General features: G+C 60.0%; 57 protein-coding genes and 1 tRNA gene (1 of these 58 only partly in view). 26 read left to right on the plus strand and 32 right to left on the minus strand.

Features of this window, described 5'->3' with window-relative positions; translation table 11 throughout:
- Positions 1 to 64 precede the first annotated feature (64 nt).
- The 3 genes from AC2A6O_RS27510 to AC2A6O_RS27520 form a co-directional block, all read right to left on the minus strand.
- Positions 65 to 535 carry a hypothetical protein gene (locus tag AC2A6O_RS27510; protein ID WP_498931947.1) on the minus strand — a complete coding sequence of 157 codons (471 nt, stop codon included), beginning with the start codon at positions 533 to 535 and terminating at the stop codon, positions 65 to 67.
- 104 nt (positions 536 to 639) lie between these two features.
- Complete coding sequence (locus tag AC2A6O_RS27515; RefSeq protein ID WP_498931949.1) at positions 640 to 1119, minus strand: hypothetical protein; 480 nt, start codon at positions 1117 to 1119, stop codon at positions 640 to 642.
- Between the two features lie 226 nt (positions 1120 to 1345).
- A complete protein-coding gene (locus AC2A6O_RS27520) occupies positions 1346 to 1744 on the minus strand; it encodes a rhodanese-like domain-containing protein (RefSeq protein ID WP_148585987.1) in 399 nt (132 codons plus the stop codon).
- 80 nt (positions 1745 to 1824) lie between these two features.
- On the opposite strand from AC2A6O_RS27520, the gene ftrA reads away from it, so the two are divergent.
- Positions 1825 to 2826: a transcriptional regulator FtrA gene (gene ftrA, locus AC2A6O_RS27525; protein ID WP_498931951.1), complete on the plus strand. Its 1002-nt coding sequence runs from the start codon at positions 1825 to 1827 to the stop codon at positions 2824 to 2826.
- Between the two features lie 14 nt (positions 2827 to 2840).
- Here ftrA and AC2A6O_RS27530 read toward each other — a convergent pair whose 3' ends face one another.
- The 8 genes from AC2A6O_RS27530 to AC2A6O_RS27565 all read right to left on the minus strand — a co-directional run bounded on the left by AC2A6O_RS27530 (position 2841) and on the right by AC2A6O_RS27565 (position 8283).
- Complete coding sequence (locus AC2A6O_RS27530) at positions 2841 to 3458, minus strand: hypothetical protein (protein ID WP_148585985.1); 618 nt, start codon at positions 3456 to 3458, stop codon at positions 2841 to 2843.
- Between the two features lie 74 nt (positions 3459 to 3532).
- The gene (locus tag AC2A6O_RS27535) at positions 3533 to 3676 is read right to left on the minus strand and encodes a hypothetical protein (protein ID WP_498931953.1); all 144 of its coding nucleotides are present in this window, start codon (positions 3674 to 3676) and stop codon (positions 3533 to 3535) included.
- Positions 3677 to 4008: 332 nt separating this feature from the next.
- A complete protein-coding gene (locus AC2A6O_RS27540) occupies positions 4009 to 5589 on the minus strand; it encodes a hypothetical protein (protein WP_498931955.1) in 1581 nt (526 codons plus the stop codon).
- The gene (locus AC2A6O_RS27545; RefSeq protein WP_498931957.1) at positions 5561 to 6043 is read right to left on the minus strand and encodes a hypothetical protein; all 483 of its coding nucleotides are present in this window, start codon (positions 6041 to 6043) and stop codon (positions 5561 to 5563) included. The genes AC2A6O_RS27540 and AC2A6O_RS27545 overlap by 29 nt, the downstream gene beginning before the upstream one ends.
- Positions 6044 to 6739: 696 nt before the next feature.
- On the minus strand, positions 6740 to 7111 hold the full coding sequence (locus AC2A6O_RS27550) for a DUF6362 family protein (RefSeq protein ID WP_148585981.1): 372 nt from the start codon (positions 7109 to 7111) through the stop codon (positions 6740 to 6742).
- An 85-nt stretch (positions 7112 to 7196) separates the two neighbouring features.
- Positions 7197 to 7523, minus strand: coding sequence for a ribosome modulation factor (locus tag AC2A6O_RS27555; RefSeq protein WP_148585980.1), 327 nt, complete (start codon positions 7521 to 7523; stop codon positions 7197 to 7199).
- On the minus strand, positions 7520 to 7936 hold the full coding sequence (locus AC2A6O_RS27560) for a hypothetical protein (protein WP_498931960.1): 417 nt from the start codon (positions 7934 to 7936) through the stop codon (positions 7520 to 7522). The genes AC2A6O_RS27555 and AC2A6O_RS27560 overlap by 4 nt, the downstream gene beginning before the upstream one ends.
- Positions 7936 to 8283 carry a hypothetical protein gene (locus tag AC2A6O_RS27565; RefSeq protein ID WP_498931961.1) on the minus strand — a complete coding sequence of 116 codons (348 nt, stop codon included), beginning with the start codon at positions 8281 to 8283 and terminating at the stop codon, positions 7936 to 7938. Before AC2A6O_RS27565 ends, AC2A6O_RS27560 begins: the two co-directional genes overlap by 1 nt.
- 173 nt (positions 8284 to 8456) lie before the next feature.
- On the opposite strand from AC2A6O_RS27565, the gene AC2A6O_RS27570 reads away from it, so the two are divergent.
- The gene (locus tag AC2A6O_RS27570) at positions 8457 to 9191 is read left to right on the plus strand and encodes a LexA family protein (RefSeq protein ID WP_148585977.1); all 735 of its coding nucleotides are present in this window, start codon (positions 8457 to 8459) and stop codon (positions 9189 to 9191) included.
- Between the two features lie 209 nt (positions 9192 to 9400).
- A complete protein-coding gene (locus AC2A6O_RS27575) occupies positions 9401 to 9733 on the plus strand; it encodes a hypothetical protein (protein WP_148585976.1) in 333 nt (110 codons plus the stop codon).
- A gap of 32 nt (positions 9734 to 9765) precedes the next feature.
- On the opposite strand, the gene AC2A6O_RS27580 is transcribed toward AC2A6O_RS27575, so the two are convergent.
- A complete protein-coding gene (locus AC2A6O_RS27580; RefSeq protein WP_148585975.1) occupies positions 9766 to 10248 on the minus strand; it encodes an RNA polymerase sigma factor in 483 nt (160 codons plus the stop codon).
- Between the two features lie 372 nt (positions 10249 to 10620).
- Here AC2A6O_RS27580 and AC2A6O_RS27585 point away from each other — a divergent pair, with 372 nt between their 5' ends.
- Complete coding sequence (locus AC2A6O_RS27585; RefSeq protein WP_148585974.1) at positions 10621 to 10983, plus strand: hypothetical protein; 363 nt, start codon at positions 10621 to 10623, stop codon at positions 10981 to 10983.
- A 65-nt stretch (positions 10984 to 11048) separates the two neighbouring features.
- Here the strand turns inward: AC2A6O_RS27585 and AC2A6O_RS27590 are convergent, their stop codons facing one another.
- Positions 11049 to 11969 carry a GlxA family transcriptional regulator gene (locus AC2A6O_RS27590; RefSeq protein WP_498931965.1) on the minus strand — a complete coding sequence of 307 codons (921 nt, stop codon included), beginning with the start codon at positions 11967 to 11969 and terminating at the stop codon, positions 11049 to 11051.
- A gap of 104 nt (positions 11970 to 12073) precedes the next feature.
- Here AC2A6O_RS27590 and AC2A6O_RS27595 point away from each other — a divergent pair, with 104 nt between their 5' ends.
- The 8 genes from AC2A6O_RS27595 (at position 12074) to AC2A6O_RS27630 (ending at position 21882) form a co-directional block, all read left to right on the plus strand.
- A complete protein-coding gene (locus AC2A6O_RS27595; protein ID WP_498931966.1) occupies positions 12074 to 13234 on the plus strand; it encodes an acyl-CoA dehydrogenase family protein in 1161 nt (386 codons plus the stop codon).
- Positions 13235 to 13237: 3 nt separating this feature from the next.
- Entirely contained in the window at positions 13238 to 15265 is a 2028-nt protein-coding gene (locus tag AC2A6O_RS27600; protein ID WP_498931967.1) for an acetate--CoA ligase family protein, read from the plus strand.
- Entirely contained in the window at positions 15265 to 16047 is a 783-nt protein-coding gene (locus AC2A6O_RS27605; RefSeq protein WP_498931968.1) for a carnitinyl-CoA dehydratase, read from the plus strand. Before AC2A6O_RS27600 ends, AC2A6O_RS27605 begins: the two co-directional genes overlap by 1 nt.
- A gap of 111 nt (positions 16048 to 16158) precedes the next feature.
- Positions 16159 to 17076, plus strand: coding sequence for a 3-dehydrocarnitine:acetyl-CoA trimethylamine transferase BcoG (gene bcoG, locus AC2A6O_RS27610; RefSeq protein ID WP_498931969.1), 918 nt, complete (start codon positions 16159 to 16161; stop codon positions 17074 to 17076).
- Between the two features lies 1 nt (position 17077).
- Positions 17078 to 17842: an SDR family oxidoreductase gene (locus tag AC2A6O_RS27615; RefSeq protein WP_498931970.1), complete on the plus strand. Its 765-nt coding sequence runs from the start codon at positions 17078 to 17080 to the stop codon at positions 17840 to 17842.
- Positions 17839 to 19266 carry a carnitine 3-dehydrogenase gene (locus tag AC2A6O_RS27620; RefSeq protein ID WP_498931971.1) on the plus strand — a complete coding sequence of 476 codons (1428 nt, stop codon included), beginning with the start codon at positions 17839 to 17841 and terminating at the stop codon, positions 19264 to 19266. Before AC2A6O_RS27615 ends, AC2A6O_RS27620 begins: the two co-directional genes overlap by 4 nt.
- 260 nt (positions 19267 to 19526) lie before the next feature.
- Positions 19527 to 19937, plus strand: a complete 411-nt coding sequence (locus AC2A6O_RS27625; protein ID WP_498931972.1) for a hypothetical protein — start codon at positions 19527 to 19529, stop codon at positions 19935 to 19937.
- Between the two features lie 118 nt (positions 19938 to 20055).
- The gene (locus AC2A6O_RS27630; protein ID WP_498931973.1) at positions 20056 to 21882 is read left to right on the plus strand and encodes a vWA domain-containing protein; all 1827 of its coding nucleotides are present in this window, start codon (positions 20056 to 20058) and stop codon (positions 21880 to 21882) included.
- Between the two features lie 400 nt (positions 21883 to 22282).
- Here AC2A6O_RS27630 and AC2A6O_RS27635 read toward each other — a convergent pair whose 3' ends face one another.
- The 3 genes from AC2A6O_RS27635 to AC2A6O_RS27645 all read right to left on the minus strand — a co-directional run bounded on the left by AC2A6O_RS27635 (position 22283) and on the right by AC2A6O_RS27645 (position 24507).
- Positions 22283 to 23074 (minus strand): hypothetical protein, encoded by a 792-nt coding sequence (locus tag AC2A6O_RS27635; RefSeq protein WP_498931974.1) that lies wholly within the window; start codon positions 23072 to 23074, stop codon positions 22283 to 22285.
- 20 nt (positions 23075 to 23094) lie between these two features.
- Positions 23095 to 23751 carry an SH3 domain-containing protein gene (locus AC2A6O_RS27640; protein ID WP_498931975.1) on the minus strand — a complete coding sequence of 219 codons (657 nt, stop codon included), beginning with the start codon at positions 23749 to 23751 and terminating at the stop codon, positions 23095 to 23097.
- A 102-nt stretch (positions 23752 to 23853) separates the two neighbouring features.
- A complete protein-coding gene (locus tag AC2A6O_RS27645; protein ID WP_148585962.1) occupies positions 23854 to 24507 on the minus strand; it encodes a LuxR C-terminal-related transcriptional regulator in 654 nt (217 codons plus the stop codon).
- A 51-nt stretch (positions 24508 to 24558) separates the two neighbouring features.
- On the opposite strand from AC2A6O_RS27645, the gene AC2A6O_RS27650 reads away from it, so the two are divergent.
- Positions 24559 to 26586, plus strand: a complete 2028-nt coding sequence (locus AC2A6O_RS27650) for a sensor histidine kinase (RefSeq protein WP_498931976.1) — start codon at positions 24559 to 24561, stop codon at positions 26584 to 26586.
- A gap of 26 nt (positions 26587 to 26612) precedes the next feature.
- Here AC2A6O_RS27650 and AC2A6O_RS27655 read toward each other — a convergent pair whose 3' ends face one another.
- Genes AC2A6O_RS27655 through AC2A6O_RS27665 form a run of 3 tightly spaced genes read right to left on the minus strand, consistent with a single transcriptional unit; the run spans position 26613 to position 30068 of the window.
- Entirely contained in the window at positions 26613 to 28226 is a 1614-nt protein-coding gene (locus AC2A6O_RS27655; RefSeq protein WP_498931977.1) for a 5-guanidino-2-oxopentanoate decarboxylase, read from the minus strand.
- On the minus strand, positions 28217 to 29413 hold the full coding sequence (locus AC2A6O_RS27660; RefSeq protein WP_498931978.1) for a pyridoxal phosphate-dependent aminotransferase: 1197 nt from the start codon (positions 29411 to 29413) through the stop codon (positions 28217 to 28219). Before AC2A6O_RS27660 ends, AC2A6O_RS27655 begins: the two co-directional genes overlap by 10 nt.
- A gap of 19 nt (positions 29414 to 29432) precedes the next feature.
- Entirely contained in the window at positions 29433 to 30068 is a 636-nt protein-coding gene (locus AC2A6O_RS27665) for a TetR family transcriptional regulator C-terminal domain-containing protein (RefSeq protein ID WP_498931979.1), read from the minus strand.
- Between the two features lie 300 nt (positions 30069 to 30368).
- On the opposite strand from AC2A6O_RS27665, the gene AC2A6O_RS27670 reads away from it, so the two are divergent.
- The 9 genes from AC2A6O_RS27670 (at position 30369) to AC2A6O_RS27710 (ending at position 40665) form a co-directional block, all read left to right on the plus strand.
- Entirely contained in the window at positions 30369 to 31142 is a 774-nt protein-coding gene (locus AC2A6O_RS27670; RefSeq protein WP_148585957.1) for an ABC transporter ATP-binding protein, read from the plus strand.
- Positions 31143 to 31219: 77 nt separating this feature from the next.
- The gene (locus AC2A6O_RS27675) at positions 31220 to 31999 is read left to right on the plus strand and encodes a transporter substrate-binding domain-containing protein (RefSeq protein WP_148585956.1); all 780 of its coding nucleotides are present in this window, start codon (positions 31220 to 31222) and stop codon (positions 31997 to 31999) included.
- A gap of 83 nt (positions 32000 to 32082) precedes the next feature.
- Positions 32083 to 32811, plus strand: a complete 729-nt coding sequence (locus AC2A6O_RS27680) for an ABC transporter permease (protein WP_148585955.1) — start codon at positions 32083 to 32085, stop codon at positions 32809 to 32811.
- Between the two features lies 1 nt (position 32812).
- Positions 32813 to 33628 (plus strand): ABC transporter permease, encoded by an 816-nt coding sequence (locus AC2A6O_RS27685; protein WP_148585954.1) that lies wholly within the window; start codon positions 32813 to 32815, stop codon positions 33626 to 33628.
- A complete protein-coding gene (locus AC2A6O_RS27690; RefSeq protein WP_498931980.1) occupies positions 33629 to 34801 on the plus strand; it encodes a M20 aminoacylase family protein in 1173 nt (390 codons plus the stop codon).
- A gap of 410 nt (positions 34802 to 35211) precedes the next feature.
- Positions 35212 to 35985 carry a hypothetical protein gene (locus AC2A6O_RS27695; RefSeq protein ID WP_498931981.1) on the plus strand — a complete coding sequence of 258 codons (774 nt, stop codon included), beginning with the start codon at positions 35212 to 35214 and terminating at the stop codon, positions 35983 to 35985.
- Positions 35986 to 36005: 20 nt separating this feature from the next.
- Complete coding sequence (locus tag AC2A6O_RS27700; RefSeq protein WP_498931982.1) at positions 36006 to 37982, plus strand: caspase family protein; 1977 nt, start codon at positions 36006 to 36008, stop codon at positions 37980 to 37982.
- A gap of 46 nt (positions 37983 to 38028) precedes the next feature.
- The gene (locus AC2A6O_RS27705; RefSeq protein WP_498931983.1) at positions 38029 to 40212 is read left to right on the plus strand and encodes a hypothetical protein; all 2184 of its coding nucleotides are present in this window, start codon (positions 38029 to 38031) and stop codon (positions 40210 to 40212) included.
- 3 nt (positions 40213 to 40215) lie between these two features.
- Positions 40216 to 40665 (plus strand): hypothetical protein, encoded by a 450-nt coding sequence (locus AC2A6O_RS27710; RefSeq protein WP_498931984.1) that lies wholly within the window; start codon positions 40216 to 40218, stop codon positions 40663 to 40665.
- Here the strand turns inward: AC2A6O_RS27710 and AC2A6O_RS27715 are convergent.
- The 4 genes from AC2A6O_RS27715 to AC2A6O_RS27730 all read right to left on the minus strand — a co-directional run bounded on the left by AC2A6O_RS27715 (position 40656) and on the right by AC2A6O_RS27730 (position 44011).
- Complete coding sequence (locus AC2A6O_RS27715; RefSeq protein WP_498931985.1) at positions 40656 to 41477, minus strand: hypothetical protein; 822 nt, start codon at positions 41475 to 41477, stop codon at positions 40656 to 40658. The two genes, AC2A6O_RS27710 and AC2A6O_RS27715, sit on opposite strands and share 10 nt — an antisense overlap.
- Positions 41477 to 42610: a radical SAM/SPASM domain-containing protein gene (locus tag AC2A6O_RS27720; protein ID WP_498931986.1), complete on the minus strand. Its 1134-nt coding sequence runs from the start codon at positions 42608 to 42610 to the stop codon at positions 41477 to 41479. The genes AC2A6O_RS27715 and AC2A6O_RS27720 overlap by 1 nt, the downstream gene beginning before the upstream one ends.
- Before the next feature lie 62 nt (positions 42611 to 42672).
- Positions 42673 to 43542 (minus strand): glycosyltransferase family 2 protein, encoded by an 870-nt coding sequence (locus AC2A6O_RS27725; protein ID WP_498931987.1) that lies wholly within the window; start codon positions 43540 to 43542, stop codon positions 42673 to 42675.
- A gap of 392 nt (positions 43543 to 43934) precedes the next feature.
- Positions 43935 to 44011 (minus strand) — tRNA-Ile (locus AC2A6O_RS27730).
- Between the two features lie 255 nt (positions 44012 to 44266).
- Between AC2A6O_RS27730 and AC2A6O_RS27735 the strand changes: the two genes are divergently transcribed.
- Both AC2A6O_RS27735 and AC2A6O_RS27740 read left to right on the plus strand, forming a co-directional pair.
- Positions 44267 to 45334 (plus strand): AI-2E family transporter, encoded by a 1068-nt coding sequence (locus tag AC2A6O_RS27735; protein WP_498931988.1) that lies wholly within the window; start codon positions 44267 to 44269, stop codon positions 45332 to 45334.
- A 149-nt stretch (positions 45335 to 45483) separates the two neighbouring features.
- Positions 45484 to 46233 (plus strand): SIMPL domain-containing protein, encoded by a 750-nt coding sequence (locus tag AC2A6O_RS27740; RefSeq protein WP_498931989.1) that lies wholly within the window; start codon positions 45484 to 45486, stop codon positions 46231 to 46233.
- A 102-nt stretch (positions 46234 to 46335) separates the two neighbouring features.
- On the opposite strand, the gene AC2A6O_RS27745 is transcribed toward AC2A6O_RS27740, so the two are convergent.
- Positions 46336 to 46923 (minus strand): GNAT family N-acetyltransferase, encoded by a 588-nt coding sequence (locus tag AC2A6O_RS27745; protein WP_498931990.1) that lies wholly within the window; start codon positions 46921 to 46923, stop codon positions 46336 to 46338.
- A 179-nt stretch (positions 46924 to 47102) separates the two neighbouring features.
- On the opposite strand from AC2A6O_RS27745, the gene AC2A6O_RS27750 reads away from it, so the two are divergent.
- On the plus strand, positions 47103 to 47603 hold the full coding sequence (locus tag AC2A6O_RS27750; protein ID WP_498931991.1) for a cytochrome b: 501 nt from the start codon (positions 47103 to 47105) through the stop codon (positions 47601 to 47603).
- A 63-nt stretch (positions 47604 to 47666) separates the two neighbouring features.
- Here the strand turns inward: AC2A6O_RS27750 and AC2A6O_RS27755 are convergent, their stop codons facing one another.
- Positions 47667 to 48764: an NAD(P)/FAD-dependent oxidoreductase gene (locus AC2A6O_RS27755; protein ID WP_498931992.1), complete on the minus strand. Its 1098-nt coding sequence runs from the start codon at positions 48762 to 48764 to the stop codon at positions 47667 to 47669.
- 178 nt (positions 48765 to 48942) lie between these two features.
- Between AC2A6O_RS27755 and AC2A6O_RS27760 the strand changes: the two genes are divergently transcribed.
- Entirely contained in the window at positions 48943 to 49632 is a 690-nt protein-coding gene (locus AC2A6O_RS27760) for a dimethylsulfonioproprionate lyase family protein (RefSeq protein ID WP_148585918.1), read from the plus strand.
- Positions 49633 to 49661: 29 nt separating this feature from the next.
- Here the strand turns inward: AC2A6O_RS27760 and AC2A6O_RS27765 are convergent, their stop codons facing one another.
- From AC2A6O_RS27765 to AC2A6O_RS27795, 7 genes are all read right to left on the minus strand, one after another.
- Positions 49662 to 50486 carry a transglutaminase-like domain-containing protein gene (locus AC2A6O_RS27765; RefSeq protein ID WP_498931993.1) on the minus strand — a complete coding sequence of 275 codons (825 nt, stop codon included), beginning with the start codon at positions 50484 to 50486 and terminating at the stop codon, positions 49662 to 49664.
- Between the two features lie 10 nt (positions 50487 to 50496).
- Positions 50497 to 51606, minus strand: a complete 1110-nt coding sequence (locus AC2A6O_RS27770) for a permease (protein ID WP_498931994.1) — start codon at positions 51604 to 51606, stop codon at positions 50497 to 50499.
- Entirely contained in the window at positions 51599 to 51931 is a 333-nt protein-coding gene (locus tag AC2A6O_RS27775; protein WP_498931995.1) for an ArsR/SmtB family transcription factor, read from the minus strand. The genes AC2A6O_RS27770 and AC2A6O_RS27775 overlap by 8 nt, the downstream gene beginning before the upstream one ends.
- A 300-nt stretch (positions 51932 to 52231) precedes the next feature.
- Entirely contained in the window at positions 52232 to 52957 is a 726-nt protein-coding gene (locus AC2A6O_RS27780; protein ID WP_148585915.1) for a ribonuclease activity regulator RraA, read from the minus strand.
- Positions 52958 to 52964: 7 nt separating this feature from the next.
- Positions 52965 to 54698 carry an L-arabinonate dehydratase gene (araD, locus tag AC2A6O_RS27785; protein WP_498931996.1) on the minus strand — a complete coding sequence of 578 codons (1734 nt, stop codon included), beginning with the start codon at positions 54696 to 54698 and terminating at the stop codon, positions 52965 to 52967.
- A gap of 4 nt (positions 54699 to 54702) precedes the next feature.
- Positions 54703 to 54867, minus strand: coding sequence for a hypothetical protein (locus tag AC2A6O_RS27790; protein WP_162855072.1), 165 nt, complete (start codon positions 54865 to 54867; stop codon positions 54703 to 54705).
- A gap of 10 nt (positions 54868 to 54877) precedes the next feature.
- A protein-coding gene (locus AC2A6O_RS27795) for a TRAP transporter large permease (RefSeq protein ID WP_498931997.1) crosses the window boundary here: on the minus strand, positions 54878 to 56064 show its 3' portion. It continues 130 nt past the right edge of the window; 1187 of the gene's 1317 nt are visible here — the last part of the coding sequence; its start codon lies off the right edge, out of view — the gene reads right to left on this strand; its stop codon occupies positions 54878 to 54880.

The raw sequence follows: 56064 nt of genomic DNA on the forward strand, positions 1-56064 counted from the left end.
TCCAGCCCGAAGTTTTTCATGATCGGGCTGATTTCATTGGCATCTATCGCAACAATCTTCTCCATCACGACTCCTCCCCCGGAAAGGAGACGAACGGAGAATATTTTTTCTTCGTGAAATCCATCGCTTCCTCTGTTCGGAGATCGGTCACATTCCCGGCCTCGACGTCATCCGCCAAATTTGCAGCGATCAGTAGGTTGCTTTTGTCTGCGTGAATCCGGGATTTCGTCAGGTACCAACGTCCGAAGAAAATAAGGGTATCGTAAGCGTCAATAGGATGAAGCTCCTGATACTGCTCGTCATAGGCCTCAAGGTCATGTTCCTCGACGTATTGAGCAAACCAGAGTGTCTTCTTCAAAGCCTCGTGCAACTCTTCATCACCACGGATCAGTTCAACCATCTGCACGACGTTCTCATATGGAACTTTGCGGCCACCGTAGCGCTTGTTGCCGGCAAAGAAGGCCCTGCCTTCTTCCGTCTTCTCAAATGCGGCCAGCTCTTCCCGCCAGCCGGTAATATCTTCAAAATCCGCCATGGGTCCTGCGTCAAAAAAATGTCTTACGTCAGAATATCAACGAACTTGGGCTGAAAATGCCCCGACCTTGGCATGGTCGAATGCAACGACTGTTTGCTTGCTCGTCACAAGCCTCCTTCGTCTTGTTCGATGTAATCACTGTCTAGCAAAAGTTCGACACACGCCTTTGAGCGAACAGATTCGTATTTTCCCGCAAGGACATCGCAGGCAGTAAACATACCAAAACTATAAAGATGCCTGGCTTCGTGAGGATACCCGGATTTCAGGCAGTACCATTCGTAAAAGTCTCCCATGAGTATGTGAGCCTCTAGTGGCCGGTTGTCCCAATCCGGATCCCCCCTGCCAACAGCACCTCCATTGGCGTCAACAACTTTCAACCACTCCATTTGCTGAGCAGTCGCGTCTCTAAGTTCCGGGTCTTTTAGCAGAAGTTCAGCAAAATGCTGCACTTGGGAGAGCCTGGTACTCACTAGGAAGACCTCTGGATCATGTCGATAGATATAATCGACCGCCTCTTGCCCACCTTCCTCGTAATATGCCTGCAATTCTTCCCGCCAGCCGGTCAAATCTTCAAAATCCGCCATGGGTCCTGCGTCCAAATCCCCTAAAAAATGTTCTTTCTTTGTTCCTGAGAGGATTGTGGTTGATCCGGTGAATTTTTGCAACCTGCCGACGGCAGCTTTCCTGAAGGCTTCAATTGCTGCAGCCGTGGCTTTGATTCCTCTTCGACCGACGCTCCTGGTAATGCCCCCGCCTGACCGGACAAAGCAGGATGGGTCAGGCAGGCAGGGGCTCTTACTGCGGCTCAGCTCATGAATTACCGGTTGCCAGCTCAAAACCTTCGTCGATCCAGCCGGTAATGCCACCTGCCATGATCTTCACCGGGCGGCCCAGTTCCGCAAGCCGCAACGCCCCCCGTGCGGCACCGTTGCAATGCGGGCCGGCGCAATAGGTCACGAACAATGTCTCTTCCGGCCACTTGGCCATCTTGGAACGGATGATCTTGCCATGGGGCAAGTTGATCGCTCCGGGCACATGGCCTTTTTCGAACAGCGCCGGACTGCGCACATCCAGCAGCACAAAGCCGGGGTCGCCCTGAAGGGCGTCGTGCACATCCCAGCAATCGGCCTCAAAAGTGAACTCGGCGGCAAAATGTTCCCTGGCGAGATCGCTCGGCGCAGCCGGAACAGCAGTGACATTGTTGGTCATGAAGGTCTCCTTTCCCGCTGTTTGTCGCCCGTCTGAACGCTTGTTGGCAATTGGCGTGAATGCCTATATACGTAAATATCATGACAAAAGACACAGTCCCTCAAACCGCGCCCCCCTCAGCGCTGGAAGGCCCGCTTGTTGTCGCCCTTCTGTACGATGGGCTCTGCACGTTCGAGTTCGGTATCGTCGCTGAGATATTTGGTCTGGCCCGCCCCGAATTCGGCACCGACTGGTACCGCTTCGCCAGTTGCCCGGTCGAGGAAGGCCCCTTACGCGCCCATGGCGGCCTCACACTCGTGCCAGACCATGGCCCGGAACACATAGCCAAGGCGGACATCATCGTCGTTCCCGGCTGGAAAGGGGCGGATTGCCCGGTTCCCCAAGCGCTTGCCGATCGGCTTTGCGAGGCCCACAGCCGGGGCGCGCGGCTCGTGTCCATCTGCTCCGGGGCGTTCGTTCTGGCAGCCACCGGTCTGCTCGACGGTCGCTCCGCCACCACCCATTGGCGCTACGCGGAAAAGCTGCGCGAGCGGCACCCCGCCGTCACCGTCGACGAGACCTCGCTTTATCGTCAGGAAAACCGGATCTACACGTCTGCGGGCAGCGCCGCCGGCATCGATCTGATGATCGAAATCATCCGCCAGGATTACGGAGCCGACAAGGCCAACTCCGTTGCGCGCCGCCTCGTCGTTCCAGCCCACCGCACCGGCGACCAGGCTCAGTTCCTGGAACGCCCCGTCGCCCACCGCGAGGGCAGCGAAATCGCACCTGTTCTGGAGCGGGTCAGGCAGGCGCTGCAGACGGCCTGGACCATTGAAACCATGGCAGCCCTCTGCCGCCTCAGCCCGCGCACCTTCCAGCGCCGCTTCACCGAAGCAACGGGGCTGACACCGGGCGAGTGGCTGGTTCAGGAGCGTCTGGAGGCCGCCAAGGAGATCCTCAGCCGGGGCGACGACGATATGGAAACGATCGCAGCCCGTGTCGGCTTCGGCAGCGCCCACGCGCTCCGCCACCACTTCCGCAAGAAACTCGGCCTACGCCCGACCGACTACCGCACCCGCTTCGCTGCTCGCACTGTCTAAATGTGGTACGAAATCTAGACTGTCTGCAGATACTTCTGCAGCTTCTCGCGCTGCGGATAGTCGGCCAGAAAATTGTCCGAGTTGACCTGAAACGTGCCGTCCGCCGTCACCACCGTGCCGCCCGGTTTGAAATGCGCCGCGCAGAAAAACGGCAAGCCGGGCTTCTTCAGGTCCCACTGCAGAAAACCGCCGCCCATCGGATATTGATCGCGCGGGGCCATATGCTCGTCATGCCGGATCGTGGGCATGACCTTCACCAGCCGCTTCGGCCCGGTCACGGTTGCAAGGCTCAGGGCGCGGGTTTGGAGATCCCGGTATCCCGCAGCCCCGCGGTCCGCCAGGATGCCGTCATGCACGGTCGCGCGCCGCCTGTCCGCCTCCTGCGTTTCCTCAGGCAGGCCATACCGCCCGCCGGATCGCAAGGTCGTGCCCTGAAACTCGAACACTTCCGGCAGCGGCAAGTGCTTGAGGACCAGCAGCTTGAAGCCCTGCTCCAGGCGGCCCTTGTGATAACCGATATTTTCCTCGGTCCTGCGATAATCGGACAGAACGATGGCATTCAGTTGAGAGATGTTTCCGGCAAAATGTTTCGTCATCTGCCCGACGGGCAGATCGTCCTTGGGTGAAGACAAGGCAAAGCCTCCAGATAAAAACGTCAATATAACAATGGCCGGACGCTACCAGCCTTCCCGATTTCGAACAACGCTCATGGCCGCTTGTCCCCCCTTACCCAGGCATAGACATAATAGTCCTCGCCGCCTCGGCCATAGGCCCTCAGCCGCCCTTCGCGTGTTGCGCCCAGCGCCTCGATCCAGCCATGGGCAATGTCATGATCGTTTAGGGTGATCACCTGCAACCGCCGGCAATCCCGCTCCACAATCTCCCGGATTTCCAGCAAGTGTCGTGTGATCGCCGGCACACATCGGCGGAATCGGTCCGTTCCGAAGGCCCAGGCCTGCCAATGATCCGGATCGAAGGCGGACGCCTGGCTGAAGCCATAGGCCGCCGCCGGCTGGCCGTCTTACCAGAGCGACCACACCATGCCCGGCACGGACGTCTGCAGCGCGCAGGCCGCCAGCGCCCTTGTGTCCCACTCCTTCCACAGACAGGCGATTTCGCGCAGGTCATGGTCCCGCATATTGGCCGCGATGAAGCTGGCATCCCGCAGGCAAAGGTCGCGGATCAGAAACCGTCCAGAGGATCGCCCAGCGGCGCCATCCGACTTTTGGCCCTGCTTTTCAGAACCTTCTTCAACTCCGCTTTCTGCTTCCATCCCAATGCCTCGACAATCGCATCCGCCTCATCCGGGGAAGAGCCCAGCCGGTCCTTGATCTCTTCCTTGCTCTCGATCAGGATTTTCCCGTTTCGCATCTTCCATCGATGCGCCGTCAACTGCGCCTTCACCGTTGCCGATCGCCGGATTGCCAGCCCAAGCCCGCTCTTGGGGTGCAAGGCCTCGCGCAATCGCCAATAGAGTTCGGCGCGCAAATTGTAGAACGGGATCCTGCTGTCCTTCGCACTCTCGCCCGACTGGGCGGAGAAGACGCATTTTTCGACCGGAATATTGTTTTCCCGCTTCAGGAACCCAACCGTATCGCCGCCCCAGCCGCCGGTGCAGTCCACCACGATCATCGCATTGTCGCGCCGCTCGCGGATGATCAGCGAGCCAACATCGGCGCCGTCTTTCGTGTCGGTGCCCTTGCGCACGATGTTGGTTTCGAAACGCCGGCCATGCAGCGGCTGCAGCACCGTCCGGTCCTTGCCGCCCTGGGCAACATCCACCGCCAGCACCGTCATCGGTTCGTCCCGGTCGATGCCCTGGTCGTATCGCTCGAAGGCAAGGTCCACCCAGTCGGACGGGATCACCTGCCACTCGTGGTCCTGCCGGGCTGCCAGAAAGTCGCCGGTCTTCAGCGCCGTGCGCATCGGTTCGGGCATCTGGTCGAGCTGGGCATCGTAGTCCGTTCCCAGGTAGCGGTTGTCCTGCCGCCGGGCCGGAATGAAGGTCCGGCTCTTCGGCGTGCGGATCTCGCCTTCAATCTCCACCGGCTCCGGCCCATCCACCCACACCGTGCGGATTGCATCGCCGTCATCGATGAACACCGCCCACAGGATCTCGCCCGGCTGCACCTTGCCGTAAAGCGGATGCAGCGGATCGAGCCAGGGCGCGAACCAGTCGCTCAGGTAGTCCCCCTGCCCGCCCAGTGGCGGATTGGTGGCGATCAACCCGCGGCAGCGCTGCCCCTTCCGTGTCGTGCGCAGCCAGCCGAGCACGAAGATGATCTTGCGCGGGTCCATCTGCGCCCCTTCATCGAAGGCCTTCAGGTCATGGTCACGGCCCTGCCAGTCTTCTTCCGCCCCCGGCAGACCCAGGTGGCCAAATTCGATCAGCCGCTCGTCATGTCCGGTCCACCTTGGCGGGTTGCCTGAAATCTTGCCCATGCCCGCCTGCCGCATCAGCGCGTTCATGCGTTCGGTCAGGCCCTTCAGAGACTTGAGTGACTGGCGGAAGATCGCCGCCTTGTGGTGGGCAAACAGCGCCAGCCCGGCAATCAGGTCCGTCTTGCCGCCGCCTGCCGCACCTCCGTAAAGCGTCAGATCGGCTTCGGAGAAATAACCTTCCGTCTGCGGTCCGGCCTGCGGCCGCCAGACGGTGAACTGGTCCAGCACGCCCGCTTCATCCAGTTGCTTCTGCAAGGCAACCCGTTCGTCCGCGGGCATGCGGTCGATATGGTCAATCAGCGTTTCGAGGGCCGTCGCCATCCTTTGGCGTATCCTTTCCGGTCAGCAATGCCATCACGCCCAGAGCGATTTCCTCCGAGCTGCGCGGTTTCAATGTCTCTAGTGTCTGGCTGTCTTCCGGCCCGCTCCAGACCGGCCAGGTGTCCGGCTCCGTTCGGTCCCGCCAGCCGGCGCGGTTCTTCATGGCAAAGGTCCACGCGCTGGCGTTGAATTTCGCCAGCTCTCCGCTGGCGCCGTCCTTGCCGATCCGCTCCCACTCCAGAAGGCCGCGCCGGGCGGCTTCCTCCAGCCTTGCGGGTGGAAAGTCCTCGGGAAACTGTTCGGCGTAATAGCGGATCGTCCGGCGGTCGGCATCCGGGAAGCTGTCGATCGAATATCCGGCGGCAATATGTGCGCAAAACTCCGCGCACACCTTCCGGCGCGCTTTGGCCGTCGGCCACTTCAGCGCGCTGCCGCCCCCTTCTGGCAAAGTCATGGGTCGCACTTTCCTGCAAGTCGTATGGAGGTCAGGTCAGGGTGCGGTCCGCCGCTTCCGCATCGATGGCCCACAGCAACAGGGTTCGAAGCACTGCGGCTTCGCTTGCAAAATGTCGGGGCCTGGAAGGAAGTGCGAAACCGGCATCAGGCCCTTGAGGCACACTGATCCACGATAAAATAAGGAAGCCTTGTTTTGCCCGTTTTTGTCGAAGCTGTCCACGCCGCCCGGATGTCTGAAACGAGTGTTTAGGCGCCGCTTTTCGAAAAGACCTGCCCCAACACAGGGTTATCTCTCAGCCCGCCTTGAGCGCGTCTGGCAGGTTTTTTCCGACCTTGCCCGAAAAGCCGCGCCCCTTCCCTTCCGAACACCTCAAGACGCGTGCCGTCTTCAAATGCCGTAGTTCGGAAAGCTGCCCGCAACCGCGCGTTCTTCTGGGCATGCGTTTTCAAGTTTTTATTTGGGGGGGCTCAAAACAAAAGGCGTCAGAACTCTGGAACGCCAACACGGGATCTGAAAATCGATCAGACCCGGCACAAGACCAACCGCCACGCAATGGTCGGCGAAATCGCTTTGATGATGACCAACCTTTCGAGCCAGGTTGATCAAACCGGACCTGCGGTCCAGGACGGCAGCCTTTGCTGACCGCTTGCTGATTGCCGGTCGCCTGACCGGGTCGGCAATCAGGTTATTGGTTTAGTGGGCTGCTTCCAGCTTTTCGGCCAGCCGGCGCAACACCACCTTGTTGCGGCTGGTAACCGTCGAGCGTTTCCAGCCATATTTCTCGCAGATCCGCGAAAATTTGCCGCCGCCTGCCTTGCACATCACTTCAAACTGCAGCGCGCGGCGTGCGTCCGGGTCCTCAATCAGAGAGAACCAGGTGATCGCTTCCTCGGCTTGGCTGATCGTGCGGGGCGGATAGACACGGCGGCGTTTGGCAACCTTGCCTTGGCATTCAGGCCAACTGGCCAGCACAGCTCGCGGTCCATCGCCCTTGCCGGTCGCCGCAACAACTTCGACAGCCTCCGTCAACCGGGCCAGGATCTGGTCAGGTGCGCTTGTTTCCATAACATCGCTCTTCAAACTGTAGGTGAAACAGAACCGCACGGCGGAAGGACCTTCCGTGCGGCATCACAGACCCTGGTGGGTCCTGTTACTTGCCGCGGCTTTCACGTTCTTTCCGATAGCCCTCTTCCCAAAGGCCGAAATAATCGGCCTGCTGCGGATAAGGATTGTCCTCCCGTGACTTGCCTTCCCTGCACGCAGCAGCTCCCCGTTCGAAGGCGAAAATCTGCGCTTTCGTCAAATAGCCGTCCATGATCAAAACCTCCCCTTTCAAAACACCGGTGAAAGAACCGCCCACCACCGCAGCAGAACCGGAGCACAGCAGGCCTGATGCGCAACGTTTAAGCGACTCAACACAGCCGAAGATTGCAGAGGGGAGTGTAGTCAACCTGACACAACTGACAATAGCATTCATGCCGCAATGCCTTCCCTTTGGGTTTCCAAAAGCTTCTCCAGTTCGTAGGACAGCAGAACGGCAAGCGTGAGAGTTGGCGCTGCAGGGTTGATGTGCTTGGCACTGCCAAGCAGCGCTTCCAGATTGATCCGGTCGAACTGGTCCAGAAATCCGCGGCGTTCCACCCAGTCCGGCTTGTTCAGAACAAGCCAGGACACGGCGGTAAAGCACGGAGCACTCCAGTTTCCCCGGTTCTCGGCCGTATTGATCAGTCCAAACACGAGGCGCAGATGCTCCGCCCCGTGTTTCTGCAACAGGGTCTGGCAAGTCCGGCGAGCCTTTGACTGGTGCCGCCCCTGCACCCGTCTTGTGTGGCTGATAAAATGTACGCCATATTCGGCAGCAATCCGGTCAACCAATCCTCCCGAAGCCATCAGACCCGACCTTTCTTGACCACTGCATTGCCCTGCACGGCCGCAAAGGCAGCTTCCGCCCTCTCCCTTGCCGTACGCGGCATTTGTTCACTTTTTGTTCTGACTTTAAAAGTAACCTGCCCTTCTCTGCCCGCTCTGCTGGCCCCAGGCATTCTGGACTTTTGGGCAGAACTGCCACGCGCCTCGCTACCCTGCTTCAGGTTGCGCAGCTCAAGCGTCAGCAGCCTGTTACGCGCCTTTTCCAGCGCGAATTCATCCTCCAGCCTGGCGCTCGGCCGCTCGGCCCTGATTCTCAGGTGCGCGACCTTTGCCTGAGCTTCCTCAATTTCGTCCGTCAGGTCCCTCACCGGCCAGTCTCCTCTGTCCTGTTTCGAAGGGTTGTCTGAGTTTCCATCGTCACTCCCACGCATTCACTTGATGACGCAAAATTCGTACGCTTATTGCGTACGTATGTCAACATGGACTCCGTACGTTTTTACTGCTAATACGTATGCATTGCACGTGACCCGGTGAGCATCATATGGATATGGACGAACAATCGGCAGTCTCCCGCCAGCTCGCGGATCTGAAAGACCGAAGTGGCCTGTCAATCCGTGCCATCGCGCGGGCAATGGGCTATCAAAACGCGTCTTCCATCCAGCGGTACTTCAGCGCGGACTACATGAAACCGGCGTTGCCGTCGGACTTCGTGGCAAAGCTTCTTCCGGTCCTTCTGGGCAAGGGTGAACAACCGATCACGCGCGAGGATATTCTGGCCCTCGCGCCCGATTCCATCACCGATCTCGACGCCTCCAGCGCACCTTCCAGGGCGGCAACGCCCCTTGAAATCAAGGGCCAGGTGGCCGCCGGCCTCTGGATGGAATCCGGATTGTTCGAAACGGACGCGACCAAGGAAACGAGTTTTGCGGGGGACCTTCGCTTTCCAAGCGAGAGCCAATACCTGTTGCAAATCAATGGGGAAAGCCTCAACCGCATCGCCTGGAACGGCGACTTCATCCTGTGTGTCGACTATCTTGAGGCTGGCATCGAGATCAAGTCCGGAGATCTTGCCGTCGTCGAACGCACCAGAGACGGCGGCCATACCATTGAACGCACCGCCAAACGGATTGTCCGCCGGAACGGTCAGATCGAATTGCAGCCGGAATCCAACGATCCACGATTTCAGGAACCGGTGATTTTCAACGAGCATGATGAAGAAGCAACGGAAGTGCGGATCATCGCCAAGGTTCTGAGCGTGATCCGTCAGGTGGTCTGACAGCCGCTCACTTCAGCCGCCTGCAGCATCGCCCGCGGGGAGCCCGCCCCATTCCCCGGAACAGCCCTGAATGCGACCTGACACGCCCATATGCAGCCATTTCGCGACGAGTCAGGGCCGTACGCTTCCGACATACTCTGCAACGCAATCAAATTGACTTGTACGCATTTTACGTATATTCTTTTTGCATATTGCAGACGGAGGCATTTATGACGTTGAACCTCGACATGTCGTTCTACTCAGTGATTTGCGAACTTGGAAACTGCTTCTACACCCCCGAAACAGACCTCTCCGACATGAGCCTCACCAGAATCGTCGAAGACCTTCAGACCGGGCAGCTCGAAAAGGTTCGGGCAGTTCTGGAATTCAATCCCGCGGAAGGCTGGTGCAACGACATCACCGGCGACGTGCTCTCCGCTGCCTTCCCCGCCGACGGGGAAGACGCGGAAGGACTGGAAGACGCGGCAGAAGACTGGTCGGACTATCGAACCGAGCGGCTGACCGCCCGCACTGCCGGTGTCCCGGTCAGGGTCGCAGCCTGACAGTTGGAGGCTGAACACGCACCTGCGGGCCGTCAGACAGCGGCAAGCAGGTGCCGGGCACGGGAGAGCCGGCTTTTCACGGTTCCAACCGCCACACCGGTTTGCTTGGCAATCTGCCCGGTGGACAGGCCGGAGAACACGCGCAATTCCAGGGCATTGCGGTCTTCGGGCCGGAGCCCGGCAATCCCCCGGGTGACATCTTCCAGCTCCAGGTGCTTTTCCTGTGCGGGCTGTGCCTGGGTTTCCTCCAGCCAGTCCTCGATAGGCAGATGATCCCCCCGGCGGGCAAGCCACTTGCGTTCGTCGCGATAGGCGTTGCGGGCAATCGTGAACAGCCAGCGGCGAAGCTCCGTGCCACAGTGAAAACTGGCGTGATGCCGCAAGGCCTTTTCCAGAGAAGTTTGCATCAGATCGTCGCCGGCTTCCGGGTTGCGGGTCAGCGAGCGGGCGTATCTGCGCAGATGCGGTATTTCCCCCTGGAGGTCTTTCGTGAAATCGTCCTTGGTGCAGGCCATCCCATAGTTCCTGTTCTATTGTTTCTGGACGAGATGTAAGACGCCGCGCGCCTGGCAAAAGCACGCTCAAGACCTTGTCATGACAGTTTGAAAATCCGGCGGGAATCCGGCCCTGTATCTCTCAGGGCGTTCACGGCCCGGTGAAGGGCATGACCTCTTCTCACAGACGGAAATGAATGCGCGCGTGGGGAGAAACCGAGCGGCACGCAAGGCCGGCTCCTTCTCACACGGCCTCATGTTTTTGTGTTGAACTTATTACCAGACCCACCGCAACCGGTCCGCTTTCGTGTCGTTGTTCCCGGCATGAACGGCGTGAGGGGCAGCAGTCCCAGGAAGCCATTCATGAGCTTAACCACCAAACGGAGCAATATCATGCGTACATCCAGAAAAGTTCTCTCCACCCTGCTGACCGCAGTCTTTGTTTCCGGCGCATTGGCGAGCAATGCCTTCGCGTTCGATCCGGACGACACACGTGGCGATCTCAATGGCGACAAGCCGGTTTCCGTCCGTCAGCAGCAGACGATCAATGCAAAGGCTCTGGCCGAAGCTCGCAGCGGTAAACTGTTGATCTTGCCGGTTGTCGGCACCTCCAACGGCGAAGAGCGGCTGACAGTTGCCCAGCAGCAGGTTGCCGACGCAAGAACGCATGGCGCAAAAGCAAAGAAGCAGCTCAACATCCTGCCTTTCCAGGGCGACTGGAACGGTACGGCAAAGGTTGGTTTCCCGCACCAGTAAGGTCTTCAACCTCCCAAGAAAGGGCCGCGCAATCAGCGCGGCCTTTCTCCTTCTAAAGGCACGGACTACGTAATGCGCCGGTGCTCGCGTGGTGATTGGCCGAATGCCTGCCGGTACGCCCGTGTCATGGCGCTTGCATTGCGATAGCCGCAGCGCTCCGCAATCTCGGCAATGCCAAGCCGCGTCAGCTCCACCATCCGGCGCGCCTCGCGCAGGCGGATCGCCTTGTAGACACCGAGTGGCGTCATCGACATTTCCCGCTGGAAACGATGTTCCAGCGTCCGCTGGTCAACCTTCAACTGCCGGGCAAGGTCTTCAATCGGCATCGGTGTTTCGATGGTTCGCCGCATCAGCGCTGTTGCCCCGCGCACAAGGGCATCCGACGACAGACGCTTGTGCGGATCGTGCATGTCCAGCGTGTCGCCATACATGAACATGGCCGCCACCTCGAGCGCGAACATCGGGCTGTGGTGCCGCTTGATCAACTCCAGTGCCAGTTCAAAGGTGGTCGATGCCCCGCCACAAGTGCAGATGTTCTCATCCAGCACAAAACGATCCTCGACAACGTCGACGTCGGGGAAACGCTCGGCAAACCGGATCAGTTCATCCCAATGGATCGTGGCCTTGCGCCCCTCCAGCAGTCCGGCAGCGGCCAGAAGCCAGGCTCCGGTATCCATGCCGACCAATGTGCCGAACCGCTGCCTTGCAGCCTGTAGGGCTCGCGTCATGCCCTGCCCCGCAAAGGTCTCAAATCCGTAACTCGGCATGATGAACAGATAGTCCCCACGGGGCTTGGCCTCCATCCAGCCGGACGTCGCAACCGGCAACCCGCTGGAGGACGTGACGGTACCCCCAGCAAGACTCACATGCTCCCAGGAATAAAGCTGCTTGCGTGCAATGGTGTTTGCCGCCCGAAAAGGCTCGATCGCATTCGCCAGACAATGGTTGGAAAAGCTGTCGAACAGCAGGACGCAGATTTTTCTCACTGAATTCGAATTCTGTGAAAGCGGCATGATTTCAAACCAAAACTGCACAATAGTCTCAGCCTGTTTGTCTCACTCTCACAGACTTGATGCAAGGGGAGGATCCGATGCACTTTGGGTTGAGCGAAGAGCAGGAGATGATCGTCTCCACGGTCCGGTCTTTCGTGGAAAACGAGATCTACCCGCATGAGGATCTTGTCGAGAAAACAGGCCAGGTTCCTGCCGAAATCGGCGAAGAGATCAAGCGTAAATGCATCGAACTCGGCTTCTACGCCAGCAACTTCCCGGAAGACGTCGGCGGCGCGGGCCTAAGCCATCTGGAGTTCACGCTGGTGGAACGGGAACTCGGGCGCGGTTCGATGGCGCTGAACCACTTTTTCGGCCGTCCTCAGAACATCCTGATGGCCTGCAAGGGCGACCAGATCGAGCGTTACCTTCTGCCCGCCGTCCGAGGCGAGAAGATGGACGCCCTTGCCATGACCGAACCCGATGCCGGCTCGGATGTGCGCGGCATGAAATGCCAGGCCGTGCGCGACGGCGGTGACTGGGTCGTCTCCGGCTCCAAGCACTTCATCTCCGGCGCGGAACATGCGGATTTCTTCATCGTCTTTGTCGCCACCGGCGTGGACGAAACCCCGAAGGGCCCTAAGAAACGTATCACCTGTTTTCTGGTCGACCGGGGCACACCCGGGTTCGAGGTGCGTGAAGGTTATCGCTCTGTCAGCCACCGGGGCTACAAGAACTGCATTCTGTATTTTGACGGCTGCCGCCTGCCGGACAGTCAGGTCCTTGGCGAAGTCGACGGTGGCTTCGAGGTCATGAACGAGTGGCTTTACGCCACCCGGCTCACCGTTGCCGCCATGAGTGTCGGCCGGGCCCGCCGCTGTTTCGATTACGCTGTAAACTACGCCGCAGAGCGAAAGCAGTTCGGTCAGGCAATCGCCAAATTCCAGGGCGTCAGCTTCCAGGTCGCCGACATGATCACCGAGATCGACGCCGCCGACTGGCTGACACTTGCCGGCGCCTGGCGTCTTGATCAGGGTCTGCCTGCCAACCGTGAAATCGCCAGCGCCAAGGTCTATGCGTCCGAAATGCTGGCACGGGTGACGGACACCACCTTGCAGATCTTTGGCGGCATGGGCCTGATGGACGACTTCCCCATCGAACGCTTCTGGCGCGATGCCCGCGTGGAACGGATCTGGGACGGCACCAGCGAGATCCAGCGCCATCTCATCAGCCGCGAAGTCTTCCGACCGCTCGGAGCCTGACCCATGCGCTCGCTTGAACGCCTGCTTCGTCCGCAAACAGTGGCAGTCATCGGTGGTGGCTCCTGGTGCCGGAACGTGCTTCGGGAATGTCGAAAGGCCGGTTTTGCGGGGGACCTTTGGCCGGTCCACCCCAGCCGGGAAGAGATCGACGGCTGCCGGGCCTATACCTCTGTCGACCATCTTCCCTCCGCCCCAGACGCGGTCTTTATCGGCGTCAACCGGCATGTCACCATTGAGATCGTCGGCTCGCTGGCGCGCCTCGGCGCTGGCGGCGCCATCTGCTTTGCCTCCGGTTTCAGCGAAGCAATCCGCGAGCTTGCCGACGGCGCGGAGCTCCAGGCTGCGCTCATCGAGGCGGCTGGTGACATGCCGATCCTCGGCCCCAACTGCTATGGCTTTCTCAATGCACTTGACGGAGCAGCCCTCTGGCCGGATCAGCATGGGCTGACCCCGGTGGAGCGCGGTGTTGCCATCATCGCGCAATCGTCCAATATCGCACTGAACCTGACCATGCAGACGCGCGGTCTGCCAATTGCCTATCTCATGACCGCCGGCAACCAGGCTCAAACGGGGCTCTCCGCCATCGGCAGTGCCCTTCTGGACGATGATCGCGTCACCGCCATCGGTTTGCACATAGAAGGGCTGGATGATCTTGCGGCCTTTGAGGCCTTTGCTCGCAAGGCGCATGCGCTTGGCAAACCCGTTGTGGCCCTGAAGGTCGGCCGTTCTGAAGCGGCACAAGCGGCAACGGTTTCGCACACGGCGGCTCTCGCTGGCAGCACGGCTGGCTCAGAGGCTCTGTTCAGACGGCTAGGCATCGCCAGGGTGGGCAGCCTGCCCGCACTTCTGGAAACCCTGAAACTGGTTCACGTCGCAGGCCCCCTGCCCAGCGCCAACATCGTTTCCATGTCCTGCTCGGGCGGAGAAGCCAGCCTGATTGCAGACACCGCTGTCGGCCGGCAGATTACTTTTCCGCCGCTCGGTCCCGCGCAAAGAGCAGCTCTGTCCGAGGCCCTCGGCCCCAGGGTCGCCCTCGCCAATCCGCTGGACTATCACACCTACATCTGGGGCGACGGCGCCGCCATGACCCGGTGCTACACCGCCATGATGCAGGCGGACGTTGCCATGGGTATCGTCATTCTCGACATTCCGAGACCGGACCGCTGTGACGCGGAAGACTGGCTGAAAGTGATCGAGCCGGTAGAAGCGGCGATGAAAGCCTCCGGCAAGCCCATGGCGATCCTGAGCTCCCTGCCGGAAACCATGCCGGAAGCCCTCGCCACCGATCTCATGAAACGCGGCCTCACGCCTCTCTGTGGGCTGGACGATGCCCTGACCGCCATCGAGGCAGCCGCCTTTCTGGCACACCCCTTGTCAGCGGAACCGATCCGGATACCCCAGCCTGTCGCCGATCCCCGTCTCCTGTCGGAGCAGGAGGCAAAAGCCCTGTTGCAACAGTACGGCCTCAAGGCCCCGGCAAGTGCCATTGCCGACAGCCCGGAAGCCGCTGCCCATGCGGCCGAGGAGATCGGATTTCCCGTGGCCCTGAAAGGCACCGGCATCGCCCACAAGACCGAAGCCGGAGCTGTTGCGCTGGATCTGCAATCAGCCTGCGAGGTCCACTCCGCCGCCAGCAGCATGCCAGCCTCATCGTTTCTTGTGGAGGAGATGATCACCGGCAGCCTTGCCGAACTGCTTGTCGGCATCGTCCGGGATCCCGCGCACGGCTACGTCCTGACCATCGCCGCCGGCGGCATCCTGACCGAGCTTCTGGAAGACAGCACCTCGCTGATCGTCCCAGCGAGTGGTGAAGAGATCAGGAACGCTCTTGAAAGTCTGAAGATCGGCCGCGTCCTGACCGGATATCGCGGCAAGCCGCCTTGCGATCTGGAGGCCGTTGTTGAAGTCGTGCAGGCGGTGCAGACCTTCGTTCTGTCGGCGCCGGTCGAAGAAGTCGAAATCAACCCGCTCCTGTGCGGCGCGGACTTCGCCATCGCAGTCGATGCGCTGGTGAGACTGGGAGAAAGCTGATGGAAAACCCCATCAAGACCGAAAAACGCGGCCACATACTGGCTGTCACGCTTGACCGGCCAAAGGCCAATGCCATCGACCTGATGACCAGCCGGATCATGGGCGAAGTCTTCACCGACTTCCGCGACGATCCGGACCTGCGGGTGGCCATCGTGACAGGCGCCGGTGAAAAGTTCTTCTGCCCCGGCTGGGATCTGAAGGCCGCCGCCGATGGCGATGCCGTCGACGGGGACTACGGCAAGGGCGGTTTTGGTGGCCTGCAGGAATTGCGTGGCCTCAACAAGCCGGTGATCGCCGCAGTCAACGGCATCTGCTGCGGCGGCGGGCTGGAACTTGCGCTCTCCGCCGACATCATCCTGGCGGCAGATCATGCCACCTTCGCCCTGCCGGAAATACGCTCGGGAACAGTGGCAGACGCTGCCAGCATCAAACTTCCCAAGCGCATTCCCCATCACATCGCGATGGAAATGCTGTTCACCGGCCGCTGGATCGAAGCCGACGAAGCCGCCCGGTGGGGCCTCATCAACCACATCTACCCCGGACAGGACCTGATGGCAGAAGCTTGGAAACTGGCCGAGCTGCTCGCCTCCGGTCCCCCACTCGTTTATGCCGCGATCAAGGAAATCGTGCGTGAAGCGGAAGACATGAAGTTCCAGGACGCGCTCAACCGCATCACCCGAAGCCAGTTTCAGACGGTGGAAACGCTCTATCGTTCGGAAGACCAGAAGGAAGGTGCCCGCGCCTTTGCCGAAAAACGGGATCCGGTCTGGAAGGGCCGCTAGATCATCCGCGTTCGACCACCCACAGACAAGACAACCTGACACTTTCACAACAATCAGCTTTTGGCAGTTCGCCCGGCACCGGTTGATCTGCCACCGACACAGGAGAACCAAATGCCCTTGACCATGAACCGCGACGTTTTCATCACCTGCGCCGTAACAGGCTCCGGCGGGACGCAGGACAAGTCTCCGCACGTTCCCCGCAGCCCCAAGCAGATCGCCGACAGCGCCATCGATGCCGCCAAGGCGGGCGCGGCTGTCGTCCACTGTCATGTGCGCGACCCGGAGACGGGAGCACCATCCCGCCGGTTGGAGCTTTACCGGGAAGTCACGGATCTCATCCGTGCGGCCGATGTGGATGTGGTTTTGAACCTCACCGCAGGCATGGGTGGAGACATTGTGTTCGGCTCCACCGAAAGCCCCCTGCCGCTTGTCGAAAAAGGCACCGACATGGTCGGCGCAACCGAGCGCATGGCACATATCCGCGAGTGCCTTCCTGAAATCTGCACCCTCGACTGCGGCACCATGAACTTCGCCGAAGCAGATTACGTCATGACCAACACCCCGGGCATGTTGCGCGCCATGGGCGCCATGATGACCGAACTCGGCGTGAAGCCGGAAATCGAAGCTTTCGACACCGGTCACCTCTGGTTCGCCAAGCAGCTTGTCAAGGAAGGCACGCTCGCCTCCCCCGCCCTTGTCCAGCTTTGCATGGGCGTGCCCTGGGGCGCGCCGAACGATCTCAACACCTTCCTGGCCATGGTCAACGCCATTCCGGACGACTGGTCGTGGTCGGCCTTCAGCCTTGGCCGGGACCAGATGCCCTATGTCGCGGCCTCCGTTCTGGCCGGTGGCAATGTCCGCGTTGGCCTGGAAGACAATATCTTCCTGGAAAAAGGCGTACTCGCCACCAATGCCCAACTGGTTGAAAAAGCGGTCGGGGTCATCCAGGGCATGGGTGCCAACATCATTGGCCCGCAAGCGGTGCGCGAAAAGCTGGGCCTGACCAAGCGCGCGCCGGTGGGGGCCTGACATGAGCCGCAGAGTAGTTGTTACAGCCGGTGCTTCGGGCATCGGCCGCGCCATTGCGGACCGGTTCCTGGCAGAAGGTGACACCGTCGCGATCTGCGATGCGGACGCTGCAGCCGTTTCCGCATTCTCGAAGGCGAACAGCAACGCGATCGCTGTTGTTGCCGATGTCACGTCTGAAGCGGAAATGACCGCGTTCCTGAGTGACCTGGAAGAGCGCTGGAACGGTGTCGACGTGGTCTGTGCCAATGCCGGCACCGGTGGCCCTGCCGGGGCAATCGAGACGCTGGATTATGAAGAATGGCAGCTCTGCGTCGCCACCAACCTCCACGGGGCCTTTCTCACCTGCCGCTGGGCGGCCAGAGTGCTGAAGGCGCAGGGCCACGGTCTGATCACCCTCACGTCCTCGACGGCCGGTCTTTACGGCTATCCATACCGCTCGCCCTACGCTTCGGCCAAATGGGCGATTGTCGGCCTCACCAAGACACTCGCCATGGAACTCGGGCCGCACGGCATCCGCGTCAACGCGGTCTGTCCCGGCGCGGTGGAAGGAGAGCGAATGGACCGGGTCGTTGCGATGGAAGCCAAGGCGCGTGGCGAGAGCGAAGAGGCCATTCGCCAAAGCTACGTGAAGGGCGTTTCGCTCAAGACCTGGGTCACCGCGCAGGACGTCGCAAACTCCATTCACTTTCTGGCGTCTGAAGCAGGCGCCCGTATTTCAGGACAGATCCTGGCCATCGACGGCCACACGGAGACTTTAGCACCATGACCAGAAAAGCATCCATCGTCGGCGGCGGCGTCATCGGTGGCGGCTGGGCCGCCCGGTTCCTGTTGAACGGCTGGGACGTTGCCGTCTTCGACACCGACCCGGAAGCCGAACGCAAGATCGGCGAAGTCATCGACAACGCACGGCGCAGCCTGCCTGCTCTTTACGACAAGCGGCTGCCGGACGAAGGCACGCTCACCTTCACATCCGATCTTGCTGAAGCGGTCTCCGGAGCCGACTGGATACAGGAAAGCGTGCCGGAGCGTCTGGATCTTAAACACAAGATCCTCGGCAGCCTGACGGAGCTTGCCCCAGAAACGGCAGTCATCGGATCGTCCACATCCGGCTTCAAACCCTCCGAACTGACCAGCGAAGGCGCGCGGGCCGTCGTCGCCCACCCGTTCAACCCCGTCTATCTGTTGCCGCTGGTCGAACTCGTCGGCGCCCCAGACCAGACCGCACGCGCTGCTGACATCCTGCGTGAGATCGGCATGTTCCCGCTGACAGTGCGCAAGGAGATCGACGCCCATATCGCCGACCGCTTTCTGGAAGCAGTCTGGCGCGAGGCGCTCTGGCTCGTGAAAGACGGCATCGCCACAACGGAAGAAATCGACGAGGCCATCCGCATGGGCTTCGGTCTGCGCTGGGCGCAGATGGGCCTTTTCGAAACCTATCGCATCGCCGGTGGTGAAGCGGGCATGAAGCACTTCATGGCGCAGTTCGGCCCGTGCCTTTCCTGGCCCTGGACCAAACTGATGGACGTGCCGGAATTCACCGAAGAGCTCGTCGACCTGATCGCCGGTCAGTCGGATGCCCAGTCGGGCCACCGCTCCATTCGTGAACTGGAGCGCCTGCGCGACGACAATCTTGTCGGCATGATGCGGGCTCTCAAGAAAAGTGGCAGCGGTGCGGGCGGTGTTCTCAACACCCACGAACGGGCCCTGGCGGCCCCGGCGGAAGCCGACCTGCCGATCACGGGAGATCGCCAGATCCCGCAAAGCTGGACCGACTACAACGGTCATATGAACGAGGCCCATTACCTGGAAGCAGGCGCAGCGGCAACCGACCGGTTCATGGAACTGATCGGTGCGGATGCCGATTATATCGCTTCCGGCAAGAGCTACTTCACCGTTGAAAACCATCTGCGTTATCTGGACGAACTCCTTGCAGGTGAACGCCTGATCGTCACGACCCACGTGCTTCAGGGGGAAGGGAAGAAAATGCAGCTGTTTCACTTCCTGAAGAATGCCGACGGCAAGCTTGCCGCGACCATGGAAACGCTGCTGCTCCATGTCGATCTCAACACCCGCGCCAGCTCCCTGCCGGATGAAGACGTCGCCGAAAAGCTCAAGGCCTTTGCAGACGCCCACAAGGCTCTGCCCTTTCCGGAAGGCGCTGGCCGTTTCGTCGGTCAGAAGGCCACCTGACAAGTCCCCCGTCCGCGGTCACCTGGACTGCGGGCGGGGCTATTTTACTTGACAGGCTGAACCACGGCTCCCGCCAGGGTGCCCTCAGCATCGCAATAGACCTCAGGTTCGGTGATCGCGCCTCCTCAAGGCCAAAACCTGCGAAGTGCGATTGGGGTATCGACCCCATACTGACAGCCCGCCCGCTCTGGCACCTTTCTCTCATCGAAAGATCGATACCCCCTCCGACAGGAGATCATTCAAGAGAAAGGAATTGACCAATGAAAGCCCTTGCCAAAACCGCTGCCGCCGCATCCGTCCTTGCCATCGCAGGCGTTGTCTCCCTCGGAGCCGTCACACCGGCCGCCGCCTTGTTCGACATCTGCAAGAAGGTCAACATCACGGTGAAGAACAACACCGGCCAGCCAATCCAGCTTTACGATCTCGATTACCGTGACCTCGGCTCCAATCGCTGGCGCTCGGAAAACATCGCCAACCGGGTCATCGCAAACGGCGGCACCTATAGTGTGACCCGCAACCTGGAAGGCGTGAACAACGCCAGCACCTTTGTCCGGGTCCAGTTCCGCAAGCTGAAGTCCAACGGCCGCTGGAACCTGCTCAAGACCTGGTACGCGGACTCAAGCACATCGGTCTGCCGCAAGGGCAAAAGCTACCGCATCGTCTTCCGCTAACACCTGCCGATGACCAACGGGCTGCGCCGCTCAGGCGCAGCTCTTGCCTGACACCCCAACCAGCCCTCCCCCTTACGCCCGGACACACCGTTTCCGGGCGATGAAAAGGATTTGTCTCATGTTTGGCAAACACATGCCCAGAACCGTGCTGATCAGCTCCGCATCCCTGATGACAATCGCCATTGCCGGCATCGCCTCCCAAACCATCGATTGGCAGGATCTCGGAAAGAAACTCACAGACACGACAGAAGCAGCCGGCAGAATGACCAACACCGGCAAGCCCGACGATGATGCGTCGGTTTCAGCAACCGAGCTCCCAAAACAGGAAGAGACTCACGCTGTCGTCGCCGAAGTTGCGCGTCCGGTTGCAACTCCTCAGCCTGCTCCAGCCCCGGCGTTGCTTCAAAAACAAAGAGCTCGTTCGAATGGAGCCGGCGGCGGACTGATGACATTTTCCTCTGGCGCTGGTGGAGCTGTTCTGAACAGCGGCATTCAGGCGGAACCACCGGCAATGCCTGCCGTCCGCCTTGAAGACCGGGAACGCTTTGCCTCCGCCGAGGCCAATCCCCTGAAACGCACGAGTGCGGACCCGGTGTCGACCTTCTCCGTCGATGTGGATACCGCCTCCTATTCCTATGTCCGCAGCACGCTGTCCGGCGGCCGTTTGCCGAATCCGGATGCGGTGCGCGTGGAGGAGATGGTCAATTACTTCGATTACAATTACCCCGTGCCCGAAAAGGGCGGCCATCCCTTCTCCACCAATGTTTCCGTGGTCGATACCCCGTGGAACGAACACACCAAGCTGATGCAGGTCGGCATTCAGGGCTACAAGGTCCCGCTCGAAGACCTTCCTCCGCAGAACCTGGTGTTCCTGATCGACACCTCCGGCTCCATGGCCGACGCCAACAAACTGCCGCTGTTGCAGCAATCCTTCCGCCTGCTGCTGTCCTCACTGCGCGACGAGGATGAAGTCGCGATCGTCACTTATGCGGGCAGTTCCGGTGTTTTGCTGGAGCCGACCAAGGTTGCCGACAAAACCCGGATCCTGGAAAAGATCAACGCGTTGACCTCCGGTGGATCCACGGCAGGCCACGAAGGTCTGAAGGGTGCCTACGCGCTGGCCGAAACCATGACCGGCGATGGCGAGCAGACCAGGATCATCCTGGCCACCGACGGCGATTTCAACGTCGGCCTGTCCGACCCGGACAGCCTGAAACGCTATGTCGCCGAACAGCGGGAAAACGGCACGGCACTCTCCGTGCTCGGCTTCGGTCGCGGCAACTACAATGATGAGCTGATGCAGACCCTTGCACAGAACGGCCAGGGCGTTGCCGCCTATATTGACACGCTGTCTGAAGCCCGCAAGGTGCTGGTGGATCAGGTCGTCAGCTCCATTTCGATGATCGCCCAGGACGTCAAGATCCAGGTCGAGTTCAACCCGGAAACCGTCGCGGAATATCGTCTGATCGGCTACGAAACCCGGGCCCTCAAAACCCAGGACTTCAAGAACGACAAGGTCGATGCGGGCGATATCGGTGCGGGCCACAACGTCACGGCCCTTTACGAAATCACCCCTGTCGGGTCACCGGCGGAAAAGTTCTCGGACCTGCGCTACGGCCCCGAGGAGAAGATCGAACCCGTTCAGGCGTCCTACTCGGGTGAACTCGCCTTCGTGAAGCTGCGCTACAAGCAGCCCGGCGAGAAGGAAAGCACGTTGATCCAGACACCGGTCATGGAAGACACAAGCGGTATACCGATGTCGGAAACCCTCTTTGCCGCCTCGGTCGCCGCCTTCGGGCAAATGCTGAAGGGCACCGATTACCTGGGAGACTGGGATTTCAGGGCGATTGAAAAGCTCGCCAGTGAAAACAAGGGTGCGGACCCCTTCGGCTACCGCTCAGAATTCCTGACGCTGGTGCGCCTCGCCGACGTCGCCGAGCGCTAAACACCCCACCGCCCGCACAGAAACCGGCAGCCCCACCTGCCGGTTTCTTTTTGCGTTTCTCCCCAGGTTGGCCGTCGCTCCATTCGTCTCCCCCCAATGGTCATCCCGCCTTCAGCCACCCCGCCGTTGCTCATCCCTCCTTTGGTCATCACGGACGCAGCGCAGCGAAGATCCGGGATCGGGGAGCCGAGGGCTGACGAAATGGGCCCCTAAAAAGGAACCTGTTCCTCCCCGATCCCGGCTCGCGCTCCGCTTGGCCGGGATGACGATGGAAAGATTCCCCGAATTGCATCCCCAACAAGCCATACCAGCCCGGAAAGAACCTTGCTTCCGGGCGTATTCGCGCGAGTAACGAACTTAAGAAAAAACTGGAGAAAGGCCGTTTGCGCTGCCGGGCCGGTTACCTGTCCCGCAACCAGTCCAGAGACACTTGCGTCCCATCCGCCTGGACGAGATCGAGACGACTGGAGAGGATCAGCGACAGGGCGCCCAGGTCATTCGTCTTCCAGAGATAGATCGTATGCCGTGTCGGCTCGAACTGGGCGCAGGCTGTTGCGCCAACGTCGGCAACATAGCGCGGCGGGCCGTCGCGCCTGATGTCAAAGCCCTTGGCCCCACTGGCATCTTCCGGATTGGTTAGGCAGACCGTGACCAGACGCGCGAAAATCGCATCATCTGCATCTGCCGCCTCCTCCAGTGAAGCCGGGTCCTGCGCGCGGCCCACCGGTTTCTCGACAGCCGTGTTCAAACCCCGCATTTCAGGTCCGGAGGTTTCCAGTTCTGACGCTTTTTGTTTTGGCGCAGCAGCCGGCGCAACCCGTTCCCGCTGGGGGGCAATCCGGCTGGTGGCCGGGTTCAACTCCGGGCTCAAGCGGTCCGTCCCAAACGTGTCATCAGACGGTGCAGGTGTAGGCGCCGGCGGCGGCGGGGCGACCTCGGCAGCGGCTTCTTCCCTGTCCATCAGTCGGCGCTCTGGCTCATCCAACTCGGTAGCTTGCGCCGGTTCCGGAGCAACCGCCGGTGCGGGCACTTCGCCTTTCTGAAACCGGATCAGATCGTTGCTGCCACTTTCCAGGAACGTCGGCTCCGGCAAGCCGCTGGCCAGAACAGTGACAGTGGCGCAAGACAGCAGCAAGCCTCCAATAAGAAGGCTTCTGGCAGATCTGCGCTTTTGCTGGTTGCTGGCAGGCATGTGGCTTGTCGATATGTCCTTCAATTTGCGGGCTCAAGATAACGGCTATTCACCCATCCGGAAATTGCGTCCGAACGGATTTCGCACCAGCTTCCTTCACAGCTCTCGGAAAGTTCCACATTACAGGCTCCCGCCGCAAGAGCGCCGGTGACGGCATGCCGTGTTCCAGGCCCCTTCCGCACATTCAGCACATCATCCTGCGCAATGGAAACACACATGAGCCGATTGTCGGGCGCGTCACCGGAAGACCGGAACATGGCCGGAGGCGCAGCCGATGCGGTACATACCCCTCCGACATTTTCACCCCGCGCGCACAGCGGACTGACCTTCATCTCCAGCAGCTCCCATTGGCCCGACGCGGTGCGTATCACCGTGCCCCGATAGTGTTCGCCGGACAGGCTGTCATCGAGATATCCCGTCATGACGATATCGACACTGTAGCCGCTGCCCGCCTTGCGTACCTTCAGGTCCAGAGCGGCATTGCCTTCGTCACTCTCCGGATGGCCTTGCAGAAACGGCATCAGCACATCCATGAAATTGGCCGCGACTGCCGTTCCGGGGGCAACGCGGATCTCGCGGAAACCGTCATCCTGTGCCAGCGCCGAGCCCGTCAAAAGCAGGCAGGCAACGGGTAACGCGGCAAGCGAGGCGGCGGAAAATCTGAAACAGCGGGGCATGGCAAAATCCTCTTGTGGGTCACACAAAGCAGTAACCCATGTCCGGTCGCCGCCAGCCATGGGGCCAATCCCCCATTCCGGCCGGGGCAAGCAGCCTCCCGGTCAAAGTTCCCGCGACGGATCGATCATGCCTTCCTTCAGCGCCTTGGCCATCAACTGCGGCACCGAATGCACGTTCAGCTTCTGCATCAGGCTGGTGCGGTGCTTGTCGACGGTCTTGATGCTGATGCCGAGGCCTTCGGCAATTTCCTTGTTGGACCGCCCGGCGAGGATCAGGTTCAGTGTCTGCCGTTCCCTGTCGGTCAGCACCGGTGGTGCAGGCGTTTCCTCCAGGAGCTTCAAGAACACATCTGAGACATGCCGCTGCCCCCGCAGGATCCCCGGCAGTTTCTGGTAGAACTCGGCGTTGTCGGAAGCTTTCGAGAACAAGCCGTCGACACCCGTCTCGATGAGATCGGAAATGAGCCCAACTGCGGAAATGCCGGTCAGGACGACAACCCGCGTTTCCTTCGACCAGCGCCGTGCCTCGATCAGCACTTCCACACCGCCTGCCATGGGCATGGAGACGTCCAGCAACAAAAGATCGGGCCGGTGCCTGCGCACCTCGGCAATCGCGCTGAGACCGTCGCCGGCTTCCGCCAGCACATTGATCCCTTCCGGCTCGATCAGGCCCGGTTTTTCCAGCGCATCGCGCAGTCCGGAGCGAACGATTGCGTGATCGTCTGCAATGATGGCACTATATCTTTGATCTTTCACGGCTCTCGATCCAGCAGCAGCAGTCCTTCTATCTGACATGCCTTAGGGGAAATGACCAGAATTCTGCACTTGTGGGTCTTCCTGTTTTTCAGTCTTCTCGTGACCGGTCTTGCCCGCGCCGAACCGGTGCGCCTTGAACCTGGCCAGGGAATCGGGGATCTGAAGCCGCACCTGGTCTATGAAAGCGACCCGTCAGCCTCGCTTTCCGAGATCCTGACACGGTTTCGCTCCGGCGTGTTTTCTCCGTCCCTCAAGGCCTCCATGCTGGGAACCAATTATGCTCCAGAGGCCTGGGCGGCGGTCGAAATCTACAACGCAACCCTGAACGATGGCCGCACACCCGACCCTTTCGTCCTTACGGTCGATCTGCCGCTGGTCAGCGAGCTGGACGCTTATGTCATCCGTGAAAGCGGCTTTACGGAAAACCTGATCAACTATTCGATCTTCGAACCCTTCGCCCCCGAAGACCATTCCGTGACCCGCCTGCGCACACCTGTGTTCCAGATCGCCCCGCAGGAGCGGGTCACGCTGCTGGTCAATTTCAAGTTCGGGCCGTTCCAGTCCTTCAAGATGGCGCTGGAGACACCGGTTGAACTGGAAGCTTCCGCTTTTGCATCCGGCATCACCCACACGGCGTTCTATGCCTTCACGATTTCCTGCCTGATTTTCTTCTTCGGTTTTCACCTGGCCATGAAAAACTGGATCGGCATGCTGTATGCGCTCCAGTTCGGCCTCGGCCTCGCCTTCATCGGCTATATCGACGGTCTCTGGTTCCGGTTCTTCTTTCCAGACAATCCTGAACTCCAGTCACCAATCGGGTTCTTTCTGCTGTTCGCCCTGTCGGGCCTCGGCTTCGTCATTTCCGGGCGCTCGCTTGTCGTGGACCGGCGCGAAACCCGGCTTTCCATCGCTCTCACGAGCATGGCCGCCCTTTCGGTCGCCGGCTTCGTGCTCTCCTTCTTTTCGCCCGGTACCTACGTCGCCTTTTTCGGCTACGTGCTTCTGGCCCTCATGTTTGTCTCGGTTTTCCTGGCGGGCCGCCGCTGGCGGCGTGCCGAAGGCGCAGCCCATCTCAGTGGAGAACTGATATCGGTTGCCGGAATATTGCTGGTCATTGGTGTGATTGCCTTGATGGTGGTTGGGCTGGAGGCGGATATTCTGCCTGTTGCAACCACGGTCAAAGGCATTTTCTCCTGCCTGCTGATTGCCACCATGACAGGGCTGACCGCACATATCGTTGCCCTGCGCCACAAACACGCAAACGCCGTGCAGGCGGAAATCAAGGCTCTGGAAGCGGAAGCCAGGCGCAACCGGGAACTGCTTGTCGCCGAGCGCAATTATACCCGTGCCCGCGATCTTGCCAGCCTCCGTCAGCGGCAACTGGCCACCGCGTCCCATGATCTGAAACAGCCGATCACTTCGCTGAGGCTGAGCTTCGATCACCTTGCCGACCATATGGAACAACCCGTTCGCCAACGCCTTGCGGAGGCCTTCGACTATATGGAAGCCCTGTCGAATTCCTATCTGAAGGAAACGGCGCCAAGGAGCCTTGAAACAGAGACGGAGACCCTGCCGGATCGGACAGCCGCAGACGAACCTCGCCAGACCGGCGTCAGCACGGCCCAAACGGAACCTGTGGAAACCGAGAGCTACGAGCTCTCGCTCGTGGTCGACACGGTTCAGCAGATGTTTGGCGAGGAGGCGATCTCGAAGGGCCTGAAGCTGCGCCGGGTGTCGTCATCGCGCAAAACCACCGTGCCGGCGATTGTCCTGATGCGCATTGCCAGCAATCTGGTTTCCAATGCGGTCAAATACACCGAGACGGGCAAGGTGCTGATCGGCGTCCGCAACCGGGGCCAGACCGTGGAACTTTGTGTCCTCGACACAGGTCCGGGCCTGACCGGGGCTGAGCAGGAAAGATTCCTGAAAGCCTACGAGAAAGGCAGCGCCTCCCGAGGCCATGGCCTCGGTCTGTCGGTTTGCCATGACCTTGCACAGGAACACGGCCTCGCGTTCACCTGCCAGTCTGTGAAAGGCAGGGGAACGCAATTCAGGCTGACACTGCCCGCCTCAAATTGAGCGAAGCCCTGTCAGGGGGCAGCTACTCAGGCAGTCGCGCCGCGCGTGCCCGTCTCGTGGATTTCGATCAGGCTCGGCCCGGAAAGGTCCGAAAACCGCTTCAGGGCAGTTGCCAACTCGGCCACATCGTCAAGACGGACGGATGGCAGGCCATAGGCTTCTGCGATCTTGCCGAAGTCGGGTGCCGACGGGGTCACGCCTTCCGGCTCAATGCCCCGGTCCACCATGTAGGACCGGATCTCGCCGTAACCGTCGTTGTTCCAGACCAGGAAGATCACGCGTGCCCCGCAATCCACGGCCGACCCGATTTCGGCAATCGAGAACTGAAGCCCGCCATCGCCCACCAGGCAGATCACCGGGGTTCCAGGTTCGCCAATGCTTGCGCCAATCGCCGCCGGGGGCCCATAGCCAAGCGCTCCGAACCCCGTTGCCGCGTTGAACCAGCCGTGCGGCCGCCCTGCTTCAAAATAAAGGTTGCCGGAGTAGATGGCCTGCGTGGAATCGCCGACGATGATGCAGCCGGGCAACGTCTCGCGGATCGTCTCCAGAACGCCGACTTCGGCCTGCATCTTGGGGCTCAACCAGGAGGCAACCGCCTCGCGGCACCCCTGCGCGCGTGCAGCGCCGTCCGCATCCCCCCTGTGGCCCTCAAGCAGCGGCAGAAGATCGTCCATCAACTGGCCGACACTCGAGAGCATGGGCAACGCGGCCTCCGGTCCACGTGCAAGCTGGTCCGCATCGATATCGACGCGCACCAGGTCGGCAAGCTCCGGAAATCCGTCGTCGGCATACATGTCGTAGTCGGTCTCCCCCATCTGCGTGCCAAGGGCAATCACCAGATCTGACGCCCCGATCACCTCACGCACGGCGGCAAGGCTGGGACTAGCCGGGATCGACAGCGGATGACCGGCAAACATGCCCCGCGCATTGACCGTGGTCACCAGCGGCGCATCGATCTGTTCAGCCAGCAGCCGGATCTTGTCGGCAGCAGCGACGGATCCACCACCGCACAGGATTACCGGACGTTGGGCCTGCCGGCATTTTTCCGCCAGCTCGGCCACCTGCGCCTGCGCCGCCCGGGGGCCGCAGGCCTTTGACGGATGAAGGTCGCCAAGCGTGATCTTTTCAACCATCACATCGGTCGGAATTTCAACATGGACAGGGCCCGGCCGCTTTGATTGGAGAATTGCAAAGGCCCGCTCCATGACAGCCGGCAGATCCGCCGCCTCAAGAAGCGTGTGCGTCATCAGGGCAAGCGGTGCCATAATGGCCCGCTGGTCCGGCAATTCATGCAGCTTGCCCCGGCCATGGCCGAGAGTTGCCCGGGCATTGACGCCTGAGATCACGAGCATCGGCACGGAATCCTGATAGGCCTGCGCCATGGCGGTGATCGTATTGGTAAGGCCGGGGCCTGTGATCACCAGGGCCACGCCGGGTTTTCCGGTCACCCGGGCATAGCCGTCGGCCATGAAACCTGCGCCCTGTTCATGGCGCGGTGTGATGTGCCGAATGTCTGACGTCGCAAGACCCCGGTAGAGTTCGACCGTGTGCACGCCCGGAATTCCGAAAACAGCTTCGACGCCATTGGCTTCAAGAATATCGATCAGTGCTTCACCGACCGTTTTGGTGACTACGCCCATTTGCGGTTTCCCTCGCCCTTGCTGAGACCATCCGCAAAAGCGGCAATCCTGTCTGTTGCTTCCGAAAGCGTTTCATCGGCAACCGTCAGCGACAACCGGATGAAATTTGTGGCCTGATCGCCGAAAGAGACCCCTGGCATGACCGCGACCTGCTTTTGCTCCAGCAGCTGCTCCGCGAAGCTGGCACCGTCCAGCCCAGTGGCGCTGACATCCACCAGCAGGAACATGCCCGCTTCCGGCATCATCGGCTTCAGGGCAGCATGACCTGACAAATGATCGATGATGAGCTTTGCCCGTCTCAGATAGTTCGCCCGCATGCGTTCCGCGGTGTCGAAATCCCCGGAGATCGCCATGGCCGTCATGTCCGCAATAAACGGTTGACCGCCAAACAGCATGGTTTCAGAAACCGCCAGCAGCCGCGTGCAGAACTCTTCCGGACCGATGGCCCAGCCGGAGCGGAACCCGGGAGCGGCATGAGACTTGGAGATCGAAGACACAACGATGGTCCGGTCCGCCAGTGCGGGCTGGTCGAAGGGGGAGGCAAACGTCTGCTCGAAGATCAGCTTTTCATAAACTTCGTCACAGACGATCCAAAGATCGTGGCGGATACAGACTTCGCCGATGGCGGCGATTTCATCGGCCGTCAGCGTCGCTCCGGTCGGGTTATGAGGTGTGTTGAGCAAAAGCACCCGGCTGTCTGGCGTGATCGCCTTTTCAAGATCTTCCGCCTGAAGGTGGAACCTTTTTTCAGCGCGCATCGGCACGGGCACCATGCGCGCGCCGGACGCGGCGATAACGCCTTCATAGGTGGCATAAAGCGGATCGCCTACCAGGACGGCATCGCCCGTCTCCACCAGACCCAGCATGACCGCAAACAGGGCCGTCTGGGTGCCTGGAAAACACAGAACGTTTTGCTCGCTCACATCAGGCCGACGCTGGCGGTATTTTTCCGTCAAGGCAGCGACGACACCCGGTTCGCCGCGTCCGTTGGAATAGCGGATGCGGCCGGCCCTCATGGCCCGATCCGCTTCTTCGAACAGGGCCTCGTCGGGCAGGATGTCCGGCTCGCCAATGGTCAGTTCAATAACGGGAATACCCGCCGCCGCCATCTCGCGCGCCTTTATGTGGACAGTCCATTTTCCCGAGCCCAAATGGGCAAGGCGGTCGGTGATCGACGCATAACGCATAGTCGGTCTCTCAATTTCTTCAGGGTTTGGCGGCAAGGCTTATTCCGCCGAGCAAAGCCTCGACGGATTTTATGGCAACGCCCGGCAGGGGCGTTTCCGAAAAAAGGTGACCGACAAGCGTACCTTCGATCCAAAGACCGTCGATCACGCCGTTGATCGCAATCGCCAGTTCCCGGCACCGCTTTGCATCCGGTGTTTCTCCGGCATCAATCAGCACATCGGCAACGAGCGCTTCCAGCACGGAGCGGAAAGCGAGATAGCTTTCGAGGTGAATTTCGGCAAATGCCGGATCGACGCGCACATGACTGATGAACGCCGCCCACAAAGACAGCGTCCTTCCGTCGGCAACTGGCGGTGACAGGTTGGCAACAATGAAATCGTGCAACTTCGCCCTTGGGTTTGGCTGATCGGCATTTGCAGCTGCAGCGACGGCAGACGTCATACCGGTCATGACCTCCCGATAAGCGTCCTGCATCATCTGGTCCTTGCAGGAGAAGTAGTGACGGATCAGACCGGGAGTGACACCGGCCCGGGCTGCAATTTTGCGCACGGTCGCACCGTGCAAACCGAGTTCGGAAATGCAGTCCAGCGTCGCCTGGATAAGATCCTGACGCCGCTCTGCCTCGCTGGCGCGATGGAACGAACGGCGACTCAAGACCAGCCCCGATGCAGCGGAAAATCCTGCGCGGCGTGGATTGCGGGCATGGTCCGGCTCCGTGCTGACAAGGCCTCATTCGCCTCCCGTGCCATCCTTCTGTCCTCCGACATTTTCTCCGACCACATGACGTACCGGCATCGATTTTTTCGTTATTATACGGTTGAATAATTAGGAAACAAGTGCAAAGCTGACAACTGTTGCCGCTCAGAGAGCTGACGCTGCATCGGCAAAACCGACGAGGTCAGCAGCAGACAGAAACACCAACTGCACCGGTTTGATCCGGGCAATGGCGGTAGGATGGAATCAACGGCGCCAGCCATCGAGGTACGTGACCTCTTCAAACGTTTCGGAGCCCTTGAAGTGCTCAAGGGTGTTTCGCTCACGGCCCGGCAGGGCGACGTGATTGCGATCATCGGCGGGTCGGGCTCCGGTAAATCCACTTTTCTGCGCTGCATCAACATGCTTGAGTTGCCAAGCGCCGGGTCGGTCACCATTCACGGTGAAGCCATCGACCTCAAGAAAGACGGCCACCATGGCCTTCGCCCTGCCAACCGCAAGCAAATCGAGCGCATTCGCAGCCAGCTTGCAATGGTTTTCCAGAGCTTCAATCTGTGGCAGCACATGACCGTGCTTCAGAACGTGATTGAAGTTCCCATTCATGTTCTGGGCATGAAACGCGACGAAGCCGTCGGCATTGCAGAAACATTGTTGCACCGTGTCGGACTGTTCGAAAAACAGGACGCCTATCCGGCTTTCCTGTCCGGCGGTCAGCAGCAGCGCGCCGCCATCGCCCGCGCTCTTGCCGTTCAGCCGCTTGCCATGTTGTTCGACGAACCGACATCCGCCCTCGACCCGGAACTTGTGGGAGAAGTTCTCGGTGTCATCGGCGATCTGGCCCGCGAGCAGCGAACCATGATCCTGGTCACCCACGAAATGAAATTCGCACGGGAAGTCGCCAGTCACGTCATCTTTCTGCACAACGGCATCATTGAGGAACAGGGCCCACCGGACCAGGTGTTCGATGACCCGAAATCGGAGCGGCTGAAGAAATTCATCAGCTCGATCAACTAGACCCGTCCCGCAATATCTTCGCGGGGTGGGACAGCCGGAAGATCCGGCATGAAAACTTGAAAAAACAGGGGAACAAAATGAAGCATATTCTGAAAACAACGCTCGCCGCCGCCGCACTGGCCGCCACCGCTATCACCGGCGCACTGGCCGAAGAAGTGAAGGTGGGTGTCGCAGCCGAGCCGTATCCGCCGTTCACGTCGCCGGATTCCAGCGGCAACTGGGTCGGCTGGGAAATCGAGTTCATGGACGCGATCTGTGCGGAAGCCAAGCTCGATTGTGTCGTCACCCCGGTTTCCTGGGACGGCATCATTCCGGCTCTGACGTCCGGCAAGATCGACATGATCATCGGGTCCATGTCCATCACCGAAGAGCGTCTGAAGACCATCGATTTCTCCGACAAGTACTACAACACCCCGACAGGTATCATCGGCGCCAAGGGCGACGACTTCGACGCAACGCCTGAGGGCCTGTCCGGCAAGATCATCGGCGTTCAGGTTTCTACCGTTCATGCCGATTATGCCGAAAAGCACTTCGGTGACGTCGCAGCCGAAATCAAGCAGTACCAGACGCAGGACGAAGCCAATCAGGACCTCGCCGCCGGCCGTGTCGATGCCGTTCAGGCGGACGCTATCGCGCTGGACGCCTTCCTGAAATCCGATGGCGGGGACTGCTGCGAATTGAAGGGCAACGTCGAGGAAGACGAGGCGATCCTCGGTGCCGGTGTTGGCGTCGGTATCCGCAAGGGCGACACGGAACTGAAGGACAAGATCAATGCCGCGATCAAGGCGATCCGCGACAATGGTACTTATGAAACCTTCTCCAAGAAGTATTTCGACTTCGATATCTACGGCGGCTAACCGGCCGGATCATCCTTAAAAAAGCGTCCCGCGCCATCTGGCGCGGGCGGACACTTTTTTCAAAGCAAGGTTGACCGCTGCCGATGGCTGCTTCTCCCGTTTTTCTCAATCTCGACCTGCTCGCCCTGTCGCCGCCGGGTTGGGGTGGTGTGCTTCTCGCCGGGTTTGCAGCTTCGCTGCAACTCGCGGTCGGCGGCTTTGGCCTCGGCCTCCTGATCGGCATTGGCGGCGCTTTCGGCAAACTCTACGGCGGCCCCATCGTGCGGGACCTGCTCGAGGTCTATACCACCGTCATCCGCGCCGTTCCCGAGCTTGTTCTCATCCTGCTGCTCTATTACGCCGGCACGGACGCGGTGAATTCGCTCCTGATGCTTGTGGGATTGCCGAGGGTCGACATCAGCGGCCTGGCCGCCGGTATCTTTGTCATCGGAGTTGTGCAGGGCGCTTACTCGACCGAAGTTCTGCGCGGCGCGATCAAGGCCGTCCCGCCCGGACAGATCGAGGCGGCCAGGGCCTATGGCATGTCCCCTTTCAAGACATTGCACCGCATCACCTTGCCGGCCATGCTGCCCTATGCCATTCCCGGTCTTTCCAATCTCTGGCTGATCGCAACCAAGGATACCGCCCTTCTGGCGGTGGTCGGTTTCTCGGAACTGACGCTGGTAACCCGCCAGGCCGCCGGAGCCACCAAGGCCTACATGCTTTTCTATTGCGCTGCCGGCGTGCTCTATCTCTCGCTGACGCTGATCTCAAACCGCGTCATTGGCTATATCGAACGACGCGCAAGGCGCGGAATTGCGGGGCCGATGTAAGATGAGCGACACCAAGGCCACAATGCCCGCCTATGTTCCGCCGCCGCCGCGCCGGTTGCTGGAACCTCACCGGATCTTCCTGATCGCCCTTTTCGGTGCCATCGTCTTCTGCGCCGTCTGGTTCCTGCGCTGGGACTGGCTGGAGAAGTATCAATGGAAACTGCTCCACGGGATCTGGGAAACGCTGTTTCTTCTGTTTTCGACCGCCGGTGCCGGATTTATCCTTGCCGTGCTCCTTGGCCTCGTCCAGGTCACCGGGCCAAAGCCTCTTGCCATGATTGCACGCGGCTTCTGTACGCTGATCCGAGGGACACCGCTGCTGCTGCAACTGTGGCTGCTTTACTACGGTCTCGGCTCGGTGTTCGCGCAATATCCGGAAATTCGGCACTCGATGTTCTGGCCCTATCTGCGACAGGCCTGGCCGTATGGTTTTACGGCGCTCATGCTGTCCTTCGCTGCCTATGAGGGCGAAGTGATGCGCGGCGCCTTTGCAGGTGTGCCACGAGGTGAACTGGAAGCCGCACGCGCCTTTGGCATGAGCCGGTTCACGACGTTCCGGCGCATCTGGCTGCCCCGGGCGATCTATCGCGCACTGCCGACTTTGAGCGGAGAAACGGTGCTGCAACTGAAATCGACACCGCTTGTCGCAACCATTACGGTTGTCGATGTCTACGCTATTATTTCAAGAGTGCGGCAGGATACCTATCTCACTTACGAGCCCCTGCTGCTGCTCGCACTCATCTACATGTGTCTCACCGGGATACTGGTATTGCTGTTCCGCATGCTAGAAAATCGTATCCCCAGCCGTGGTGCGTAAATGACAGTACAGTCATCCAACTTCCTTCCAGAAATCGTTGCTGCGCGGCGCCATCTGCACTCGATCCCCGAGATCGGCCTGTCGGAATTCAAGACGTCGGACTACATTGCCGGCGCACTGACTGCGATGGGCTACGAAGTCACGCGCGGTCTGGCGAAAACGGGCATTGTCGCAACGCTTCGCAACGGCAATTCCACCAGAAGCATCGGTATCCGTGCCGATTTCGATGCGTTGCCGATCCCGGAGGAAACCGGGGCGGACTACGCAAGCACGCATCCAGGCGTCATGCATGCCTGTGGTCACGACGGCCATACGGCCATGCTGCTGGGCGCCGCGAAAATCCTGGCAGAACGCAAACAGTTCGACGGAACGGTGCACCTGATCTTCCAGCCTGCGGAAGAAAATTTCGGTGGCGCCAGATTGATGATGGAGGACGGCCTTTTTGAGCGGTTCCCATGCGATGCCGTCTTCGGTCTTCACAACGACCCAACCTTGCCCTTTGGCCAATTCGCCTTCCAGCCGGGCCCGATGATGGCAGCCGTTGACGAATGCAAGATCACGGTCATTGGTTACGGTGGCCATGGCGCCGAACCGCAGGATGCGTCCGACCCGATCGTTTGCGGCGCCAGCATCATCATGGCTCTGCAGACCATCGCCTCACGCAACATCCACCCGCTGCAGTCTGCCGTGATCACGGTCGGCGCATTCAACAGCGGCATTGCCAGCAACGTGATCCCCGAACGCGCGGAAATGAATCTCACGATCCGGTCTCTGGACCCTGATGTACGCGACGAACTCGAACGTCGCATCCGCATGATCGCTGAAGGTCAGGCCGCCAGCTACGGCATGCGGGCCGAAGTCAAGTATGAGCGCGGCTATCCGCCCATGATCAACCATGAGGCTGAGACCGACTACCTGCGTGACCTTGCCAGGCGTTTCGCAGGCGAGGAAAATGTCGCGGATCTTGCCCGCCCCTCCATGGGCGGCGAGGACTTTGGCTATTTCCTGGAGGAAAAGCCGGGCACCTACTTCATGCTTGGCACCGCCAAAACCGACCGCGACCCGCCCTTGCATCACCCCAAATACGACTTCAACGACGACATTCTGCCCATTGGCACGAATTTTTGGGTCGCACTGGCGGAAGACTTCCTGTCCGAAAAAGAACCCGGATAATCAGCGCGAACCGCACCAGTCTGCAGACGGGGCGTTTGTTGTAAATCCAGCGAACAAGCGCCCCCGAACCCCACGCCCGGCGCGATCGTCGAAAAACCGGTGACAGGCCGGACCTTCTCTCCCCATGCTATTTCTTTTGAGCTGGAAAGCCTTTTCCCGGCCCGACGGAGCTTGTCCGGACGTCTTGCAACCTGGAACAGACCGCCGACGTTACGGAAGGCCAAAGATCTCCCCATCTCACGGCAAAAGGAGCCACGCCCATCTGCCAGGCAGCCCGTGGCGCGAATTTTCGCTTCACTAAACGGAGACACTTGGTAGGATGATCTCTGCTGCTGACGATGCTAAAAATATCAATTACATGATGAAGGCGTCATAGAACGCTAGGTCAGATTTTAAAAACTTGGTGAAATATGGCAGAAATTACCAAGCGGAAAATGCTCGGTTTCGTATCATTTATTGCATCTATTTTGGTTGCCTGGCTCACAGGAGCGACAAGTTCCGCAAAGGCCAGCAATCAGGCACTGACAGATTCCGTCAAAAATACTCCCTGGCAGCTATCCAGCGCCCGGCAGATTTTTTCCAGGAGCACTTTGTTGCCGTTCGACGAGTCATTCGACCCCGCGGCAAACGGCAGCAAACTGGAAAACCCCGGTGGAAAACCGATCACCATCGCCGCTTATGAAAGCGAATCCCCAAGCGCCAAGGCCGGATCCGGACAGGAACCTGTTCGGCCGTTTCTCTTCATTCCCAAAAGAGAAGGCGGCCCGACGACCATCGCTCGGGAAAGAGCCACACTTGAGCGCTTCCTGAACACACGCGTTCGCGTAAAGAAAACCTGCGAACGCTGCCAGCAGAGAGTGAAAAGCGGGCTCGATCCGGTCAAGTGCATCACTGAAGTGCTTAAGGACCTGGAAGACCGGCTTGCGCGTGAGGCGCAAAATGGCAGCGCGGTTGCGCAATCCGCCCTACCCATCGTACGCGAAATGGTGGTGAAGGTTGAACAGGCAGAGAGCGGCGAAGCTGCCCTTGAAGCCGTGCGCGAAGGCCTCAGCAAGGTTCAGCGCATTCAGATTGTTCGCTCGCAGGACACGGTGATCTCCAATCTGCAGCAGCAACAGCGAGCCGTCCTGACCGAGACAATTGAGGCCGTCGAAGTCAATCTCGCTTCGATGATTTCAATTTGAGCGGAATGCGGTTCCTCACCATGAACGTGTTTCTGGCCCGGCGACGACTGAAAAACGCTTTCCTGCTCGCGGGCCTGATATTTGTCGTCACCGTTACCTGCGTGCATCCGTCACGAGCTCAGCAACTCGTGACCGACACGCGCATGGCGCTCGTCATCGGCAATTCCAATTACAGGGGCGAAAAGCTCCCCAATGCGCGTAACGATGCTGAAAGCATCGCCGCAACACTGCAAACCCTCCGGTTCGACGTCACGCTTATTCTGGATGCAACGCAAGAAAACTTCCTGAAAAAAACCGAAGAATTCTCGCAGAAGGTCATCCGGCAAAATGCGAGCGTGGTCCTGGTCTATTATGCAGGTCATGGCGTGCAACTTGCGGGCAAGAACTATCTTATCCCGGTCGATTCCCGTATCAGCGACATCGACACACTTGTCAGCGACAGCATCCATTTCGATGAGTTGCTCAAGCTTGTCGGACGCAGCAGCGCCTTCAAGATGGTGTTTCTCGACGCCTGTCAGAACAATCCGTTTCAGGATCGCATCAAGAGCCTGGAAGTCGGCCTGGCGCCGCCGCCGGATGTCAGCGGGTTCCTGATCGGCTATGCCACCCAGCCGGGCAAGGTCGCCTACGATGGTGCGGGGGATAACAGCCCCTACGCGTCGGCGCTCCTGTCCTACATGCATGCCTCCGGCCGCGAGGTACTATCCGTGCTGGCGGATGTGAACCATAACGTGCGCAAGGTCACCGGCGGGGCGCAAATTCCCTATGTTCAGTTTTCCGTCAAACCCGATTTCTACTTCAAGCCAGGGCCGGAAACGGATGGAGATCTGGAAGTGGGGCTATGGAAACTGTCGGCGCAGCAGGAAGATCCCAAGCTGATCCAGCTGTATTTGCAGCGTTATCCCGAAGGAAGGTTCGTCGACGAGGCCCAGAAGATCCTTGAAAGAGCCTTAAAGGAGACAGATGGCAAGCCGCCGGCGCCTTCGGTCAGTCTCGCAAGCCTGGAAGAAGACATCTGGTCCAATGCGCTGGCCTCCCGGAACCAGGCCTTGCTGCAATATTACATCGAGCGCTTTCCGGACGGGCAATATCTGGAACAGGCAAAAAAGCTCGTCACCCAGATGGTGCCGGACAACCCCAATAATCTGACATCTTCTGAACTCTGCCGAAGATTTGCCACGCATCCGAACGATGCCACCGTCCTTTACCGCGGCGTATCACTTAACCTCCTTGCCAAGAATTCCGGAGCTGCCATTCATTCCTGCGAGCAGGCCGTCAAGGATTATCCGGATGTGCCTCACTACAAGGCCCTGCTCGCAAGAGCGCGTGCCGCCGCCGGCGACACGAAGATTGCCGTGGATCTCTACCAGCAGGCAGCGGCGGCGGGCGACACACGGGCACTGGTCAGTCTCGGCCTGCTCCATGAGCTCGGTCAGGGACTGCCGAAGGACCTTCTGAAAGCCCGCGAGTTGTTCGAAAAGGCCTATGCCAACGGCAGCGCGGATGGTGCCATCAACCTTGCCGTTTCCCTCTACAACGGCACCGGCGGGTCGCGCGATGTTCCGCGCGCCATCACCCTTCTGGAATATGCCTCGTCTGAAGGTGCCGCCAGAGCGACCTACAATCTCGGCGTCTTTGCCAAGGAAGGCATCTACAAGACGCCGGAAGACGCCGCCGCCTACTTCGAACTCGCCGCGCAGCAGGGATATGCGGAAGGCGCCCTTGCGGCCGCGGCCATCTACGATGAAGGGTTCCACACCGACAAATCCCCGCAAAAAGCATCCGAGCTCTTGTTATCGGCCCTGACGGCAGACAGCGGCGAGACGCTCGCAAAGATATCCGCCGAAGCCCGGAGCTGGTCGCGCGACACCATCCTTGAACTGCAGACCCGCTTGCAGTCTGCCGGCTATTACGAGGGAACGCTGGACGGTGTGCCGGGCCCGCTTTTCAACCGCGGACTGGAGTCATGGCGGCTCTATGGAGGCTCCCCATCGTGATGACCGGCAAGATCGTTTGACAGGTTTATCGGGGGGCGACCGGCCTATGGAATTTGATGTCCTTTACCTGGCCGACCTGCGCTTTCCCGGCGGGACGTCCACATCGCTCAAATACGATCTGCGCGCCTGCAAGCAGGCCGGGCTGAGAGCCGGCGTCATTCCGCTCAGGTCGCCTCTTTTTTCAAGAAACCGAACCTTGAACGCCTCGGTCCTGGCGGAGATCAAGTCCACCGAAACCATCATTGTTCCTCAAAACGAAAGACCGCGCGCCAGGGTCGCGCTTCTCTACCACCCCTCCTTGCTGGACAAACGGGTGCACTGCCGAAACCGGTTCGATGCGGAGGCCTGTTACCTCGTCGTGCATCAGACGGTTCGAAACCGGGACGGGCAGCGCGCCTTTCCATCTGATCACTGGTCAACGCTCCTTGCCGACTGGTATGGCCACTCGCTGAAGCTTCTGCCGGTGAGCGCGCTCGTGCGCGAAGATCTTGCCGGAAACGGCTTGTCCCATGCCCTTCACGCGAGCAACTGGGAAAACCTGATCGACCTCGATGATTATCCGGAAAAACCATCCCGGGGCCAGAAGACTCGGCTGATCATCGGCCGCCACAGCCGTCCTAGTGCCGACAAATGGCCGTCCCTGCCTGTTGCCATGACGTGTTATCCCCAGTCGCCGGATTTCGCCTTCCGCATGATGGGCGTGCCGAAGGCATTTCTGGACCAGTTCGAAGATCTGCCATCAAACTGGCAGGTCCTGCCGTTCTCGAAGGAACCGATTTCAAAGTTTCTCCAGGGGCTCGACATCTACAGCTATTTCCATTCCCCAGCGCTTGTCGAAGCGTTCGGATATGGCGTTCTTGAAGCGCTGGCCACAGGCCTGCCTTGCGTTCTTCCGCCCTATATGGAATCCAGTTTTTCCGATGCGTGCCTTTATGCGGAGCCCGACGAGGCCCCGCAGGTCTATGAACGGCTTCGTGCGGATCCCTGCCTGTTGGAAACGACCTCCCGAAAAGCCCGCGCGTTTGTGGAGGAGCGCTACGGCCTGGACCAATTTGCCGGCAAGTTCGACAAGGTTGCCACCCCTTCCCTCACTGCCCGGCCAGCCCCCAGACAGCGCAGAGCCGCACAAGCCCCCGTCATTCTGACGGTCACGTCCAACGGCGTCGGTCTCGGACATCTCTCCCGGCAGCTTGCGATCGCCAGGGCAATCGGCCCACGTGCGAATGTCGTTTTCTTCTCCCTTTCCGAGGCAATCGAAATCGCGCGATCCATGGGATATCTCGCCGAATTCCGGCCTTTCCGGCAAAGGCTGGAATTGGATTTCAAGGCCTGGAACAGCTATTTCTTTCAGGAAATGCGCGAGGCACTCAGCCACTACAAGCCTTGCCTCACCTTGTTTGACGGCAACCTGCCCTATGCAGGCTTCGTCGACGCGGTTGAAAGCTACGGCCAGGCCACCAGTGTCTGGATCAGGCGTGGACTCTGGCGCACCCCCCAGCCCAACAGCATTTCCCGCGAGGGTTTTTTCGATGCGATCATCGAACCGGGAGAATTGTGTGCGCCGCTGGATGAAGGCCACTCGCGCCCGAACCCCGACAGCGTCGCCCGGGTCGACCCGGTGCTGATGACGCCGCGGGACCAGCTCTTTGACAGGACAACCGCAAGACGGGCGCTGAACCTGCCGGACGACGCGATCCTTTGTCTGGTGCAACTCGGTTCGGAAGCCAATTTCGACATGTCCCTTCCCCGTGCTCGTTTGCTGGAGTTTCTGGACAGACACCCAGACGTGGTTGCGGTCGACGTGAGATCGCCGCTCCATTTCGAGGAACAGGCGGATTTCCATGAGCGCCTGGTGATGCGGAAGGTCTATCCGCTCGGGCAGTACCTGAAGGCCTTCGACTTCGCGGTCTGCGCGGCCGGATACAACACCTTTCATGAAAACATCGCCGCCGCGCTGCCGTCCATCTTCGTACCAAACAGCAACCCGATCATGGATGTTCAGGAAGCACGTGCGGAATATGGCGCACGCGCCGGCTGGAACCTCACTTCATCTGCCGAGGATCCCTACGCAATCGGGGAGCAGCTGGCGCAGATGCTCGACCCGGACGTCCGCCAGTCGCTGGCCCGATGCTGTCTCAGAAAAACTGGCTGCTGGAACGGCGCACCGCAGATCGCGCAGCTTTTGCAAGCCGTCGCCCAGCTCCCGGCAAATCCCCTGGAGGACCGTTGAACCGTGTCTTTCAAACGAAGCCTTCGCAAAATCGGACTACGGGTTGCCCTCGGCAGCCTGCGCAAGCTCGAGGCCAACACAAAAGGCGATGCCCTCCTCCTGTCGGAACGCCGCCGGCAAGGAACGGTCGCACTTGTCTGGGCGCTTGATCAGGCAGGCGACCAGCTTTCCAGCGCACTGACGGAGCAACTGGAGAAGCTTGCGGAGTTCGAAACAGTGGTCGTCGTCTGCCCGCCCAGGTACTTCTCGGCGCTCCGAAGCAGAGGCCTCTTTTTCGAAACCCTGCCGCCGCTGTCGGATCTTCCCCGCAGCGGTGTTTCGGCCAACTGGGGTATCTATCTCAAACGCCGGGTGGCCCGCATCCGGGAAAGCTGGGCACCGGACTTCGAGTTCACGGTCGGCAGCTCGCTGGAAGACTATATCCTGTCCCTGCCCGGGGGTGATCAGACATAACCATCCGCTGAAAAGACGTCAGGCTCGGCAAAGGCATAGGCCATCAGGGAGGCCTGCTGGAGCGCGGCCCGAAAGTGAGCGCCGTTTGCAATCGACCGGAATGGGTCGGTTTCCCGCTCCTGCTTGAAATCGGGTATCAGGCTGAAGTCGAAAGCGGACAGCTCACAGAGGCCCTTGTATCGTCGCTGCAAGCCGTAAAAAGCGGTCTGGGCCGGTTGGTTGAGATCAGCGTTATAGGAAAAGTGCCGCACGTCCAGACCTGCAGCCAGCACCGTTTCCGACAGAAACTGGAACCAGTCGTCGGTGGGTCCGGCATCTTCCAGAAACCCGTCCATCGTGATCTCCGGCTTCAACGAAGTCGTGTCGACCCATTTCCAGGCGCCAAGCTGCCGCGCTTTCACGAGAGAGACATATCGCGCAAACCTCTCCCTGGTGAGAAAGGCGCAGGAGCAGTCGAACCGGAACAGAATGTCTTCGATGAACCTTCCGGGCAATTGCTTCGGCAGGATCGAGTAGCACAGATAGTCGTATCCAAGTCGGTCGCAGACTGTCGAGAGTGCATTCAGGAAGACGACCGGATCTTCCCTGACATAACCGGCGAGCGCTTTTGCCTTTTCCGGATCGACCTCGATGCCGGTTTCCTCTTCCAGCATGCCGATAAACTCCGGTGTCTGGGTCTCAAGGCCGAAGGGAGACGACGGATTGAACAATTCGCCAAGCACGACCGCCTTTTCAAGACCGTGCCGCATCATGGTCTGGTGCAGATGCGTGCCGCTTCTCCCGGACGACAGCAGGATGAGATGATGCACCATCACACTCCCTTCTGAACAAACGCATCAGACATTCCACCTGACCAAGGCGCCCTCGGTGCGCCAACGCGCACTGGCGGAAGGCCCAGGTCCTCGATGTCGACGTCGGGCGCGTTCAGAACCGGGTCCTCCAGGATCAGCCGCAACTGATCGTGGTCGGCGTGGCGAGGGTCCACGACGTCTACCGCATGACACGTGCCTTCCTGAACCATCTGCTGATCGCGAAACCGTTGGAACAGAATTCCCGTTGCCCCCACCCGTCTTGCCAGGCGGGCAAAGTCCGGCATCTCTGCATAGTTTTCCTGCCGGACGACAAATACCAAACGGTAAACGTCGACGGCTTTCAACCTGCGCAAATGGCCGAGAAAATACAGATTGGGCATGAGCTGACCCAACTGCCTTCCCGGCCGCAACGCTGCATAAGTCTCCGGAGTTGCGGCATCGACGGACACATGAACGCTGCCGACATGCCCCCACAGATCCAGCCTGTTCCAGACGGCTTCCGTCAGCAGCAGGCCATTGGTGTGAAGGTCCAGCGCCTTGCGCGGTTCTGTCCCACTGCAATAGACCTTCAGGAAGTTCAGAAAATGCCGGCTCGCAAATGGTTCCCCATCACGGCCGATGGTAATTCGCTCGGCTTTGGACAGGAAGCGCCCGTATGGCTCATTCACGATCCAGTCGAGCCTGTCGGCATCGTATTTTTTCATTTGAACCGGAGCGGTTCCACGAGCGGGACAGGCCGTATTGCTGCTCAAGTCATGACCGAGATTGGCGCGCCTTGGAAGCATGTCCAGGTGGGTTTTGCCACTCTGGAGGATATTCCGATAACAGGCTGCAGCCGGCGATGGATCGGTTGACGAGAGGATCTCCTCGCGCGTCGGAAGATCGCGCTGGGCGATGCGTGGGCATTCCGAACGGCAGCAATGAGAAAAGTCGCCCTCAAGGATCGACCGCCGTATTTCCTGGGCTTTGGCGGAATTCCAGGCAGTTTCCGGGTCGTCGGACAGGGTGCCGATCGCAGCCGGCTGCCAGGTGGCCGGACAAAAGTGAATGTCCTGGTTCGGCTGGGTATCGACCTGCTCGAACGGATTGGAACAGAAGCGATCGCTCAACCAGGTGTCATCAGGCCTATCCATGCAGTTTGCCCGGACAAGTCATAGCCTGGATCCGGCCCCCAAAAGACGCCCTCCTTGGAAAATCAGACAGCATGCTCCTTCTCAACCTCCTTGAAGGCGGAGCTAAGACGATCCTTGTCGATCCCCTTGAACGCAAGATACCTGTCCGAAAGCCGCAGTTTTCCCGCCTTCTGCGCGTGTTGCCGATCGTCTTCGGCATAGTCGTGACGCATCAGCGCGCCCGGCTGATACAAAAACCGCTCCGTGTCCACCTCACCCAGCATCCGGCAGCAAAGATCCATGCCTTCGTGGCCCGCCAGAAGCGGATCAAATCCGCCGTATTTTTCGAAGGCCACCGCCTGCCAGGTAGAAAATCCCTCTGTCGTCGGCGGCGCCGGTTTCAGGTCCTCACCGAGATCATAATGGTTGCCTGTCAGCCCGCTCCCAGACTTCGGCACAATGCGCCCCCGCACAGCGACAGCCTCACGATCGAGACAGCTGCTTGCAAGCAGATCAAGATCTGCCACCCCCGTCGACGCGTCATCGTCCAGAAACAGAAGACACTTCCCCCTGGCGACATAGGCGCCAACGTTTCGCGCCGCCGAACAGCCGATATTCTCCGGCAAGCCGAACACTCTAGCCTTGTCCCCATACCGGCCGGAACCGCCATCAGGGGTTTCCAATCCGTTGCCGACGAAAATCAATTCAACTTCCTCACGGCGGACGAAATCCTCAATACCCCGCCCAACCTCGCAAGCCTCCAGACTGTTGCGATGGGAAACGACGATCACCGACACCTTCGTGCGGTATATGTTTCGAAGATTTTCCGTCAGAACAAAACGATGAATATTCGCATAGACCTCCTGCAGGCAGGAAGAAACGACCCGCTGCGCATTTTCAAATTCACCATTCTCGAAATGACCTGTCGCCTGCGTGTAAGAAACCAAACTCACGTTCCCGCTCATGTCCAATCACGATGACCGTTCAGAAGTGCGCACATCCGCTCAACGCAGCAGCAGGCGGCCGCCTTGTTTGACGATGTAACCCGCACAGAACTTCCCCAGGGTCATCAAACCAAAGCTAAGCGCCCACCATCGCTCCGTCCAGCGTCACAACACATCTTTCATCCACACCACCTCTCCAGCGATCTCCAAAACGCAGTCGTACAGCAGGTGGGACTTGTCCGGAAAAAGCGGAAAGCACGCACTTCTGGAACGGGAGGCGTTCCAAGAGACAGGAAAGAGATCAATGCCGGAATTTCGGCGCAAAGCGGTCCGGCTAGCTCTCACGAGTGGACGTACCCGACCTTAATCGCAGAGGAACTTGGTATTGATCTAAAAGGAAATGGTGGGCCCGGAGGGACTCGAACCCCCAACCAATCCGTTATGAGCGGACGGCTCTAACCAATTGAGCTACAGGCCCACGGCAGGGCCGAGCCTTGCAAGGCCCTGCGTCTGGTTCCCTATACCACGGCCAATCGCCGGGGCAAGTGCTTTGAAACGGCTGGATGAAAAAGGTTGGGAAAGTGTCGCGCTGAAGGGGTGTCTCATGAGGGCGGGAGGGCGATGGTGGAAAAACCGGTTTCGTTCGCCTGCACCATCGGGTCTAAATGAAGCAGCCGGGCGTCGGCGAGTCGCCCGGTGATTTGACCTGCCGTTCTTTTCAGCCGGAGCCACCATGCGATCACCGCTTTTCACCGCCACGCTGAGTGTCCTGCTTGTTTGCATGATCGGCTGGCTGCTGGTGGTCGGGCGCTCGTTGATCCTGCCATTCGTCATCGCGCTGATCGTCTGGTACATGATCAACGCACTGGCCCATGTCTTCGCCCATATTCCGCTCGGCCGCTGGCGCCTGCCGCGTCTGGTGTCGTTTTCGCTGGCACTGCTGGCGATCTTCTTTGCCGGCACCCTGGTGCTCGACATCGTGACGGTCAACCTTACCCAGCTCGCCCAGGACGCACCGACCTATCAGCGTCGGCTGGAAGAACTCTTTGCCCAGACATCGAACCACCTGCACCTCAACGATCCGATCGAGTTGAAGGACCTTTTGCCCGATTCCGTCGTTCCACGCATGGTGACAGCCGGGGCGAGCCTGGTGACGACCATCGCGAGCTCGGCCAGCCTGGTGTTCATCTATGTGTTGTTTCTGGTACTCGAGCAATCGACGTTCGACCGCAAGTTCGAGCGGCTGTTTCCTTCGCCCGAGCGAGCGGAAGCCGCCTTTGCCATGCGGGCCGAGATCAATCGTTCGATCATGCATTATTTCACGATCAAGACCGCCGTGTCCGTTGCCACCGGTGTCCTGACCAGCCTTGTGCTGATCGCCATCGGCCTGCCCTATGCCGCGCTGTTCGGCTTCATCGCGTTCCTGCTCAACTACATTCCGACCATCGGCTCGCTGATCGGTGTGATCTTTCCCAGCCTCCTTGCCATTGTCTACTACGACACCTTGGGCCCTTTCATTGCCATTGCCACCGGCCTCGGTCTCATCCAGTTCTCTATCGGCAATCTGATAGAACCGCGTCTGATGGGCTCCAACCTCAACCTGTCCGGCCTCGTCATCATGCTGTCGCTGGCGTTCTGGGGCGCGATCTGGGGGGTTGTCGGCATGGTTCTCTGTGTTCCGCTGACAGTGATGATCGTGATCGTCTGCGCCCGTTTCGAAGGCTCCAGACCGATTGCGATTCTATTGTCGCAGACAGGCGAGGTCGGGGGACTGTCAGGCAAAAGCGGCGTCACCCATTAGACCTCAGAAGCAAGTTCCAGGGCTGATTTCAAAGCCCGCTGCCGACCGTTTCGATGAACGCCAGATGAACACAACCGTCATCACGCCGCCTCAATCACAAGCGAGTGTCCGGCCATCGAACAAATTGTTTCCATCAAGGATAAGTTCATATGACTGCACCTCTTTTTGCCCCCGTCTCGCTGCTGCGCAAGGCCGTTCTGGCTGCCGGCCTGAGTGCCGCGCTCGTAAGTGCCGCACCGGCTTTCGCTGAAGACGCCCCGGCACCGGTCGGCACCATCACGATGCAGGGCCGCGGCGAGGTTTCCGTTGCACCCGACATGGCCGTCATTACCGCCAGTGTCCTCACCACGGGCAAATCCACCGCCGACGTTCTGGCGGAAAACAGCGCCGCCATAGCCAAGGTCATCGAAGCGTTGAAGGCAAATGGCATCGAAGCCAAGGACATCCAGACCCGAGGCTTTGGCATCTATCCGCGTTACGATCATTCCAAGAGCAGCAACAGCAGCCAGCCCGATATTGCCGGCTATGAAGTGCGCAACGGCGTTGAGGTCAAGATCCGCGATCTGGCCAAGCTTGGTGGCGTGCTGACCCTTGTTGTCGAAAGCGGCGCCAATTCGGTTGATTCCACCCGTTTCGAAGTCAGCAATGCTGACGAGATCCTTGATGAAGCCCGCAAGAAGGCGGTCGAGGACGCCCGGCACAAGGCGGATGTATTCGCGGCGGCTGCTGGCGTCGAACTCGGCGCCATTGCCGACATCACGGAAAACGGCACCGAAATGCCACGCCCCTACATGATGCGCGCCGAAGGCATGATGCTGTCCAAGTCCGCTGATGTGCCGATCGAGGCAGGCGAAGAGACCATCAGCGCGACTGTCACGATCCGCTGGACGCTGAAGTAACCACGTCCACTAATCAAAAACCGGGGTCTGGTTTCCAGGCCCCGGTTTTTCTATGCCCTGATCAGGCAATCTTCCGCGCGATTGGCTTTCCTGGCAGACCTCTCACAAGGTCCGGTGCCACACCTGCATCGGTTTGTCGGTCTCAACGCTTTCCCCGACGTCTCGCCAGGGAAACGTCACGACGACACCGTCGAGCTTCTCATACCCGCGTTTGCGCCAGAACGGATCGAGCGGTGCGTAATCGGCTGGCCTCAAAGGATGGGTGTCCGGGCGGATCACGGCACAGAAGGCTGCCTCACCGAAACCGAGCCGCCGGGCGTGCGCTTCGCGCTCGTCGAAGAAGCGGTGGCCGATGCCCTGACCGCGATAGGCCGGGTCCAGAACGGATTCGGCCATATAGAAGATCCTTTCCGGATCAAGGCCGCGCTCGACGAAAGGCCCTTTGAAGGCATCCAGTTCGGCACCGAGGGGTTCGCCAGTCGCAGCTCCGATTAGTCGGTCGCCGTCATAGGCCCCGACGATCACGGCCCCGTCTGTCCGGACATAGCGCTGCAGGTAGCCGGCTTCGTAGTCTAGAGAGCCTTCGTAGAGATAAGGCCAGCTCCGGAAAACGGATATCCTCAGACGTGCAAGGTCGTTCAAGGCAGCGGTCAGCGCATCGCCCGTCAGCGTTCTGATGTCGGCTGGCATGATGTCTCCCGTTCTTCGCAAGTCCTCCGGCGCTGAACAGAACAGGCCGGCCTGTTTGCAATTGTCGCAAAAACTGTTGGAACCGTTACCAAATCGTACAAAAGTGCGATACCTGTTCCCGCCCAATCGTGGCACTAATGAACGGCACTTCTATTGTTTGCCAGGAGCCAAAGCCCGCCATGTCCAGGACACAGCCAGCTGCCTACAGCCCGATCCACATCCTTTTGCACTGGGTGATTGCCGCCCTGATCCTGTTTCAGCTGATCTTCGGTGAAAGCATGGGCGATTTGAAACACGCGCTGCGCGACGGCAGCGTGCCGGACGCGATGACCGCTTTTCTGGGCAATGCCCATATCTGGGTTGGTATTTCCGTTCTGGCCTTGACGGTCGTTCGTCTTCTCGTGAGGTTTGCATTCGGGGTGCCGGCGCCGCTGCCCACGTCCCGGATGCAGGAACTGGCGGCCAAGTCCGTTCACGGCCTGCTCTATCTGGGTTTGCTGCTGGCACCGATCACCGGCCTGTTGGCCTGGTTTGGCGGCATCCACACGGCAGGAGAAATCCACGAACTCTTCAAGCCGTTCTTCATCGTGCTGATCTCACTGCATGTGCTCGGCGCGCTCTACCATCATATCGCGCTCAAGGACGGCACCTTGATGCGGATGATTTCTTCCCGTCGCTGATCGTAAAAAGAAAGGCTCCGGCGATCTCATTCACCGGAGCCTTTCTGTGTCGTGTCAGATGACTTAGTCGCGGGCTTCCAGCCACACCCGTGCGGCGTCCATATCCTTGCCGGTATAGCCTTCAGCAAGCTTCTGCCCCACGACAGCACCGAACTTGTAGCCATGTCCGGAACAGGCCGAGACGACGGTCGCCTTGCCTTCGCTCATGGCAAAGAAATGTTCGTCGGCGGTGAATGTATAGGCGCAGGTGACGACGTCATCCACGCGGTATTCCTTGATCCGGCAGAACGGCGGCGAGAAATGATCGCGCAGGGTCTCGCCCTCGCCGGCAACGGGTGTCCGGTCCTGGTTCGGCGGCGCCTTGTACTTGTGAATGCCGGCACCGAACTTGAGCCCGGTTCCCGCCACCGGCGGAATGATATAGCCATCGACAGGTCCGCCCGGATCGAGGATCACCGGCGAGTGTTCCCAGGCCTCGCGCAGATCCTCAGGCGGCGTCAGATAAACAACGGCGGTCCGGTAAGTCGTCAGATTGATGTCCAGCTTGGGGAAGAGCCCCAGCGTCCAGGCACCGGCCGTCACGATCACATGATCGCCGGAAACCGTGCTGCCGTCGGCAAGGGTCACTGTGCCGGCGGAGGTATCAACGGCAGTGACTTGCGCGTTTTCGCGCACATCGGCGCCATTAGCGATCAACCAGTCGCGCACACCGGCAGCGATTTTCTGGCACAGAAGCACGCCGCCTTCCTCGCTGACAGCGCCGTAGCGGATGGTCGCCGGATCGACGTAGGGAAACCGTTTCGCAGTCTCCTCCGGCGTCAGATTCTCGAACGGATAACCACCCTCGGCAAGACCATCCCGGTAGACTTCACCTCCGTCGCCCGGTTGCTGCGACATCAACAGGAAGCCCGTCTCGACAAGATACTTCTCACCCAGATCGTCCCACAATTCATCCCATGCTGCGTAAGCATCGCCGATGCGGCGCTGATAGCCGCCCTGGCCGCCATAGGCGCGGCGGATGATCCGGTGCTGGTCACCGGACGCGGAAAGCGGGTTGGGAATCGGCCCCTGCTCCAGAAGCGTTACCGGAACGCCTCGTTTTGTCAGGGCCCAGGCGGTGGAAAAGCCGGAAACGCCAGCTCCAACGATCACAACTGTCATGAATTACATCCTGCGGAATGGGCGGTCAGATTATCTGCCTGTCCGGCGAGCGCAAGAGACGTTCTGACGCAAATTGCGCATGCCGGTTATGTATTTTCGGTTGCCGCAGAGTGAGAAGCAGCTACCCTTCGACCTGACAGGTTCTGGGCATCGTCATTGTGGTCCGGGAGGACAAGCAGTGCTGGAAAAAGACATTTCGGAAGAACAACCTCTGGCAAGCCGCCGTCTGGCCGATTTCCCTGACTGGGGCTATCTACTGCGGGAATTCTACGAGGCGTACCGGTTCCTCTCGTCCGGTGGCAGCGACAGGATCCGGGCACACCAGCGCGCCGTGCGCGAGGCGATCAGCCGGGTGTTGAAAGCCGATCCGGAAATGCGGTTCGATGCCCCTGCCCACAAACCGGTGACGGCCCATTTGAGGCGTGCGCTGGACGAGGGCAAACAGGAGCGAACAGCCCCGCTCGTGCGCGCCATCGACAGCATCAGGGATCATCTGATCTGGCAGTATGGCTACGAAAAGGTACCGCGCGGTCTCGACAAGACCTATGCCTATGCGGAAATCTGCGGACCGAACGGCCCGGTCCTGACGACGGAGGTCATTCTGGGTCTTGTTCTGTTTGCACCGGGCTGCACCTATCCGGCCCATGCGCACAGCGGCATATCGGAAAGTTACATCTGCGTTTCAGGAGCAGTTTCGGAAAATCACCAGGGCGTTTATTCGCCGGGTTCCATGATCTTCAATCCGCCGGAACACATGCACCGGATCACCGTTTCCAAGCTGGAACCGGCGTTGCTGGCCTGGGCCTGGATCGGCACGCCAGAGCGCCTTGCCAATCAGAAGATGGTGTTCAGCCGCAAAAAGGGGTGATCACAGGCGGGACATCGTCTCTGGCTATGTCAGACGATATCCCGCCGGATCGTGATGTCTGCCTTTTCCAGCCCGTCCGGCGAAAGCCAGACAGGTTCTGCTATCAGTTTTTCGCAGAAGACACCGAGTTCGGGAAAGGTGAGCCCCATGGAATGGGCCAGCGCGACCCGATCTCCCGGCTTGGGGTTGAGACCGCTGCGAATGTCCCGCGTTCCCATCTTCAGGTGATGGGCGATATCCCATTCCAGCACCACGCCCTCATGCCGGGTCACCACCCAGCAGTGCCTGTCGTCGCAGCGACCGGCCTTTTCTTGCGGGAAGAAATAGCCGGTTACGTAACCGGCCTCGAAGCCGGCCGCGCGCAGGCTGGCGATCAGGTAGGTGTTGATGTCGATGCAGGAGCCTTCCGTCAGCCCGCAGGATAAATAAGGCACCTCATCGCACCCCTCATTGAACCGCACCTGCGGGTGGGCATATCGAAACTTTTCCGCCGTCGCGTTGACGAGCGCCTGAATAGCCGCGTGCCCGTCCGGCTGGCTGTCGGCAATGTTGATCGCATCAAAGACGAGATCCTGAGCAGCTCGGGTGAAACGATTTCGCAGCGGTGCGAACACCGCCTCCGGATACCCCGGGCCTTCGTCCCGGAACGCGTATTTGACGAAAACATCCGAGCCAGGATCAACAGACACCACGGCCACCATCTGCCCCGTGGTGATTTCACCGGCCAGGGCAACCGTGCCGCCGTCAACCTCGAAGTGGACCGGCGTTTGATGCGGCGTCGGCAGGCCGACGGGCACCAGCAGCTTGCAGCCCGTCTCTTTCGGCCTGACAGTGACTGTAACGTTGGTGTGCATCTTCGTTCCTTCAGACAAGAAGCTGGAAGATCAAGCCGGACAGCACTGCCCCAGCGAAACCGAGACCGATATAAGCGGCAAAGACCTGCGGGCGAACCAGCGACCAGACGGCCGCCATTGCCGGGATCGAACTGACCGCGCCTGCGATCATGAACGCCATGGCCGCCCCGGAGCTCATGCCCTGCTCCATCAGCCCGGAAAGAAGCGGCGGTGCCACATAACTGTTGAGATAGGCCGGCATCCCGATCAGCGCCGACAGAAGGATTGCGCCCAGCCCGTCACCGCCGACAGCCCGCCCAATCAGATCCGCCGGTACATAGGTGACGAGCGCCGCTTCCAGCACATAGGCCAATGCCAGCCACTTGATCAGGAACAGCGCATTGGCTTTCAGTTCGCTCCTGAACTTGTCGGTACGCTCGCGCTCCTGCCAGATCCGCCAGACGGGCCGTCCTGTCTTGGGCGACGCCCCACAGCCGCAGCCACCGGTCGCCGCCCCAACCTTCACCGGATTGGCCAGAAAGCCGCTGCGAAGGGCCAAGGCTACAAAAAATCCGCCGAAAAGACCCAAGGCGACAGCAAAGACCGCCTTGCCGATTGCAAAGGGCCAACCCAATGCTCCTGCAGTGATCAGCAGTGTGGGCGGGTCGATCAATGGAGACGACAGCCAGAAGGCCATGATGGCCGACAGCGGCGCGCCGACCGCCAGAAGACCGGCAATAAACGGGATCACCTCGCACGAACAGAAAGGGGCTAGCCCGCCGAAGAGGGCCGCAAGCACGATTGCCTGTGTCTCGCGCCCTTCAAACGCCCGACCGACGAACGCCTCTGCCCCGGCGGCCTTCAGAAAGGCAATCAGGACCACGGCAAACGCAATATACGGCAACGTCCCGGCAAAGGCGGAGAGCGCGAAGGTCACGAAGGCGACGAAGTGTGGCTGGTCCAGCAAAAGCACCATCAAGGGACCGCCGATGACGACGGTCCATGTCGACAGGAGGTATTTCGAAGTGGCCAGCGACTTGAAGGACCATTTTGAAACCGGCGTGCTGCAGCAGGCGGTCTTGGGCGCGCAACAGCTTGCACCGCTGCCGCTGGGCTGAAGGTCGTTCAGGGCATCAGACATCGGCAGGCTCCCTTTCTGCGGTTGGGCAATCGCAGCCCTTTTCGTCCACACAGCACTCTTTCAGGATGTAACCGGCGAGGTTCTCCAGATGGCCGTAGGCGGCCCGGTTGATAACCGAACGTCCGTCCTTTTCCTGAGACACCAGACCAGCTGAGGCGAGAAATTTCAGGTGATGTGCCAGCGTCGAAGCAGCCATGCCGGTGCGGGACTGGATATCCCCCACCGTCAGACCGCCCTGACCGGCCTTCACCAGGGTCAACACCACCTGCAACCGGGCCTCCGAGCCCAGCGCGGCAAACCCTTGCGCTGCAATTTCCAGATCCATTTGCGCCTCACTCAATATAACTATATTTCTAGTTATATAGTTTCTTTGGCGCTGTCAACTGCCTCCGCAGGCCGACAAGCCGTCGGATCGGCGCATTCAACTTCAGTGGTGGCAGAAAGGCTTTGCGAGGCGGGAACGTCAGTCAAGACCTGTCCTACACTACGCCCTCATCCTTCGAGACAGCGCTACGCACTTCCTCAGGATGAAGTTGTGAGTGTAGCGTGGGTGTGGGTGACGAAAGTGCCAGTCGACCACGTCAGCCCATTCGAGCAGCGACTGCTTCACCGCGGCTCGCCCCCCCTACCGGCCGGTCTTCTGCCGCCAGGCTTCATATTTCTGAACGTTCTCTTCCTTCGTCGGCGGATAGAGACCGATAATCGGGGTTCCGGCCTGAACCTCCTCCAGCACGAAATCCTCGAAGCTCTCCATGCCCGTGCATTCGTCCGCCAGTTCATCGGCCAGATGTGCCGGGATCACCATGACGCCGTCCTTGTCGCCGACCAGAACGTCACCCGGGAACACCGGAGCGTCGCCACAGGAGATCGGCACGTTGATGTCGAGCGCCTCGTGAAGGGTCAGGTTGGTTGGCGCCGAGGGCTTGGCGTAATAGGCGGGCATGTCCAGTGCGCCGATGCCTTCCGCATCCCGGAAGCCGCCGTCGGAGACAACGCCTGCGGCACCGCGCAGCGCCAGTCGCGTGATCAGGATGGAGCCTGCCGTTGCCGCGCGGGCGTCCTTGCGGGCATCCATCACCAGCACGTGGCCCGGCGGACAGGTTTCCACGGCAACTCGCTGCGGGTGGTCCGGATTGCGGAAAACCGTGATCGGATTTCGGTCTTCCCGCGCCGGGATATAGCGCAGCGTGAAGGCCTGACCGACCATGTTTTCGTCTTTCGGGGCGACAGGCACAACGCCCTGGATGAACTGGTTGCGTAGGCCGCGCTTGTAGAGCGCCGTCGCAATGGAAGCGGTCGAAACCTTTTTCAGCTTCGCGCGGGTGTCGTCGGAAAGGGTGTAGTCGCTCATGATGTCCTCAGAAGATGTCGGGTTCGCCGGCGGTACGGCCGAAGTCGGATTGCAGAAAGTCGAAGTCGCAGCCCTTGTCAGCCTGGGTGACATGCCGCTGGTAGAGATAGCCGAACCCGCGCTCGTACCGGGGGACCGGCGCTTGCCAGGCAGCCTTGCGGGCCTCCAGTTCCGCCTCGTCCACCACCATGTCGAGCCGGCGGTTCGCAAGATCGAGCCGGACGATGTCGCCCGTCTTCAACAACGCCAGAGGCCCGCCGACATAGCTTTCCGGTGCCACATGAAGCACGCAGGCGCCATAGGACGTACCGGACATGCGCGCATCGGAGATCCGCAACATGTCGCGATGGCCCTGCTTGATCAGCGCTTTGGGGATCGGCAGCATGCCCCATTCGGGAAACCCCGGCCCGCCTTGAGGCCCTGCATTGCGCAGCACCAGGACATGATCGGGCGTGACCTCAAGGGCCTCATCGTCTATGGCCGCCTTCATGTCCGGATAGCTGTCGAACACCAGCGCCGGTCCTTCGTGATAATGGAACTTCGGGTCGCAGGCCGCCGGTTTGATCACAGCACCGTCCGGGCACAGATTGCCGCGCAGAACGGCGAGCGATCCTTCCCGGTAGACCGGATTGGACAGCGGACGAATGACGTCGTCGTTATAGACCACCGCGCCTTCCAGGTTCTCACCCAGTGTCTTGCCTGTGATGGTCAAGACGGAAAGATCCAGCCGATCCTCGATCTGTTTCATCAGCGCGCGCAGACCGCCCGCATAGAAGAAATCCTCCATCAGGTAGTCCTTGCCGGAGGGACGCACATTCGCGATCAACGGCGTCACCCGGCCAAGGGCATCCAGATCGTCGAGGGACAGATCGACACCCGCCCGGCGCGCCATGGCGATAAGGTGCACGACCGCATTGGTGGAACACCCGGTGGCCATGGCAACGACAGCAGCGTTCCGGCAGGCGGCCTCCGTGACGATACGGTCCGGCGTCAGGTCTTCCCAGACCATCTCGACAATCCGCCTGCCGCAATCGGCCCCCATGCGCTGGTGACCACTGTCGACAGCCGGAATGGAAGACGCCCCCGGAAGGGTCAGGCCCATCGCATCGGCAATGGCCGTCATCGTCGAGGCCGTGCCCATGGTCATGCAGGTACCGGCCGAGCGGGCGATGCCGCCCTGGATGCCCAGCCATTCCTCGTCGGAAATATTGCCTGCCCGGCGTTCGTCCCAGTATTTCCAGGCATCGGAACCAGAGCCCAGGATCTTGCCGGCGTAATTGCCGCGCAGCATCGGGCCCGCCGGCAGATAGATCATCGGAACGCCAGCCGAAATCGCCCCCATGACAAGACCCGGCGTTGTCTTGTCGCAGCCTCCCATCAGCACCACGCCGTCCAGCGGGTGCGAGCGGATCATCTCTTCCGTCTCCATGGCCAGCATGTTGCGATAGAGCATCGAGGTCGGCTTGGTGAAGCTTTCGTCAACCGAGAGCGACGGCATCTCGACGGGAAAACCTCCCGCCTGGAACACGCCGCGCTTCACATCCTGCACCCGTTCCTTGAAGTGGGCATGGCAGGTGTTCAGCTCCGACCAGGTGTTGAGTACACCGATCATCGGTTTGTTCCGGAAGTCGTCTTCCGAATAGCCGAGTTGCATCAACCGCGAGCGATGACCGAAGCTGCGTAGATCGTCTGGAGCGAACCAGCGCGCGGAACGTAAGTCTTTTGGGGCTTTGTGCGTCATGATTTTATCCGGTGAAGGCAAAGGTCAGCCAGATGACGATGAGGGTGAAGACGAGACCGGCAACTTCCGGCCAATTGCCGAAGCGGTCGTCGCGGCGTTCTTCGTCCGCGAAATCTCCAGGTGTGATGTCCTCATCCTGGCGGGTAAGATCCTTGTCTGTGATTTTCATCTAAGCCTCCTCAATCCAGCAGGTTCGGCAGCCAAAGCGCCAGATCTGGGAAAAACAGCACCAGGAACAGGCCGACAGCCTGCAACGCGATGAACGGCAGCACGGCAGCGAAGATTTCCTGAAGCTGGATGTCCTTTGGCGCCACGGACTTCAGGAAGAAGCAGGCAGGGCCAAAGGGGGGCGACAGGTAGTAGATCTGGATGTTCATGGCGAAGAGCACCCCGAACCAGACCGGATCGAACCCGAGATCCACCACCACCGGCGCGAAGATCGGCACCGTGATGAAGATGATTGCAATCCATTCCAGGAAGGTTCCGAGCAGCATCACGATCAGCATCATGACGGCGATCACCAGGATGGGTGCGATATCGAGGGAGGTCAGCAGGCCGCGCAGGAATTCGCCGCCACCGATCCGGTTGTAGATGCCGATCAGCGAGACAGCCCCCAGCACCAGCCAGATGATGGAGCCGACCGTCAACACCGTCTGACGCATGGCATCGCGTGCCATCTTCCAGGTCAGCTCGTTCCGGATGGCGGCAACCACAAGCGCACCGACAGCGCCAACCGCAGCCGCCTCCGTGACGGTGGCAACACCGGAATAGATCACCCCGAGTACGGCGCCGATCAGAAGCCCAGGCAGGACGACGCCCTTCAGAAACTTGACGCGCTGGAACAGCGGCAACCCGGTTTCGGGAATATCGTAGATTGGCGCCAACGCCGGATTCAGCCGGACCCGAACCAGTATGTAGGTGATGAACAGGCTTGCGAGGATCAGCCCCGGCACCGCGGAGGCGGCGAAGAGCTTGGTGATCGACACCTGGGCGGCAAGGCCGTACACGATCAGGACCACCGAGGGCGGGATCAGCGTTGCCAGGGCACCGGCTGCGCAGATGATGCCGATGGAAAGCTTGCGGTCATAGCCCAGGCGCAACATCTGCGGCAGAGCGATCAGACCCAGCATGACGATCTCGCCGCCCATGATGCCGGACATTGCCGCCAGCACCACCGCGACGACACATGTCTGCACCGCCACCGAACCGCGGAAGCGCCCGCCCAGGATCGCCATACTGTCGAACAGCGACTGCGCGATGCCCGATCGTTCCAGAACATTGGCCATGAAGACGAAGAAGGGAATGGCTATCAGCTCGTACTTGTGAAGAACCTCGCCGACATTGGCGGCAACGATGAAGAAGCCGG

Source organism: Labrenzia sp. ATLA3, assembly GCF_057180185.1.

Coding starts and splice junctions, on each gene's coding strand:
- AC2A6O_RS27510 (WP_498931947.1), bottom strand. CDS start 535: ATGGCGGATTTTGAAGATATTACCGGCTGGCGGGAAGAGCTGGCCGCA.
- AC2A6O_RS27515 (WP_498931949.1), bottom strand. CDS start 1,119: ATGGCGGATTTTGAAGATTTGACCGGCTGGCGGGAAGAATTGCAGGCA.
- AC2A6O_RS27520 (WP_148585987.1), bottom strand. CDS start 1,744: ATGACCAACAATGTCACTGCTGTTCCGGCTGCGCCGAGCGATCTCGCC.
- ftrA (WP_498931951.1), top strand. CDS start 1,825: ATGACAAAAGACACAGTCCCTCAAACCGCGCCCCCCTCAGCGCTGGAA.
- AC2A6O_RS27540 (WP_498931955.1), bottom strand. CDS start 5,589: ATGGCGACGGCCCTCGAAACGCTGATTGACCATATCGACCGCATGCCC.
- AC2A6O_RS27545 (WP_498931957.1), bottom strand. CDS start 6,043: ATGACTTTGCCAGAAGGGGGCGGCAGCGCGCTGAAGTGGCCGACGGCC.
- AC2A6O_RS27550 (WP_148585981.1), bottom strand. CDS start 7,111: ATGGAAACAAGCGCACCTGACCAGATCCTGGCCCGGTTGACGGAGGCT.
- AC2A6O_RS27555 (WP_148585980.1), bottom strand. CDS start 7,523: ATGAATGCTATTGTCAGTTGTGTCAGGTTGACTACACTCCCCTCTGCA.
- AC2A6O_RS27560 (WP_498931960.1), bottom strand. CDS start 7,936: ATGGCTTCGGGAGGATTGGTTGACCGGATTGCTGCCGAATATGGCGTA.
- AC2A6O_RS27570 (WP_148585977.1), top strand. CDS start 8,457: ATGGATATGGACGAACAATCGGCAGTCTCCCGCCAGCTCGCGGATCTG.
- AC2A6O_RS27575 (WP_148585976.1), top strand. CDS start 9,401: ATGACGTTGAACCTCGACATGTCGTTCTACTCAGTGATTTGCGAACTT.
- AC2A6O_RS27580 (WP_148585975.1), bottom strand. CDS start 10,248: ATGGCCTGCACCAAGGACGATTTCACGAAAGACCTCCAGGGGGAAATA.
- AC2A6O_RS27585 (WP_148585974.1), top strand. CDS start 10,621: ATGCGTACATCCAGAAAAGTTCTCTCCACCCTGCTGACCGCAGTCTTT.
- AC2A6O_RS27595 (WP_498931966.1), top strand. CDS start 12,074: ATGCACTTTGGGTTGAGCGAAGAGCAGGAGATGATCGTCTCCACGGTC.
- AC2A6O_RS27600 (WP_498931967.1), top strand. CDS start 13,238: ATGCGCTCGCTTGAACGCCTGCTTCGTCCGCAAACAGTGGCAGTCATC.
- AC2A6O_RS27605 (WP_498931968.1), top strand. CDS start 15,265: ATGGAAAACCCCATCAAGACCGAAAAACGCGGCCACATACTGGCTGTC.
- bcoG (WP_498931969.1), top strand. CDS start 16,159: ATGCCCTTGACCATGAACCGCGACGTTTTCATCACCTGCGCCGTAACA.
- AC2A6O_RS27615 (WP_498931970.1), top strand. CDS start 17,078: ATGAGCCGCAGAGTAGTTGTTACAGCCGGTGCTTCGGGCATCGGCCGC.
- AC2A6O_RS27620 (WP_498931971.1), top strand. CDS start 17,839: ATGACCAGAAAAGCATCCATCGTCGGCGGCGGCGTCATCGGTGGCGGC.
- AC2A6O_RS27625 (WP_498931972.1), top strand. CDS start 19,527: ATGAAAGCCCTTGCCAAAACCGCTGCCGCCGCATCCGTCCTTGCCATC.
- AC2A6O_RS27630 (WP_498931973.1), top strand. CDS start 20,056: ATGTTTGGCAAACACATGCCCAGAACCGTGCTGATCAGCTCCGCATCC.
- AC2A6O_RS27635 (WP_498931974.1), bottom strand. CDS start 23,074: ATGCCTGCCAGCAACCAGCAAAAGCGCAGATCTGCCAGAAGCCTTCTT.
- AC2A6O_RS27640 (WP_498931975.1), bottom strand. CDS start 23,751: ATGCCCCGCTGTTTCAGATTTTCCGCCGCCTCGCTTGCCGCGTTACCC.
- AC2A6O_RS27650 (WP_498931976.1), top strand. CDS start 24,559: ATGACCAGAATTCTGCACTTGTGGGTCTTCCTGTTTTTCAGTCTTCTC.
- AC2A6O_RS27655 (WP_498931977.1), bottom strand. CDS start 28,226: ATGGGCGTAGTCACCAAAACGGTCGGTGAAGCACTGATCGATATTCTT.
- AC2A6O_RS27660 (WP_498931978.1), bottom strand. CDS start 29,413: ATGCGTTATGCGTCGATCACCGACCGCCTTGCCCATTTGGGCTCGGGA.
- AC2A6O_RS27670 (WP_148585957.1), top strand. CDS start 30,369: ATGGAATCAACGGCGCCAGCCATCGAGGTACGTGACCTCTTCAAACGT.
- AC2A6O_RS27675 (WP_148585956.1), top strand. CDS start 31,220: ATGAAGCATATTCTGAAAACAACGCTCGCCGCCGCCGCACTGGCCGCC.
- AC2A6O_RS27680 (WP_148585955.1), top strand. CDS start 32,083: ATGGCTGCTTCTCCCGTTTTTCTCAATCTCGACCTGCTCGCCCTGTCG.
- AC2A6O_RS27685 (WP_148585954.1), top strand. CDS start 32,813: ATGAGCGACACCAAGGCCACAATGCCCGCCTATGTTCCGCCGCCGCCG.
- AC2A6O_RS27690 (WP_498931980.1), top strand. CDS start 33,629: ATGACAGTACAGTCATCCAACTTCCTTCCAGAAATCGTTGCTGCGCGG.
- AC2A6O_RS27695 (WP_498931981.1), top strand. CDS start 35,212: ATGGCAGAAATTACCAAGCGGAAAATGCTCGGTTTCGTATCATTTATT.
- AC2A6O_RS27700 (WP_498931982.1), top strand. CDS start 36,006: ATGAACGTGTTTCTGGCCCGGCGACGACTGAAAAACGCTTTCCTGCTC.
- AC2A6O_RS27705 (WP_498931983.1), top strand. CDS start 38,029: ATGGAATTTGATGTCCTTTACCTGGCCGACCTGCGCTTTCCCGGCGGG.
- AC2A6O_RS27715 (WP_498931985.1), bottom strand. CDS start 41,477: ATGGTGCATCATCTCATCCTGCTGTCGTCCGGGAGAAGCGGCACGCAT.
- AC2A6O_RS27720 (WP_498931986.1), bottom strand. CDS start 42,610: ATGGATAGGCCTGATGACACCTGGTTGAGCGATCGCTTCTGTTCCAAT.
- AC2A6O_RS27735 (WP_498931988.1), top strand. CDS start 44,267: ATGCGATCACCGCTTTTCACCGCCACGCTGAGTGTCCTGCTTGTTTGC.
- AC2A6O_RS27740 (WP_498931989.1), top strand. CDS start 45,484: ATGACTGCACCTCTTTTTGCCCCCGTCTCGCTGCTGCGCAAGGCCGTT.
- AC2A6O_RS27745 (WP_498931990.1), bottom strand. CDS start 46,923: ATGCCAGCCGACATCAGAACGCTGACGGGCGATGCGCTGACCGCTGCC.
- AC2A6O_RS27750 (WP_498931991.1), top strand. CDS start 47,103: ATGTCCAGGACACAGCCAGCTGCCTACAGCCCGATCCACATCCTTTTG.
- AC2A6O_RS27755 (WP_498931992.1), bottom strand. CDS start 48,764: ATGACAGTTGTGATCGTTGGAGCTGGCGTTTCCGGCTTTTCCACCGCC.
- AC2A6O_RS27765 (WP_498931993.1), bottom strand. CDS start 50,486: ATGCACACCAACGTTACAGTCACTGTCAGGCCGAAAGAGACGGGCTGC.
- AC2A6O_RS27770 (WP_498931994.1), bottom strand. CDS start 51,606: ATGTCTGATGCCCTGAACGACCTTCAGCCCAGCGGCAGCGGTGCAAGC.
- AC2A6O_RS27775 (WP_498931995.1), bottom strand. CDS start 51,931: ATGGATCTGGAAATTGCAGCGCAAGGGTTTGCCGCGCTGGGCTCGGAG.
- AC2A6O_RS27780 (WP_148585915.1), bottom strand. CDS start 52,957: ATGAGCGACTACACCCTTTCCGACGACACCCGCGCGAAGCTGAAAAAG.
- araD (WP_498931996.1), bottom strand. CDS start 54,698: ATGACGCACAAAGCCCCAAAAGACTTACGTTCCGCGCGCTGGTTCGCT.
- AC2A6O_RS27790 (WP_162855072.1), bottom strand. CDS start 54,867: ATGAAAATCACAGACAAGGATCTTACCCGCCAGGATGAGGACATCACA.